The sequence below is a fragment of the Paenibacillus thalictri genome (assembly GCF_004307995.1).
Lineage (GTDB): Bacteria > Bacillota > Bacilli > Paenibacillales > NBRC-103111 > Paenibacillus_AF > Paenibacillus_AF thalictri.
The window spans coordinates 57,672-115,342 of sequence record NZ_SIRE01000004.1; the positions used below are offsets into that span (position 1 = coordinate 57,672).

Annotated in this window: 48 protein-coding genes and 2 riboswitches (2 of these 50 cut by a window edge); of the genes, 10 read left to right on the forward strand and 38 right to left on the reverse strand. The window is 52.1% G+C overall.

The window, feature by feature from the left end; all coding sequences use genetic code 11:
- The 3 genes from EYB31_RS04915 to gcvH form a co-directional block, all read right to left on the reverse strand.
- Positions 1-1,622: the 5' portion of a response regulator transcription factor gene (locus EYB31_RS04915; protein ID WP_165452217.1), read on the reverse strand. 19 nt of this gene lie to the left of the window's left edge; the window shows 1,622 of its 1,641 coding nt (coding positions 1-1,622); the start codon lies at positions 1,620-1,622; its stop codon lies off the left edge, out of view.
- The gene (locus EYB31_RS04920; protein WP_131012174.1) at positions 1,615-3,426 is read right to left on the reverse strand and encodes a sensor histidine kinase; all 1,812 of its coding nucleotides are present in this window, start codon (positions 3,424-3,426) and stop codon (positions 1,615-1,617) included. The genes EYB31_RS04915 and EYB31_RS04920 overlap by 8 nt, the downstream gene beginning before the upstream one ends.
- 191 nt (positions 3,427-3,617) lie before the next feature.
- Entirely contained in the window at positions 3,618-4,010 is a 393-nt protein-coding gene (gene gcvH / locus EYB31_RS04925) for a glycine cleavage system protein GcvH (RefSeq protein WP_131012175.1), read from the reverse strand.
- A 182-nt stretch (positions 4,011-4,192) separates the two neighbouring features.
- A riboswitch (glycine riboswitch) is annotated at positions 4,193-4,290 on the forward strand.
- Between the two features lie 3 nt (positions 4,291-4,293).
- Positions 4,294-4,403: riboswitch (glycine riboswitch) on the forward strand.
- Positions 4,404-4,514: 111 nt separating this feature from the next.
- Between gcvH and gcvT the strand changes: the two genes are divergently transcribed.
- From gcvT to gcvPB, 3 genes are read left to right on the forward strand one after another with little or no spacing between them, the layout of a single operon-like run.
- Positions 4,515-5,642 carry a glycine cleavage system aminomethyltransferase GcvT gene (gene gcvT, locus EYB31_RS04930; RefSeq protein WP_131012176.1) on the forward strand — a complete coding sequence of 376 codons (1,128 nt, stop codon included), beginning with the start codon at positions 4,515-4,517 and terminating at the stop codon, positions 5,640-5,642.
- Between the two features lie 8 nt (positions 5,643-5,650).
- Positions 5,651-7,003 carry an aminomethyl-transferring glycine dehydrogenase subunit GcvPA gene (gene gcvPA, locus EYB31_RS04935; RefSeq protein ID WP_131012486.1) on the forward strand — a complete coding sequence of 451 codons (1,353 nt, stop codon included), beginning with the start codon at positions 5,651-5,653 and terminating at the stop codon, positions 7,001-7,003.
- Entirely contained in the window at positions 7,000-8,532 is a 1,533-nt protein-coding gene (gene gcvPB, locus EYB31_RS04940; RefSeq protein ID WP_131012177.1) for an aminomethyl-transferring glycine dehydrogenase subunit GcvPB, read from the forward strand. Before gcvPA ends, gcvPB begins: the two co-directional genes overlap by 4 nt.
- Before the next feature lie 162 nt (positions 8,533-8,694).
- On the opposite strand, the gene EYB31_RS04945 is transcribed toward gcvPB, so the two are convergent.
- On the reverse strand, positions 8,695-9,396 hold the full coding sequence (locus EYB31_RS04945) for a helix-turn-helix transcriptional regulator (protein ID WP_165452218.1): 702 nt from the start codon (positions 9,394-9,396) through the stop codon (positions 8,695-8,697).
- A 163-nt stretch (positions 9,397-9,559) separates the two neighbouring features.
- Here EYB31_RS04945 and EYB31_RS04950 point away from each other — a divergent pair, with 163 nt between their 5' ends.
- A complete protein-coding gene (locus tag EYB31_RS04950) occupies positions 9,560-11,050 on the forward strand; it encodes an MFS transporter (protein ID WP_131012179.1) in 1,491 nt (496 codons plus the stop codon).
- 53 nt (positions 11,051-11,103) lie between these two features.
- On the opposite strand, the gene EYB31_RS04955 is transcribed toward EYB31_RS04950, so the two are convergent.
- Together EYB31_RS04955 and EYB31_RS04960 are read right to left on the reverse strand one after the other, a co-directional pair.
- Complete coding sequence (locus EYB31_RS04955; protein ID WP_131012180.1) at positions 11,104-12,108, reverse strand: DUF1835 domain-containing protein; 1,005 nt, start codon at positions 12,106-12,108, stop codon at positions 11,104-11,106.
- 308 nt (positions 12,109-12,416) lie between these two features.
- A complete protein-coding gene (locus tag EYB31_RS04960) occupies positions 12,417-16,298 on the reverse strand; it encodes a glycoside hydrolase family 44 protein (RefSeq protein ID WP_131012181.1) in 3,882 nt (1,293 codons plus the stop codon).
- Between the two features lie 308 nt (positions 16,299-16,606).
- Between EYB31_RS04960 and EYB31_RS04965 the strand changes: the two genes are divergently transcribed.
- Genes EYB31_RS04965 through EYB31_RS04975 form a run of 3 tightly spaced genes read left to right on the forward strand, consistent with a single transcriptional unit; the run spans position 16,607 to position 20,312 of the window.
- On the forward strand, positions 16,607-17,707 hold the full coding sequence (locus tag EYB31_RS04965) for a GerAB/ArcD/ProY family transporter (protein ID WP_131012182.1): 1,101 nt from the start codon (positions 16,607-16,609) through the stop codon (positions 17,705-17,707).
- Positions 17,704-19,140: a spore germination protein gene (locus tag EYB31_RS04970; protein ID WP_131012183.1), complete on the forward strand. Its 1,437-nt coding sequence runs from the start codon at positions 17,704-17,706 to the stop codon at positions 19,138-19,140. The genes EYB31_RS04965 and EYB31_RS04970 overlap by 4 nt, the downstream gene beginning before the upstream one ends.
- Positions 19,137-20,312 (forward strand): Ger(x)C family spore germination protein, encoded by a 1,176-nt coding sequence (locus tag EYB31_RS04975; protein ID WP_131012184.1) that lies wholly within the window; start codon positions 19,137-19,139, stop codon positions 20,310-20,312. Before EYB31_RS04970 ends, EYB31_RS04975 begins: the two co-directional genes overlap by 4 nt.
- Positions 20,313-20,345: 33 nt before the next feature.
- On the opposite strand, the gene EYB31_RS04980 is transcribed toward EYB31_RS04975, so the two are convergent.
- Both EYB31_RS04980 and EYB31_RS04985 read right to left on the reverse strand, forming a co-directional pair.
- Complete coding sequence (locus EYB31_RS04980) at positions 20,346-20,999, reverse strand: response regulator (protein ID WP_240762131.1); 654 nt, start codon at positions 20,997-20,999, stop codon at positions 20,346-20,348.
- Positions 21,000-21,146: 147 nt separating this feature from the next.
- A complete protein-coding gene (locus EYB31_RS04985; RefSeq protein ID WP_131012186.1) occupies positions 21,147-21,917 on the reverse strand; it encodes a helix-turn-helix domain-containing protein in 771 nt (256 codons plus the stop codon).
- 124 nt (positions 21,918-22,041) lie between these two features.
- Between EYB31_RS04985 and EYB31_RS04990 the strand changes: the two genes are divergently transcribed.
- Entirely contained in the window at positions 22,042-23,325 is a 1,284-nt protein-coding gene (locus tag EYB31_RS04990; RefSeq protein WP_131012187.1) for a hypothetical protein, read from the forward strand.
- A gap of 144 nt (positions 23,326-23,469) precedes the next feature.
- Here EYB31_RS04990 and EYB31_RS04995 read toward each other — a convergent pair whose 3' ends face one another.
- A complete protein-coding gene (locus EYB31_RS04995; RefSeq protein ID WP_131012188.1) occupies positions 23,470-24,201 on the reverse strand; it encodes a hypothetical protein in 732 nt (243 codons plus the stop codon).
- 355 nt (positions 24,202-24,556) lie between these two features.
- Between EYB31_RS04995 and EYB31_RS05000 the strand changes: the two genes are divergently transcribed.
- Positions 24,557-25,306, forward strand: coding sequence for a DUF421 domain-containing protein (locus EYB31_RS05000; RefSeq protein ID WP_131012189.1), 750 nt, complete (start codon positions 24,557-24,559; stop codon positions 25,304-25,306).
- Positions 25,307-25,337: 31 nt separating this feature from the next.
- On the opposite strand, the gene EYB31_RS05005 is transcribed toward EYB31_RS05000, so the two are convergent.
- From EYB31_RS05005 to EYB31_RS05060, 12 genes are all read right to left on the reverse strand, one after another.
- Positions 25,338-26,186, reverse strand: coding sequence for a hypothetical protein (locus EYB31_RS05005; RefSeq protein WP_131012190.1), 849 nt, complete (start codon positions 26,184-26,186; stop codon positions 25,338-25,340).
- A gap of 215 nt (positions 26,187-26,401) precedes the next feature.
- Entirely contained in the window at positions 26,402-27,055 is a 654-nt protein-coding gene (locus EYB31_RS05010; protein ID WP_131012191.1) for a copper amine oxidase N-terminal domain-containing protein, read from the reverse strand.
- An 88-nt stretch (positions 27,056-27,143) separates the two neighbouring features.
- Positions 27,144-28,061 carry an iron-hydroxamate ABC transporter substrate-binding protein gene (locus tag EYB31_RS05015; protein ID WP_131012192.1) on the reverse strand — a complete coding sequence of 306 codons (918 nt, stop codon included), beginning with the start codon at positions 28,059-28,061 and terminating at the stop codon, positions 27,144-27,146.
- A 23-nt stretch (positions 28,062-28,084) separates the two neighbouring features.
- On the reverse strand, positions 28,085-29,101 hold the full coding sequence (locus EYB31_RS05020) for a FecCD family ABC transporter permease (RefSeq protein ID WP_131012193.1): 1,017 nt from the start codon (positions 29,099-29,101) through the stop codon (positions 28,085-28,087).
- Complete coding sequence (locus EYB31_RS05025; protein ID WP_240762133.1) at positions 29,102-30,037, reverse strand: FecCD family ABC transporter permease; 936 nt, start codon at positions 30,035-30,037, stop codon at positions 29,102-29,104.
- 110 nt (positions 30,038-30,147) lie between these two features.
- Complete coding sequence (locus EYB31_RS05030) at positions 30,148-30,966, reverse strand: ABC transporter ATP-binding protein (RefSeq protein WP_131012195.1); 819 nt, start codon at positions 30,964-30,966, stop codon at positions 30,148-30,150.
- Between the two features lie 257 nt (positions 30,967-31,223).
- Positions 31,224-32,414, reverse strand: a complete 1,191-nt coding sequence (locus tag EYB31_RS05035; protein WP_131012196.1) for a M24 family metallopeptidase — start codon at positions 32,412-32,414, stop codon at positions 31,224-31,226.
- Positions 32,415-32,606: 192 nt separating this feature from the next.
- Complete coding sequence (locus EYB31_RS05040) at positions 32,607-33,374, reverse strand: SDR family NAD(P)-dependent oxidoreductase (RefSeq protein ID WP_131012197.1); 768 nt, start codon at positions 33,372-33,374, stop codon at positions 32,607-32,609.
- A 7-nt stretch (positions 33,375-33,381) separates the two neighbouring features.
- Complete coding sequence (locus EYB31_RS05045) at positions 33,382-34,218, reverse strand: carbohydrate ABC transporter permease (protein ID WP_131012198.1); 837 nt, start codon at positions 34,216-34,218, stop codon at positions 33,382-33,384.
- Positions 34,218-35,111 carry a carbohydrate ABC transporter permease gene (locus EYB31_RS05050; RefSeq protein WP_131012199.1) on the reverse strand — a complete coding sequence of 298 codons (894 nt, stop codon included), beginning with the start codon at positions 35,109-35,111 and terminating at the stop codon, positions 34,218-34,220. Before EYB31_RS05050 ends, EYB31_RS05045 begins: the two co-directional genes overlap by 1 nt.
- 116 nt (positions 35,112-35,227) lie before the next feature.
- Positions 35,228-36,568, reverse strand: coding sequence for an ABC transporter substrate-binding protein (locus tag EYB31_RS05055; protein WP_131012200.1), 1,341 nt, complete (start codon positions 36,566-36,568; stop codon positions 35,228-35,230).
- 55 nt (positions 36,569-36,623) lie between these two features.
- Positions 36,624-38,348 carry a hypothetical protein gene (locus tag EYB31_RS05060; RefSeq protein WP_131012201.1) on the reverse strand — a complete coding sequence of 575 codons (1,725 nt, stop codon included), beginning with the start codon at positions 38,346-38,348 and terminating at the stop codon, positions 36,624-36,626.
- A gap of 223 nt (positions 38,349-38,571) precedes the next feature.
- Between EYB31_RS05060 and EYB31_RS05065 the strand changes: the two genes are divergently transcribed.
- Positions 38,572-39,597, forward strand: coding sequence for a LacI family DNA-binding transcriptional regulator (locus EYB31_RS05065; protein WP_240762077.1), 1,026 nt, complete (start codon positions 38,572-38,574; stop codon positions 39,595-39,597).
- Positions 39,598-39,703: 106 nt separating this feature from the next.
- Here the strand turns inward: EYB31_RS05065 and EYB31_RS05070 are convergent, their stop codons facing one another.
- The 17 genes from EYB31_RS05070 to EYB31_RS05150 form a co-directional block, all read right to left on the reverse strand.
- The gene (locus tag EYB31_RS05070; protein WP_131012202.1) at positions 39,704-40,510 is read right to left on the reverse strand and encodes a hypothetical protein; all 807 of its coding nucleotides are present in this window, start codon (positions 40,508-40,510) and stop codon (positions 39,704-39,706) included.
- Positions 40,511-40,609: 99 nt separating this feature from the next.
- Positions 40,610-41,359: an S-layer homology domain-containing protein gene (locus EYB31_RS05075; RefSeq protein ID WP_131012203.1), complete on the reverse strand. Its 750-nt coding sequence runs from the start codon at positions 41,357-41,359 to the stop codon at positions 40,610-40,612.
- A 30-nt stretch (positions 41,360-41,389) separates the two neighbouring features.
- Positions 41,390-43,771: a hypothetical protein gene (locus tag EYB31_RS05080; RefSeq protein WP_131012204.1), complete on the reverse strand. Its 2,382-nt coding sequence runs from the start codon at positions 43,769-43,771 to the stop codon at positions 41,390-41,392.
- Positions 43,772-43,838: 67 nt separating this feature from the next.
- Positions 43,839-44,339: a hypothetical protein gene (locus EYB31_RS05085; RefSeq protein ID WP_131012205.1), complete on the reverse strand. Its 501-nt coding sequence runs from the start codon at positions 44,337-44,339 to the stop codon at positions 43,839-43,841.
- A 6-nt stretch (positions 44,340-44,345) separates the two neighbouring features.
- Positions 44,346-44,744 carry a hypothetical protein gene (locus EYB31_RS05090; RefSeq protein ID WP_131012206.1) on the reverse strand — a complete coding sequence of 133 codons (399 nt, stop codon included), beginning with the start codon at positions 44,742-44,744 and terminating at the stop codon, positions 44,346-44,348.
- Between the two features lie 212 nt (positions 44,745-44,956).
- Complete coding sequence (locus EYB31_RS05095; protein ID WP_131012207.1) at positions 44,957-45,196, reverse strand: hypothetical protein; 240 nt, start codon at positions 45,194-45,196, stop codon at positions 44,957-44,959.
- Between the two features lie 26 nt (positions 45,197-45,222).
- The gene (locus EYB31_RS05100) at positions 45,223-46,104 is read right to left on the reverse strand and encodes a hypothetical protein (RefSeq protein WP_131012208.1); all 882 of its coding nucleotides are present in this window, start codon (positions 46,102-46,104) and stop codon (positions 45,223-45,225) included.
- A gap of 74 nt (positions 46,105-46,178) precedes the next feature.
- Positions 46,179-47,171 carry a hypothetical protein gene (locus EYB31_RS05105; protein ID WP_131012209.1) on the reverse strand — a complete coding sequence of 331 codons (993 nt, stop codon included), beginning with the start codon at positions 47,169-47,171 and terminating at the stop codon, positions 46,179-46,181.
- A 20-nt stretch (positions 47,172-47,191) separates the two neighbouring features.
- Positions 47,192-48,877, reverse strand: coding sequence for an ATPase, T2SS/T4P/T4SS family (locus EYB31_RS05110; RefSeq protein ID WP_165452219.1), 1,686 nt, complete (start codon positions 48,875-48,877; stop codon positions 47,192-47,194).
- Positions 48,823-50,016, reverse strand: a complete 1,194-nt coding sequence (locus tag EYB31_RS05115; RefSeq protein ID WP_131012211.1) for a P-loop NTPase family protein — start codon at positions 50,014-50,016, stop codon at positions 48,823-48,825. Before EYB31_RS05115 ends, EYB31_RS05110 begins: the two co-directional genes overlap by 55 nt.
- 25 nt (positions 50,017-50,041) lie before the next feature.
- Positions 50,042-50,737: an SAF domain-containing protein gene (locus tag EYB31_RS05120; RefSeq protein ID WP_131012212.1), complete on the reverse strand. Its 696-nt coding sequence runs from the start codon at positions 50,735-50,737 to the stop codon at positions 50,042-50,044.
- Positions 50,734-52,338: a serine/threonine protein kinase gene (locus tag EYB31_RS05125; RefSeq protein WP_165452220.1), complete on the reverse strand. Its 1,605-nt coding sequence runs from the start codon at positions 52,336-52,338 to the stop codon at positions 50,734-50,736. The genes EYB31_RS05120 and EYB31_RS05125 overlap by 4 nt, the downstream gene beginning before the upstream one ends.
- Before the next feature lie 230 nt (positions 52,339-52,568).
- Positions 52,569-52,988 carry a hypothetical protein gene (locus EYB31_RS05130; RefSeq protein WP_131012214.1) on the reverse strand — a complete coding sequence of 140 codons (420 nt, stop codon included), beginning with the start codon at positions 52,986-52,988 and terminating at the stop codon, positions 52,569-52,571.
- Positions 52,989-53,348: 360 nt separating this feature from the next.
- Positions 53,349-54,224 carry a carbohydrate ABC transporter permease gene (locus EYB31_RS05135; protein ID WP_131012488.1) on the reverse strand — a complete coding sequence of 292 codons (876 nt, stop codon included), beginning with the start codon at positions 54,222-54,224 and terminating at the stop codon, positions 53,349-53,351.
- Between the two features lie 27 nt (positions 54,225-54,251).
- Positions 54,252-55,241, reverse strand: coding sequence for an ABC transporter permease (locus EYB31_RS05140; protein ID WP_131012215.1), 990 nt, complete (start codon positions 55,239-55,241; stop codon positions 54,252-54,254).
- 25 nt (positions 55,242-55,266) lie between these two features.
- Positions 55,267-56,862, reverse strand: coding sequence for an extracellular solute-binding protein (locus tag EYB31_RS05145; protein WP_131012216.1), 1,596 nt, complete (start codon positions 56,860-56,862; stop codon positions 55,267-55,269).
- Positions 56,863-57,048: 186 nt separating this feature from the next.
- Positions 57,049-57,671 carry the 3' portion of a response regulator transcription factor gene (locus EYB31_RS05150; protein ID WP_131012217.1) on the reverse strand. The gene runs 616 nt beyond the window's last position, so only the last 623 of its 1,239 coding nucleotides appear in the window; its start codon lies beyond the right edge, outside the window; the stop codon is at positions 57,049-57,051.

A 57,671-nucleotide genomic window follows, 5' to 3' on the forward strand; every position in this document is an offset into this window, starting at 1 on the left:
TCGCGGTATTCCGAAGGCGTCAGCTGGCTGTATTTTTTAAAGCAGAAAGCGAAGTAACGCGAATCGTTAAAGCCGACACGTTCGGCGATATCCTGTATTTTTACGGTCGGATCGGCCAGCATCTCCATAGCTTGCTCCATGCGCAGGCGGGTCAACGTCTCAACAAACGAAGCTCCCACCTGCTTTTTGAACAAGTGCCGCAAGTAGTTGGGACTAATATATAAGCGTTCGGCCAAAAATTCGACGGACAGCTCCGGCTCATCCATGTAGGCGGCCATCATGCTCTTCACCTTTTCGATTAAAGAAGCGTGTTTATTCCGGTGCAGTTCTTCCATACCGGCCATTCCGCTTTCCGCCAGCCGCAGCAGCCAGGTATGCAGGTCATTCAGCTTGGCGCAATGGAACACATCTCCATATAAGTTTTTGCCCGCCAAACCGGACAAGCTCTCCGTACCCAGCGACTCATCCAATACACGCACCAGCATGACGCTTAGCTCGAACACCATCATTTTGATGTACGCCGAGCCGCCGTCATCCAGCGAAGCGTAATACCGGAATAACTCGTCGATCACCCGAAAAGCCTGCGCGCGTTCGCACAACTTCAGATGGACGATCAGCTTTTTCTCCAGCTCGACCGGACGGCCGTAGCTCTTTTCTTGACGAAGATGAACGTCCGCGCAATGAACAATCGCCCCTTGCTCCAGCACCGTGCTGTAATGCAGCGCTTCATCCGCCTCTTTGCAGCATTCGGGCAGCGACGCGAGCCGGTCGTACAAGTTTCCAACGGATATAAACAAGTTCAAACCGAAGTTGCGCTCTATGTGAGCGGCCATTCTGCCAAGGCTTTGATGAAGCGACGTAAACACCTTGGAGCGGCTGGGCTCTTGCGAGCATACGAGCATACCGATCTTGCCTTCCCGGAAAAAAAACGGATGCACGCGCACGCTTCTGTCAAACAGCTCGCGCCATGCGTTCTGGATAAAACTTAAGATAAATTCCTCGCTGTCGATTGCCGGATCATCCGGATGCGGGGAGCTTGGGGAAGAGCTGATGATTTTCATCAGCACCAGCGTGTATAGTTCCCCGCTGAGGTCCATCTGCAAATATTCCGCCCGGGCTGCCGCTTCCTCCAGCTCAAGCCCGCGCTTTCCGGTGATCAGTTTGTTCAGGAAACGTTCGCGAGCCGCGGGCATGTTTTCGCTCATCAGCTGCGTCAGCTTCTCCATGTCATACAGCAGGCGATTGCTTTTCTCCACTTCCGCACATACGTTGCCGACAGCTTCAAGCAAGGTTTCCCGGTCCAGCGGCTTCAGCAAATATTCCGACACCCCCAGCTTTAAAGCCCTTTGGGCAAAATCAAACTCATCGTAACCGCTGATAATAATCATCTTGACATTCGGATTAAGCGCTTTCACATTTTCAATAAAATCAAGACCGTTCATCCGCGGCATATTGATATCCGTAATAATAATATCAGGGGCGCAAGCTGTAACCAGCTCCAGTGCTTTCTCGCCGTTCTCCGCTTCGCCCGCTACGCGATAACGCTCTTGAACGTCGGATAATGAGCGGACAATGCCGTCCCGGATCGTCTTTTCGTCGTCTACTACGAGAATATTAAGCATATTTGTGAGCATCCTCCCATTTCACTTGCGGAATGACTACTTTCACCGTCGTACCTTTGCCGTGTTCGCTGAAAAATTCCAAACCGTATTCCATGCCGAAATGAAGTTTGATTCTTTCGTTTACGTTATAAATGCCGTAACCGTCTTTCTCCACGACAAAACCTTCAGAAAGCCGTTTGTTAATCAGCTTCATCTGCAGAGGGGAGATGCCCGTGCCGTCGTCCGTTATGCCAAATTCGACGCCCCGCGCCGTCTGCGCCCCGGAAATCACGATGCTTCCGCAGCCGTCCTTTTCTTTGATGCCATGATAGATTGCATTTTCCACCAGGGGCTGCAAAATCAGCTTTACCGTATAAAGCTCCAAAACACTATTTTCAATATCGAGGCGATAGCTGAATTTATCCCCGTACCGCATTTGCTGAATGGTGAGATAACTTGATATGTGGCTGATCTCGTCTTTGATCGGGATGATTTCGTGCCCTTTGCTCAACCCGGTGCGGAACAGCGAAGCGAGCGAAGTCGTCATTTTGCTAATTTCATGAGCGTTGATCTCATTGGCTTTCCAGTTGATCGAATCCAGCGTATTGTACAGAAAATGCGGGTTGATCTGCGCTTGCAGCGACCGCAGCTCGGCTCTTCGCTTCAGCAGCTGCTCGTTTTTGACCTTCTCCTTCTCCTCCTGCAGTTGAGCGACGGAGGCATTCAGCTTGCCGACCAAATCTTTCATTTCCCCGACCATATAGTTAAAGCTGTCCCCCAGCTGGCCCACCTCGTTGCGGTATTTGTAATGAAAGCGGATGTTGAAGTTTTTGTCGGTCACTTTTTTCATCGTGTTCTGAAGCAGCACCAGCGGTTTAATCAAAGAATTGGAAATAATGAGCGCGAAGAAAAAACAAACAAAAACACCGATGACCATCATAATGGTCGTGAACGTTTTGAACTGGCGCAAATTTTTCAGCAGGATGCTTTCGGATTTAACCGTGACGATTTTCCATGGCGCGATCCGTGTCGTCTGGTAGGTGACAAGGTATTCCTCCGAGCCGTAATTGACCGTTTGCGTCCCGTTATGATTGGCCGTAATTTGATTCATCAGCTGCGCATCGTTTGTCAAAGAATTGATGACCGGATAGTGGTAAGCGGCGATTTCCTTGCCCATGTCGTCCATAATCATCGCCCAGCTACCTTCTCCCGGCTGGGTTCCGGCCAAATAGCCGTATATTTCCTGGCAATCGAGATTAATCACAAGCAGCGAATCGCCATTGTACCCTTCAATGGAAAAACGCAGCACAACGGGAATGACCAGCTTGCCGTCGGCGTAGATTTCATCGCTGCCGCTGCTTCCCCAATACAGTGTTTTTTTCGGCTGCTGCTCGATTTGCTTGTAGAGACGGGAGCTTTTGAAATCAAAGCTATACTTAAGCGGACGGGTCAGGTCGAAGAAATTGCCCTTGGGCGTATACATGAAAATCGAGGAAATAAAAGGATCGGAGCTGCGGATTTCGGAAAATGAATTGGAAAACTCCGAAACGGCGATCGCGTTAAAATTGGGCTCGTCATAATACAGGAAATTTTTCATCATTTTGTCGAAGGACGTGTTGAGCTGCATCGCATGAACCCGGCCCAGCAGCCCTTTCAGCTTCTCGTCCATATAGTTGCTGACCTGAATGAGAGAATACGTGGAGTTTTCGTAGAAGCTCTGTGTCGTCTGCAGCGTAACGTAGCGGTACAAAATGTTGGAGAACAGCAGGCTCAGCAGCACAATAATCGAAACGCAGGAGAGAAATATTTTATTTTTCAGTTTCATACTATGGATTCGTTCCAGCACAAAGCCCCCCGCCTTTCATCCCAAATACCAGATAGTAACAATGTAGCATAGTTTAGGGAAATTGCGCAGGGGGGGTGCCGCTTCACGGCAAAAAGAGCCGCGGCTGCGGCTCTCGTAACCCTATATGCTTGTAAACAATCAGAGGAGCTAGCGCTCCGATTGTTCCCGTTCTACTCCTCGGTCAGCTCGCGGTACTGCTGCGCCGTAAGCAGGCCCGACAACGCTTCCTCCGTGCTGCCTTCGACTTCAATCTCAACCATCCAGCCGGCTCCGTAAGGCTCGCTGTTCACTTTTTCCGGACTATCGATCAATTCGTTGTTTACTTTTGTAATAACTCCGGCTACGGGAGAGTACAAATCGGACACCGTTTTGACCGATTCGATTGTGCCCAGATTGTCGTCTTTGGCGATTTTCGCGCCGACTTCCGGCAGCTCCAGGAAAACGATATCTCCCAGCTGCTCTTGGGCAAAAGCGGTGATTCCAACCCGCACCGTGTTTGCGGATACGGCCTCCGCCCATTCATGCTCCTTGCTGTACAACAATTGATCTTTAACCTCCGACATGCTCTTGCCTCGCTTTCCGCAGCGGCCCTTTACCCAAGGCCATTAATGCTACCAGATTAAAGCATCGTAACTTGAGATGTCAATATAATTGACAAAAAATCATATTTTTATGTTGTTTGGTGTTGACATTATACGACCAGTTGGAGTAAATATGAATAGTGAGTTTTTTCTAACATAGGCGGATGATGGCAAAGGGAGAGATTACCGCTTGGACGGTAACGCCGAAGGAGTAAACCCTTGCAAGGGTGAATCTCTCAGGCAAAAGGACTTTTGTCGGACGCAGCTCTGGAGAGATCCCGCTTGTTTTGCAGTGCGGGACACCCAAGGGGAAACTGATCTGCGTCCGTTTTTTTTGGAAGCGCTCAAGGTAACTCTCAGGTACAAAGGACAGAGTGAAAAGCAAGGCTGAAGCCGTCCGCGGCTTATTGCCCCTGCTTTTCAACCTGTCCTTTTTTGCGCATTCTATAAATAATCCACTATTCCAAAGCGTGAGGTGATTGCTTTATGTCCACTGACCATCCAGGCAAAAAAACGCCGCTTTACGGCACTTACGCGAAATACGGCTCGCCGCGGATCGTCGATTTCGGCGGCTGGGCGCTCCCGGTTCAATTCAGCGGCATTCAAAAAGAACACGAAGCGGTCCGCGAGCGGGCCGGCCTGTTTGACGTATCGCATATGGGCGAAGTGCTTGTGACCGGCAAACAGGCCGAAGCGTATTTGCAGCAGCTGACGACAAACGACGTATCCGCGCTGGAAGACGGTCAGGCTCAATACAGCCTGATGTGTTATCCGGATGGCGGCGTGGTCGACGATTTGCTCGTCTACCGGATTTCCGCCGATCATTTTATGCTTGTCATCAATGCTTCGAACATTGAGAAGGACATCGACTGGATGCTCCGGCATCTGCTCGACGATGTCACGCTGCAGAACATCTCCGAAGAAACGGCGCTGCTTGCGCTGCAAGGCCCATCCGCCGAAGCTATTTTGCAAAAAGCGATGGATGCGGAGCTCAGCGGGTTGACCGGGTTCCGTTTTCTGCCGGACGCCCAGGTCTGCGGTGTCAACGCCATCGTCTCCAGAACCGGCTACACCGGCGAAGACGGCTTCGAGTTGTACGTCAAAAGCGGCGACGCCCCCGGCTTATGGGATCGTCTGATGGAGCTCGGCGCAAGCCATGGGCTGGAACCGGCTGGACTTGGCGCAAGAGACACGCTGCGCTTCGAGGCCAGACTGCCGCTGTACGGCCATGAGTTGTCCGCATCGATCAGTCCGCTGGAAGCCGATCTCGGTTTCTTCGTCAAGCTGGGCAAGAACGATTTTATCGGGAAGGATGCGCTGGTCCGGCAAAAAAGCGAAGGCGTGCCGCGCAAGCTGGTCGGCATCGAAATGATCGACCGCGGCATCCCTCGCGGCGGCTACCCGGTATATGCCGACGGACAACTTATCGGCGAAGTGACGACAGGCACGCAGTCGCCGACGCTGAAGCGCAATCTCGGGCTTGCGCTGATCGATGCGAAATACAGCGCCCTCGGCGCTAAAGTGCAGGTCGAGATCCGCGAGAAACGGCTGGAAGCCGTCGTCATAAAAGCGCCATTCTACAAACGCACGGCACCTGCCGGACATAAGGAGTGACTATAACGATGCAGCACCGCTATTTGCCCACGACTGAACAGGACCGCAAGGAGATGCTGGAAACGATCGGCGTCTCGTCGGTAGAAGATCTGTTTCAGGATATTCCCCAGTCCGTCCGTTTCCAAGGAACGTTAGACGTATCCCCAATGCTCGACGAACATGGCTTGCTGAAGCATATGCGCCGTCTTGCCGGCAAAAACGCCGACCATGACCAATACACAAGTTTTCTCGGCGCCGGTATCTACGATCATCATCTCCCGGTCGTCATCAATCACGTCATCTCGCGTTCGGAGTTTTACACGGCTTATACGCCATACCAGCCGGAGATCAGCCAAGGCGAGCTGCAGGCGATTTTCGAATTCCAATCTTATATTTGCGAGCTGACCGGCATGGCCGCAGCCAACGCCAGCATGTACGACGGAGCTACCGCATTGGCGGAAGCAGGCGCGCTGGCGCACGGCGCGACCAAGCGGAAACAGCTTGTCGTCTCCGCAGGCATTCATCCGGAAGCAAAGCAGATCATTGCGACCAGCGCGCATGGGCTGAATCTCGAGATCGTAGAGATCGGCTGCAAGGACGGTGTGACCGATCTCGAGCAGCTGGCCGCAGCCGTTTCCAAGGAAACGGCCGGCGTGCTTGTACAGTCGCCGAACTTTTACGGCTGCATCGAAGACTTGGCGGCGATTGAGCCGATCGCACACAAAGATGGCGCGCTGTTCATCGTCAGCGCCAATCCGCTGTCGCTTGGCCTGCTCGAAACGCCCGGCGCACTCGGAGCCGACGTTGTCGTCGGTGACGCCCAGCCGTTTGGCATCCCGTCTTCGCTCGGCGGTCCGACCTGCGGTTACTTCGCCGTAGCGACGCCATGGCTGCGCCGGATGCCGGGCCGCATCGTCGGCCAGACGGTCGACCGTGACGGCAAACGCGGCTTCGTGCTGACGCTGCAAGCGAGGGAGCAGCACATCCGCCGCGAGAAGGCGACGTCCAACATCTGTTCCAATCAGGCGCTGCTCGCGTTGTGCGCGTCGGTGTACCTGTCGACGATGGGCAAGCAAGGCATGCAGGAAGTCGCCGAACTGAACCTGCAGAAGGCGCATTACGCCGCAGAGGTGCTCACCCGCATTCCAGGCGTATCGCTTGCTTACGGCAGTCCGTTCTTTAATGAATTTACGCTGAAGCTGCCGGAAACCGCCAGCATTCGCGAGCTGAACGAACGGCTGATCGGGGAAGGTTTTATCGGCGGCTACGACCTCGGTCAAGATGACGCCGCGCTGCAGGGCCACCTGCTGGTTGCCGTTACCGAGCGGCGGAGCAAAGCGGAAATCGACGAATTTGCTGAACGTTTGGAGGCGATGTTATGAACGAGATCATTAGCGATAAGCAACATGAGGTAAGCGATACTACCTCCAATTCCGGCTCCACAGACGGCACAGTCAAACACGACAAAGCGCTGATTTTCGAAATGAGCCGGGAAGGCCGCAAAGCGTATTCCCTTCCTCCTTGCGACGTGGCGGCCGTACCTGCGGAATCGCTGATTCCGGAGAAGCTGCTGCGCAAAAAACCGGCAGAGCTGCCGCAAGTATACGAAGTTGACGTGATCCGCCACTATACGGCGCTGTCGCGCCGCAATTTCGGGATCGACAACGGTTTTTACCCGCTTGGTTCGTGCACGATGAAATACAACCCGAAAATCAACGAAGACGTGGCGCGTTTTCCCGGCTTCGCCAAAATTCACCCGTATCAGCCCGAATCGACGATTCAAGGGGCGCTTGAGCTGCTGTACACGCTGCAAAACGATCTCGCCGCCATTACCGGCATGGATCAAGTGACGCTGCAGCCGGCTGCGGGGGCCCACGGCGAATGGACCGGATTGATGATGATCCGCGCTTATCACGAGAGCCGCGGCGAACGCCGCACCAAAGTGATCGTGCCCGACTCTTCGCACGGCACGAATCCGGCCAGCGCCACGGTCGCCGGTTTCGAGACGGTGACAATTCCGTCGGGACCGGACGGTCTTGTCGACCTGGACGCGCTGCGCGCCGCCGCCGGACAGGATACAGCCGCGCTGATGCTGACGAATCCGAACACGCTGGGCTTGTTCGAGGAGCAAATCGTCGACATCGCCGCCATCGTACACGAAGCGGGCGGGCTGCTGTATTATGACGGAGCCAACTCCAATGCGATCATGGGCATTGCCCGTCCCGGCGACATGGGCTTCGACGTCGTGCATCTCAACCTGCACAAAACGATGAGCACACCGCACGGCGGCGGCGGTCCGGGTGCAGGGCCGGTCGGCGTCAAAGCGTTCCTCGCGCCGTTCCTGCCGAAACCGCTGGTTATCCGTGCCGCGGACGGCACGTATTCCTTCGACTACGACAAACCGCAGTCGATCGGCCGGGTCAAAGCTTACTACGGCAACTTCGGCATTCTGGTGCGGGCGTATACGTACATCCGCTCTTACGGTCCTGAAGGCTTGCGCACCGTTTCCGAAAATGCGGTGCTGAACGCCAACTACATGCTGCGCCGGCTCGCTCCTTATTTCGATGTGCCATATGACCGGGTATGCAAGCACGAATTCGTCTTGTCGGGCAAAAACCTCAAAAAGCTGGGCGTGCGCACACTTGACGTCGCCAAGCGGCTGCTCGATTTCGGCTATCACCCGCCGACGATTTATTTCCCGCTGAACGTGGAAGAATGCATCATGATCGAGCCGACGGAGACGGAAAGCAAAGAAACGCTTGACGGTTTTATCGATACGATGATTCGAATCGTAAAGGAAGCGCAGGAAAATCCGGAGCTTGTGACGAACGCGCCATACACGACGGCGGTACGGCGCTTGGATGAAACCCAAGCCGCGCGCAAGCCGGTGTTGAACTGCACCTGCGGGTAAAACGACAGGTAACACCCCGAAACATTGACCATGGTCAATTCTTAAAATAACCAGTCCTTGCACGCAAGCAAACTGCGGCCCGGTTCAAACGAGACATTCTAACACCATGTCCCTTTGAACCGGGCCTGCCGTTTTAGCTGCTGCACCGGACTGGTTTTTGTTTTACCTCGATTCGTATTTCTCCAGCCATTCCTGCCAAAACACCTGAAGATCGAAATCTTCGGGGCGGACGAAACGCTCCTCCTGTTTTCCCTCCAGCGAATCTATACGCAGCAAACGAAACGCCCGCACATTTCCTTCCGTTTCTCCGACCAGAAACCAGACACCGGCTTTGGCCACAAGGCCGTATGGCTTGAGTTTCAAACATAACTCATGCCCCTCGCGGCTTGTATAAGTCATCGTGACAGCATGTTGCTCCCATATGGCTTGCTGCGCCGCCTGCAGATAAGGAGCGGTTTTTTCGTCCTGACTCCATGACTCCGGATCGAGATAAATCCGCTGCTGAATCCACTCCGCATCCCGTCGGCTCTGATCAGGCAACGCATGCAGCAGTTTCAGCAAGGCCGATCGTAGCGGCGGGCCGATGCCAAGCTGCTCAAACGAACCTCCTGCCAGGTGCATAAACACGGCCTGAATCTCCGCAGTGGTCAATCCGCCGATGGTCATTTTATAATTCGCCGGCAAAACAAAACCTCCCCCGACACCCGGGTCGGCATACACGGGGACGCCGGAAATGCTGAGCGCATCCATGTCCCGGTATATCGTCCGCTCCGACACCTCCAGCCGCCGGGCCAGCTCCGCCGCTGTCATCCGGCCTTCCATCTGCAGCATCATAAGAATCGATATCAATCTGTCGGCGCGCAATTTCGTGCAGCCCCCTTATCACATGCGCATTATCGAACACCCTATAACCCCATTATCGTGCAGACGGGCAATCACTGACAATAGGTGTCAACAATTACATGTTAAGATAAGGCCGTAAGGTCGGATAAGACCTTAACTTTCTAAGTAAACGGTGCTGGCGCAAATGATACATTTCAAAAACGGATTTGCTTCCCATCCAACGCTGAAGCTGCTGCAGCTCTCCGCTTTGATCCGCAGCATGTGTCAAGGCATCGCCTTGGTATCCACCAGTCTATACCTGAAAGAGCTTGGCTGGAGCGGCGGTACTGTCGGTTTATTATTCGCGGCTGCCGGACTGTTTAGGACGCTCGCTTCCTCATTTGCCGGCGAGCTGAACGGCTTTCTCGGACCCAAGCGGTATTTGCTGTTGTTCGAAGCATTAACAGGAGCAGCGGCGTTAACGATCATGCTGACAAACAGCGGCATCGCCTTATGCGCTGCCGTGATATGCGCCGGCTTCGGGATGGGCCATACCGGTTCCGGCGGGCCCGCAGCGCCGATTGAGCGCCGCTGGATCGGGGCGTTCGGGCGCATACATGCAAACTCGATTTTTGGCGTCAACGCCTTGTTAAGCTACTGGGGTCTCTCAATCGGTTCTTTGTTTGCGGCGCTCACACCTTATCTTCAGCCGATATGGCCGGGCGCTCAAGCTTACCGTCCCTTATTCGGACTGATTGCGGCATTTTCTCTAGCAGGTATATTGCTATTGATCAATATCAGGGGAGGCGAGCGTAGAAAAACAGATGCACCCATTGATGAACGCGGGCATGCAGGTGGAGTTCAGCCACCGCCAAGCGACGCCAAGACGCGCACTCGGGATTCGCATACGTTAGAACTGGGCGCTATACATGACGAACCTAAGCGCATACAGGACGCCGCGCCTTCACCCAAGCCGCGAAAAGCGAATATTTTTAGCTTGCTCACCGTTGTATTCGCTGTCCTGCTGGCTCTCTCATTTCCGCTATGGGATCGCAAATTTCCTTTGGGCGCCGCGCTTGTTCCCGTTTCCGTCCTCGGGCTTTTGGTACTGGCCTCGGTCATCCGTGCATGGCGTGGCCCAAGAGACGAACTACTCACCCTTGTCCATCTGCTTAACAGCATAGCCGTCGCATTGACAGGTACGATGACCTCTTATTGGTTAGCGGTAAAATTCGAAGTACCCGCCTATTCGATCGGTTTGGTGATATCCGTTTCTTATTTCCTGACCGGCATTGTCTCCTTGCTTATTGTCCATGCGTCCAACAAATTCGGCGCCGTGAAACCGGTCGTTACCCTGCAATTGGCAGGTGCCCTTTGCGTATTGGCTCTGCCTTGGACGCCATGGTTCTGGGCCGCAGCCGTACTGAACGCCGGCGGCACGATGTTGAATCTCGGAACACGCGGCAGCCGCGCGGCTGTTATGAACGAACAGACCAAAAGGAGCAAACGCACTTGGCGCTCAAGAGCAACGTCTTTTTTGCTGCGGTTGGGGACGATCCTATGGCCAGGCGCATTCGGACACCTGATCGATGCCGGCGAATTTGCGCTTCCTTTTTATATCGCCGGATTCGTGCAGGTCGTCTCGACAATATGGTATGGTGCGATACATCGATCTGCTAAACTTCCTCCGAAGTGAACATTCTATACTTTCTTCAAGCACAGCGGCAGCGAGCTTTTGAACAAATGAATTTATGCTTCCGCCGTTTCATACAGCGTTTGCCGGACCGTATCCCAGCGCCACCGCGGCTGCTTTCCTTGCACGTGCACACCGCCATACCATTCGTCGATCCCTTGTTTTGCGGCCCGGTCCGCCTCTTCGGCTAATACACTTCTTCCAAACGCCGTCAAAGCGATCTCGCCATGGACAAAAGACGCGGTAGGTGCGTCATACGCCGGAAATCCGTCCATTCCTCTGATGCTAAGCAGCGGGTAAGGCCCCTGCGACAACTTTTTCAAAATATGCCAATACTGCAGATCGCCAATTCCCAATATATGCAGACGGCCGCTGACATGTCCGAATAACTCCCCCGGGGAATTTATTCCGGTCTCAACCAGTTCCAGCGTCATCTGCTCTACACAGCCAAGTCCGTTGCGCACTGAAGGAAACCTCGACAGATGAGCCTTAAATGCCTCTTGCGCAAACGGCAGAGCCGACGTATCTTCGCTAAGCAGCTTCTGCAGCTTGTCCGGTTCGCTCGAGGAATAAGCCTGCCACAATGCGCTGCCTAACTCCATCGCTTCGGGGCTGACAGATTTCCACGTACCGGATAAGCTCTGCAGCTGCTCCGGCGTCAGCTGTCCAAGTCCGCGGAAAGGTTCGATTCCCGGGAATTCGCCGATGGACAGCAGACTGAGTTTGGTTTGGGATAAAAACTGCTTTGAGAACCAGTGAAGCAAATAACATAACATCGCTTGGTCAAATAAATCATGCTCGAACCACAGCACGACTTCCTTGTATTGACTGTAACCGGCCAGCGTCTTATCCTGCGTTTCGCTGATCATGATATACTCGGAGCGAGGAATGCCTAATGTCCGTTCCAAATACCGCGCCCGTTTCTTACGATGATCCACTGCGGCCGGTTCTTCAAAAACCGGGCCGTGCGGGTACACTTCCCGCCACACCAAAATGTCATCAGGCACCAAGCCTTGCCGCAGTTTCTTCGCTACCGAATCCCCGTTCACAATGTGCAGCATACGTTTTTTCCCTCCGTCCAATGGATTCAATACTGATACCGGATCGTAGATCGGCCGCATGATATCCGGCAAGTTCGAGTCTTTAATTAAACTCTAATATAAATAGCCGATTCTGCCTATCCCTAAAAGTGCGAATATTTAAAAAGCTTTTGACAAATTCAAGGAATTGCACTCGCCCTTTAGCGACAAAAACGCATACATTCATTTTTTAATAAAAAGCTGCCGCTCCTGTGGGAACGACAGCTTGCTTCTTGGCTGTTTTTTCGTGAGTCGTGTGAGCACTTATGTGTCTACCGGCTCATATACAATTACGGCATAACGATCAGCGTGGCCGACTTCGCCGGCAGCGTCAGCGACAGTCCTTGGGCTGTACCCTGCACGGTGCCTGCCGGAGCCAGACGTTTCTGCGCTTCGAAGCGGTATACCTGCGCTGTTTTGTTCAAGGCCAGATCGGCTTGAATGTTTGCTGTGCGCGGCGCCGTATCTTTGTTGAACAGCAGCACGTATTTTTTGCCTTGCGCGGATACGACAGTGTATGAACCTACCGCATCCCTATTGGAGCTCGATGTGCTGACGACATTGCCTTCGACGCGGCTTCCCGCACCGTCGTAATTGATGAAAATTTTAAACGCGTCTTCAAGCGGCGTATTGCCTTGCAGACCGCCCCAGCGCATAGCGTAATCGACGCCTTCGCGGGCGAAGATAGCGAGCGCTTCGGCTTGCGCCAATCCGCTGCCGATGCCCGTGCCGTCGCCGAAGTTGTATTCGGAGATCGACAGCTTCATGCCCGGCGCGTTGCGCTCGATAATATCGTGCATCCGAGGGATCAGATTCACCGGCTCCTGAATCCAGGACGATGCGTCGACGAAATTCGGATCGTACAGCGATTTGAGGGAATTCAAGCGGCGTTTGGTCATCAGCGGAGATTCATCGCTGGAGAACGGCACGTTGTTTTCAGCCGGATAATAATGAATGTCCAGCGTATCGATAAGCCTTGTGCCGGTCGTCTTGCGGTGTTCCTCCACCTTGCCGAGCAGCCATTCCATGTACGGCTTGCCTCCGTGAGCTTCCATATCCGCACCCGGCGCGCAGCCGTCCTTCGCGGAATAGAAATATTCGCACCAGCCCCACGGTACCGGACCAAAGATGTCGGCTTGCGAATCGGCTTGCTTGATCGCCGTTCCGTAAGCTTTGGTATAATTCCAAATTTCATCGTAGGTCGTCATTTGCGGATGAACGTCCCAATGCGAATGCGGCCACAGCATCGGCTCGTTGTCGAGCGCATATTTGTGTACGCCGGATCCAAAATTTTGCTTGATGTGCTCAACCCATTTTGTCACGAACTCGGGCCCGATTTTTTTGGACGTATCCTCCGGCTTGTTGCCCGTCAAATAACTTCCGTCTTTCTTCTTGCCGTTGCCGGCATCGGCGCGGCACCAAGCTTCGTGCCAATCACATTCGTTGCTTTGCTGCGGACCGTATTTGGCGATCGAGAAACTCCAGCCGATCTTGCGTTCTTTCGGCGTCCAGCCGATCGTCGGCACCTGCATCAGCACGTCCGTTCCGCTATTCAGCGAATCCTGAATAAACCGGTCGGAAGTGGAGCCGTTTGGCAGCTGTTCCGGATGGGCATTGTCGTAAGGGTAGTTCAAGAAATACCAGTCGCCGCCGCGGTTGGTGGTGTCAATCTCCCAATTGTAGCGGGTCATTGCATTGCCGCCCCAACGCTTGATCGGGAATTTCATTGTGGAATGACCTTCCGCCGGCGAATCCTCAAAGTTAACCCCAAAAATACCTTGGCTTAACGTTCTGCGGTCTTTCGTCGAATCGATTGCGATAGTAACGACAGGGAGTTCAGGCGTAGGCAGATTAACGGCCGATGTCGTTTTGAGCATGTATATATCGTCGAAATAAACGGTACCTTGGTCTTGCTCGCCCCATGCCGACATCACGATGCCGTCAAAACTTAAGGCGCTTAACCCGAGGTCGGCGAACTTCAGCTTCACTTCCGTCCACTTGCCCGCAGGAATCCCGTTTGGAAGTTCCGTTTCGAGATCGAAGTCGCTGACAAAATTGCGGTCGTCCATCAGGTTTACATGAAGTTTTTGTTTACCCGCTCCGCCTCCGTACACTTTAAAGGATAACCCGTAATAATTGTTCAAATCCATTTTGCTGTCGCGATGCAGCCAGATCCCCTCGTATCCCTTGGCCAGGAAGGAGATCGATTTGCTGCCGGTCGCTACCGGAGAAACATTACCGAAGTTGCTGGTACCCCAGCTCCAGTTCGAGTATCCGGCCGCTAAGCCGTCCGTGTAAGCCGCTTCCGGGGTATTTGCAATGACTTGCACGTACATGGAGGCTGTCGACGTGCCGTACACTGCTGTAATTTTGGCGAGACCGGTACCTGCTGCGCTCAAAATACCTTTGTTTACTGCAACAATGTCCGGATTGCTTGACGTCCATGTCGTTTTATCGCTCTTATCGGCGCTTGTGCCGTTGGAATAACGTACTTCATACGTGATTTTCGAACTGTCGCCGGGCGCAAGCACCGTGCCGTATTGCGACAAGACACCTTCTACCACCGTAGGCGGAGCTACGTATTTTTCGAGCAAACGAATGTCGTCAAGATAAACGACACCTTGTGCGCCGTCGGTCAAACCGCGGAACAGCAGCCCGTCAAAAATATTGTTTGTAATCTGTTGGTCCGGCAAATTAATCAATACTTTGCTCCAGCTTCCGGCCGGAATTTTACCGCCCTCGATGAGACTGCCGATGTTTACCCGCGCTCCGGCCTGCCCGCCTGCGTTAAACACCAGCTCCAGCTGCTGCGCGCCGGCGGCTCCGCCGTTGATCCAAAATTCGAGACGATCGTATTCCTTCGCGTTGACCGCCCCGCTGTCCTTATACAAATACAAGCCGCCTTCATTGCTCGGATCAAACGAGATCGCCTTCGTGCCGGTATGCACGACCGCCGTATCGTTTAAGTTGCGCTGCGCCCAGCTGTAATCTTTGAACACCGGTCCGAGACCATCGCCGTAAATCTCGATGCCTTTCTGCCCGTCATCCACGGGGGGAAGCGCCGGTTCGGTTACGGAGACGTTCACCGTAGCGCTGAATGTCCCATACTGGACTGTCACAACGGAGGCTCCGGCTTTTAGAGCCGTTACGGTTCCATTCGCCACCGCTGCCACTTCCGGACTGGAGGAGCTCCACTGCAAACCTTGCGTCACCGGAACGGTTGTGCCGCCCGAATAGGTTGCCGAAACGACGGCAGCAGCAGAGTCCCCTTTTTTCAGCTCCAGTTTGGTTGGCGTTGCGGTAATGCCGGTGATGACCGGCGAGGACGTTTCGGTCACCGTCACGTTTGCCGCGGCAGTAAAGCTGCCCACCCCGGCGGTAATGACCGCCGTCCCGGCTTTCAGGCCGGTCACCTTGCCGCTAGCGACGGAGGCAACCGACGGGGCGCTGCTGCTCCAGGTTACACCTTCCGTCACGGGAGATTTCGTACCGTCCGAGAAGGTTCCCGTTACGGCCAATGTGACGTCCTGGCCTTGTTTTATGCTCACCGCATTGTAGGAAAGGTTAACGCCCGTCATCGTCTTTTGGGCTACGACACCACCGGCGTTTAAGCTGATGTCGTCAAAATAAACGTCCTTTTGCGATCCGGAGGTTGTGCCGCGAATCAAGATACCGTCGAAAATACCACTGGCAATGTTCAGCTTGCCGAGGTCAATGCTCAGCTTCTGCCATGTCCCCGTTCCGAACAAAGCAGCGTCAAGCGGCTGGGATGCAACCGGCTGACCGCCGGTCTGGATAACCGCTTCGAGCTTTTGCCCGCTTCCTTTGCCGCCGCTAACCCACATCTCCAATACAGGATAGTCCGAAACGCTGAGTATGCGGTCCCTGTACAGATACAGGCCGTCGTCATTGTTCGGCGTCATGCGGATCGATTTCGTTCCCGCATGTTTGGTCGAAGTATCCGACAACGAATGCTTAGCCCAGCTGTAATCGACAAAGGAATTTCGCAGTTGATCGTCGTATACGATCAGCTGCGCCGGTGAAGCGGCCGCCTGAGCGGCCGGAACATCCCCGACCCCGGCTCCGATACCGGATGCGGCTACAAGAAGCGATGTGATTAGCGGAAGCTTCTTCTTTGCTCCTTGCGACCATTTGGAAAATAAATGAATCAAAATGAGTACCTCCTTACAGGCGGCATACCGCCTGATGCTTTAATGGAATCAGATCACCTCTGACATTAGTATTATCGTGATGCGGAGCATGTCTCGAAGAGGTACTATCATCCCGTTTTGCTGTGTGACTCCGTCATGAATTTTTTTGTGTCTTGTCATGTGGGGAATAGAAAAAAGCCTAACACCCTGTCGGAAGCAGGAAATGTCCGGTAAGTCAGGGTCACATTGCCGCATAAAGCAACCCAACGGAGGAATAATACGGATAACCTGTGCCTATTTTCAAAAAAGAGATATCGGTGGGATCAAACATGAACACAAATCAGAGAGGTTTAAATCTTCATCAGATGGTTACCCTCTTTATGCTCTCTTCCGGTCTCATGGATCACGTCATTGTGATTCCTTTTTTACTTGGGATTGCAGGACGAAGCGCATGGATATCCGTCTTTTGCATAGGCGTCTTACTGACCTGCTGGCTGCCGCTGCTGCTTTATGTGATGAAGAAAACGAACATGGAGCCTATTTTTATATGGGTGAGGGGAAAGTACGGAGAATTTCTGGCTTCCATCCTGCGAATTCCGGTCATGCTTTACCTCTTTGCTATTGGAACGATAACCGTTATGGACACGATCGCTTGGGTTAAAAGTATGTTTCTTCCCGATACGCCGAATTGGTTTATCACATTTTTGCTTATGGGAGTTTGCGTATGGGCTGCTAACTCAGGCATTCGAACGATCGCGAGATGCGGGATATTTCTCCTGCCTTTGGTAGTTTTATTTGGCATTTTTGTCGCTACGGTGAATATTCCGCGCAAGCATTATCATTTCATATTACCGGTATTGGAGAACGGTTTCGGGCCTGTTGCACAGGGGATGTTTATTGTAGGCGGAGGTATGGTTGAAATAGCGCTGGTGCTTCTTCTTCAACAGCATCTGCAGGATAAAATGAAATTCAGGCATTTACTGTTCACGCTATGGGCGCTTGTTGGACTAACGGTTGGACCGTTAATAGGAGCTATAGCTGAGTTCGGTCCGGATGAGGCAGCGCGGCTCAGATACCCGGCTTATGAAGAATGGCGGCTTGTCCGAATCGGGCACTACGTCGAACATGTTGATTTTTTATCGATATTCCAGTGGCTCTCCGGCGCTTTTATTCGAATATCGCTGGCTATTTATATGATGATGGAGCTGCTGCACGACTATTTGCCCCAGAAAAAGGCCTCCCTCCCGTCTATCCTGGTCATTGCGGCTCTCATGATCGTTATCGTGCTCCATCCACACTCGGATAAAGATTTTGTGCAGTTTTTGAACCAGTGGTTTTTTTCGGGCGCGATCGTAATTACTTTGTTCTTAAGTCTAGGTGTAATGCTGCTTGCATCGTTCAAGAAACAAGGAAGGAGCGATACCTCATGACGGACAGAAATGTGATCGACACTTTGTGTCAAGCTTTAATGGATTGCGAAGATGTAGCGATCGAACATGTAAGTCCGGGCTACCCCAGAGTTGTGCTTTACTTTCAACCGCAAATGGTAGATACGAACCGGTTACGCGAATACTTTCTTCCGGACCTGGTCCATTCTCTGTCCAAAGACAGCGGTACACCGGGTCAACTGATGAATGAAAACGGTGCAATACTCGTACATAAATGTGATATAAAAGTGGAGGAATATGCTTTTTTGATTTTTGGCGGACAACTGCTTGTTTACTTCGAGCGTACAGACGAACTGTACAGTCTGGATATGTCGAACAAGCCTCACCGGGAGCCGGAAGAATCCGCTTTAGAGCCTTCCATTCGCGGAGCTCGAGACGGCTTTGTCGAGGAGCTCGACACGAACATTGCTCTGATTCGAAAAAGGCTCGCTACCACCGATTTGAGCGTAAAATATTACTATTCGTACGGAACTACACGCACCCGGGTGGCATTGCTGTATTTTAAAGATCGCGTTCCAGAGGTTTCCCTAGACATCATTCAGAAACGTCTTGAGAACCTTGGACATACCGTACTTGTTGGAGGCAATGCGAGGCTTGAAGATGTAATTTCGGGGAATCGGTATACGGTGCTGCCTATAAGCAATTTTACAGGGAAACCGGATTATGCTGCGGAAAGACTGGCACGAGGCAAATTTCTTGTTTTCATGGATGGATCACCCACGGCTACGATTGCGCCGGTTACGTTAACGGAACTGTTCATCAGCCCGGAGGATTCTTATTTCGATTATCACGTAGCGATCGCCAATCGATTGTTGCGGATCATTGCCGCATTCATCTCCGTCTTTTCTCCTGGCGTTTTTATCTCTTTACTCATGTATAACCAGGACCAGATCCCGTTTCAACTGCTCGCAACGATAGGGATATCGAGGCTGGGGCTGCCGATTTCAGCATTTATTGAAATGCTGCTCAGTTTATTTTTGCTTGATCTGCTTAGAGAAGCGGGGGCGCGTCTGCCCAGAGCAACAGGTTCTACGATCACGGTTGTGGGCGGGATTATTATCGGGGATGCGGCTCTTCGAGCAGGCATATTATCTCCTAGCATGATATTTCTGGCTGCCGTCTCCATTGTTTCAGGGTCCACGCTGGTTAACTTGAATTTACAAAGCACAACGAGAATCGTGCGGTTGTTCGTGCTGATCTTATCCGCTACATGCGGTATTTACGGGACCATCCTCGCTTTATTTTATATGCTGGTTTATGCCATTAACACGAACTCCTTCGGCATACCCTATTTCAGCTATGAAAAGTATGGGAGGAAAGAAAGCTTGCTGAAATTCATTCGTCTCCCTTTTCGCAAAAATAATATTGATCTTGTGGGAGGAACCCCCGTTTCCAAAGGAGATGACGGTACTTGAAGCTCAAAGCCATCAAGCGAGTGCTGAACATCGCGCTGCTAGGGGGCATGGTTCTGCTATTCACAGGTTGTTGGGATGCCGAAGAGGTGCAGCGGCTGAACTATATTATCGGGATGGGTGTCGACTACGAGGATAATAAATTCATTATTTATGGGCAAATGGTTAACTTTTCTTCGATCGCCAAGCAGGAACAGCAAAATGCCACGGTTAAAAACTGGGTCGGGCGCGGGAAAGGAACGACGGTACTTGCAGCTTTTAGCGATTTGATTGCTTCAGGACAAGGAACGATGTTCCTCGGACATATCCATTACTTGATCCTATCTGAAAATGTTTTGAAAGAACAAATGCTGGAGAAAGTGTTCGACTTCACCAACCGCAACAAAGAAACAAGGTATACAAAATGGTTTTATGGGACGAAGGATTCCATGTTCGATATTCTCTCCACCAAATCCTTCTTTGACCGCAGTTCACTCGATAGCATTCTAGGCAACCCGGAGCAAAACTATGCCCAACTGTCGAATTTGAAGCCATATTATGTCAATGAGGTTGTAGCCGCAATGCTGGAGCCATCCTCTACGGTTACCATTCCTTCAGTTGAGATTACAAAGGAAACTTGGATGGAGCAAAGGAAACCGGCGGATATATTAAAAAAGTCGGGGGGATTTATTTTTAACGGAACCCAATATCTCGGCTGGATGAAAATGAGCGATATTATGCAGGGACGCTGGATGCAGGCAGCCTATGAAGCATCTCCGCTCACCCTCCGTTCGGGTAACGGAATTATCGCTACGCTGGAGGTTAAGAATGCATCCCATAAGATCGAGATCGTTGATCGCAGCAGTGCCGTTCCGCGGTTTAAAATCAAGTTGAAGGCCACAGGAACCTTAATGGAGCTGGCTGAAGAGAAACCGCTGGAAGAGCTTCAGCGGCTGGCAGAACAAACGATTCGTAAGGAGATTCAGGAATATTATAAAAAAGGACTTGCCATGCATGCAGATTTACTGCATTTGGGCCAAACATTATATATACAAAACCCGTCAAAATGGAGGTCCATTAATGTTAACGGGCAATATCCCCTGACTCCCGACTCGTTGGAAGGGGTGGAGGTGCATCTAATTATCAATCATGCCCAGAAATATAAGTCTCCTCAGCTCAGTGATACTTACAAATAATTGGCTTCCTTGTGCCTGATTTCTCAAAACTTTTCAGTCTCCCAGCAAATCCCGCAGCGCCACAACGGCAAGCGTCCGGTCATTTGTGCCAATCTTGCCGTAGATGGAGCTGACGTAATTTTTCACGGTGCCTTCGCTCATAAATAACAATCCGGCTATTTCCCGGTTGGTCCGGCCCTCCAGCAGCAAACGCGCAACCGTCTGCTCTTTGTTCGTCAAAAGCGCAGCCTCCGCTTTTTTGCGGATGGTGTTGATTCCCGGCAAATGTCCGGAATCCAGCGCATGGATCCGGTTCGCCAGCTTGACGGCCACAGCGGAAGGCAACATAAAATGCCCTGCGGCCGCATCGCGGATCGATTGAACCAGCTGCTCTCCGGGCATATCCTTCATCAGAAAACCGACAGCTCCGCTGCTCAGCCCGTCCACGATATAATCGATATCGGAAAACGTCGTAAGAATGAGCACTGCCGCTTTCAAACCTTTGTCCTTCATCATGCGGACAGCCGCAATTCCGCCCATTCCCGGCATCTGAATATCCATCAGCACGATATCCGGCTCCAGCAGGAGCGCCTGCTCAATCGCTTCTTCACCCGAACGGGCCGTACCGACCACCTGCAGATCTTGTTCCAGCCCGATTATCGTTTGCAGGCCATCCCGCATAAGCGCCAAATCATCAACAATCAACACCTTAATCAATGCCCATCATCCTTCTCTTTTCCTTCCGCACTTGAACGCTTGCCCTCATTATAGCGTTACTCTCAGGCAGCAACAACACAATTCGTTTGGACTAACATCGAATGTTGCCTCCGACGCCTCCCTTGCTAACAGAAACCGCTACATTCTTCTCACTTCCGACGGCGTCTTGCCCCGGTACTGCTTAAATTGCCTGCTGAAAAAATAAATGCTCCGGTAACCAAGCGCCTCCGCCACCTCGCCAACCGTCATGCCGTTGAAGCGCAGCAGATGCTCCGCTCTTTCGATCCTTGTCTGCACTACATAACGCTCCAGAGAAACCCCCATCGTCTCTTTAAATTTCAGCGAAAAATAGCGCGGCGACAGCTGCGCTTTCTCTGCCAATGCCGCAATCGTATGTTCTTCCCCCGGCGTTTCTTTGATATAGTGGGCGACTTCGTGGATCATGCTTTTTTCCGTCCGAGTTTCCTCCGTCTCCTCCCTCAGCAAATGCAGCAGCATCAGCGTCAGCGCATAAGACGCTTCCAGCGTTGAAACAGACGTCTGATCGACCATCGTCATCACAAACCGGTTCAGCAGCGCCTCGAAATAAGGCGTATCTTTGATGTAATGGTATGGCGCGGGCATCGCCGCGGGATCAATTCCGTCAATGGAAAAATGAATAAACGTGACCGTCAGCGGTTTCTGCGGATTCAATCCGGCGAGTGTCGCGTCCCCCGGACGAAATAAATAACAGCTTCCCTTGCTCACCTCTTGCGGTTCTCCGTTCCTGCTTAAATGTCCTTCCCCGCTCCACACATACCACAAATCAAAGTCGGGCAAAGGCTGATGAAGCGTATCCCATTTCCATGTTCGTTCACAGGTTACTTTTCCGAAATTGGAGGTTAATCGCAGATGATCGGCTGATAACATATTCCCACACCTTTATGTCGTTTAGTGCAAATATTATATCAGCAAGTGAATTTATAATAAACAGTAAAATCGTTATAATTTGATTAAACGAGTGATAAATAATGCAAATGACGGAGGAATGAATATGCATCCTTTTATGGGAATCGAACATTGGGACCGCATCGGGTTATCGGTAGAGGAATCGAGCCGCAGACTGCGGCGAATCGGCTTTGTCGACCGGCAGTTGATGCGGATCGAAGTCGGGCATATGCTGGCGCGTCCGGAATACGAGATAAAAGGAGCGCTGGCCCGGCTTGCGTGGCAGGAAGCGAAACATAACGAGGAGCTCAGGAACCGCTGCAAGCAGCTGAGGTTGAGCTCAGTTGCCTACGACAAGTGCCCCGACGCCGGTTTGCAGCTGCTAATGGACCGCACGCTGGAGTCCGAGTCGACATTACTGCTGCTGACCGCATTGTTTAAAGTCGTCAAACCTGCCCAGATCGCTGCTTGCCGCGCCTATATGGAGCTCGCCCAGCCGCTGGTCGACGAACCGACGATTTCGCTGCTGAAGCACCAGCTTATAGACCGCGAAGATCAGATCGGCTGGGGACTTTCCGCGATCGGCGAATTGGCTACAGCGGCTTCATCCGAAGAACTTCAGCTTGCCGCGCGGTGGGAAACCTACTTGACTGATCTGCTGGAAGCTTGCGGAGGCATTGAAGGCCAATCCGCCGCCAGAACGCCCGATCCGCTGCTTGCGGTACCAAGCAAAGCTTTCGCTTTGCCCGAGCGAAGCACCCGGGACGAGCGCTTTACTTCTTCGGTCGTTAAGTTTAAAGACATCGAGTTTGCCGACAGCGACCAGGGCCGCTTTGAGCTGATGATGTACAGCCGTTATTTTGAAATGACGCCGGCCGAAGGAATCGCTTATGTGCATTTTACGACGGAAGGCAAGCCGTGGGCGTTCTATTTCGATACGGCCCGCCATTTATGGGACGAAGTGCGCCATTCCTGGTTTGGCGAAGCGGCATTGCGCGTCAAAGGATACGATGTATACAGCAAGCCGAACTGGACCGGCTGGTACGAAATGGCCCAATATGCCTTTGACAATGATGAAACCTACACGCACCTGACCATCGCGATCGAAAAAGCGGCGATGAAATACCCGCCGGGCAAACGCGAAGAGTGGGAGTTTTGCCGGGATATCGTGAAAGATCCGTTAATGACCACATTCCAAGATTTCGATTGGGCCGACGAAGTCGTACATGCCGGCTTCGGGCAGAAGTGGATTATCGATGCGCTGCATAGCGGGGACAGCGCCAAAGCCATGGCAGCGGCGGAAGCGACTGTGTGCAAAAGAGTGGAATTCATGAAGCAATATGAAAACGGGACTCCGACAAAAGGAACGCCGTTTGCGGGAAATTACTAACACAAGTTAAAGCTGAAGCCGCGGCGCAAATGCCCGCGGCTTCAAATCCTTACATCCCATATCCTTATGCCCATACTTCTCCCGGTTAATCTGCTCTTTCAGGTGGAAGCCTCAAAATTGGTCGGCCTCCGGGCATACCGTCGGCTACCTTGGATAAGTAAGAACCGAATCGCAATAATCGCAGTTTTTCTTTTCTCCGCGCTGCAGCACGCTTTTGGCTCCGCAACCGGAACATTCCACCGTTTTGGGCGCACGTTTAACCTTTTTGGACATCCTTGCAGGAGCTTCGTCAAAATCCAAATCCTCGAGTCCCGCTCCTGTCAACTCAAAATTAATCGTAAACGAACCATCGGATTCATGAATTCCCCAATGTGATGGCGCGAGATGCCTAAAATCCGCATCAAAAGACATATCCTCAATCATCCGCAGCTCGATCATGCGCAGCAAATCGTTCCGCACGATACTTTCGCGTTTATTTACGGCTTTGGCAATATCTTGAACGGATGTTACCTCTTGATAATAAATGAGGTCATAATATTTCTTGTACCTGGCTTCGAGTTGGATTGTCTTCACCCAACTGATGATCCCAAGCAAAAATCCCGGGATACCCAGAACAGCCACACATCCATAATAAAAGTCACGCCCGTCCCCGTCTCCGAGGACGCTGGCCCTTTTGTACATATACGCTAATGTAAAAAAGAGAAAGAGCAGCAGACAGGTTTTGCTGATAAGTTTATAATCGAGGATCCGGTGATAGCTCAAATTGACATGTTTGATTACCCGTATAAGTGTAAGCAGGACCGCCACCGGAAAAAAAAGAAACCAGAACCACGCAATCAGCTTGCCACTTATTGCGGGCTTGTCGCTAGTATACACGTTTGCGTTCCCCCTTCTGTACAGGCCCAAGGGCCTCTTCTGCAAGCATTTTTTAATAAGTGAGCGCCGAACCGCAATATTCGCAATTTTTTTTCGCTGCCGTCCATAACGGTTTTAGAACCGCTGAAAATATTTCCTAGTTGCGTATATTAACTATACTACGAAACCACTTCCTTTAGTGATTCATTTTTTCCAAATCTATGAATATGAGCCAGCTTGCTTGAAGAGATAGACGATTTCTGCCCGCCCACGTTGGCTGTATGTTTCCTCACCCGGAACTTGTCTCCTGAGGGATAAAAGTCGCACGTTTGGGCAGGATATTGGATAATTTCGGAATATAGGAGTTGCGCAGAAATTGAATTTCTTCAAAGGCCAGCCGTCACTGGACCTCATGGACTGGATTTTAAGGGCGGGGATCAGCTTTATATTTCTCCTGCTGCTGGCCAAAATGATGGGACAACGCTCTATTTCCCAGCTTCGGCTGCTCGATTTCATCATTGCCCTTACGTTAGGCAATATAATAGCCCACCCGCTTTCTGACGAACAATTAGGCATGTCCGGAGCCATCATAACCAGTGTCGTATTGGTTGCATTATACATCGCCGCTACTTGGCTTGGCTTGAAGTGGCCGCCGTTTAAGAGATTTCTGGAGCCGCTGCCTGTCACACTCATTCAAAACGGACACATTGATTTTCACAATTTAAGCAAAGCCAGAATATCGATGCATTATTTATTTTCCGAGCTGCGCAAGGAAAAAGTCGACGATATTGCCAAAGTCGCTCTGGCAATCTGGGAACCGGGAGGCATTATTTCCGTTTTCCTAAATACGACTTATCAGCCGCTCACCCCAGCCGATATGAACAAACAGCCGGCAGCATTTTCGCTGACTCAACCCGTCGTTATTGATGGAAAGATCGAATATCCGCTGCTCAGGCAATTAGGAAAAGATACGGAATGGCTCATAAATCAACTTGCCGCTGAGCATGCCAAGCTGAGTGAGGTCATCCTCGCGACCATAGACAACAGCTGTAATGTCAAAGTAGTCTTATCCCGCAGAACAAATGAACGAATAGAAAAAAGACTTCAGCCGCCAAACGTTGACTGAAGTCCCACTTCCTTTATACGAGCAGATAAGACTATCCGAACCATTCTCTCCTGACACCTTTGGAATCCCTTATCTTATCGAAAAACGCATATGCCCCCGCTGCAAGCGAGACGGCAAAACAACAGCAAGCAATAACCGGAAATAACGACCACTCCTGAACGGATCCGCCTAAATAAGTTTGCCAACCGATCGATACGAGTCCTAAAATGTACGTAGTTCCCGCGATATGAACAAGATTTCCCCGCGTTTGAGCTGAAGGCGTCTTCCGGCTGACAAGCCAAGCGACTGCCGGCATCGCTTGAATTGCATGAAAACCAAGACCGTGCAGCCAGATCAAGTTGCCATGCAACCCGACTGTCCGGCCACCGTTAAAAGATATCCATATTCCGGCCGCAAAGGAGATCAGCACAGCGATCATCGCATAACGAATGCCTGTAACGAGCACCGGATGGGCCGTGTAAGCTTTGCTGCGAAAATAATGGACGGCCAGAAACAAATAACACAACACAAGCAGCAAAGCGACAAAAGTAAATATGGAGCCTACCGTCACGTCAAAAGGCGCTGCCCCCTTTACGAACCTTGGATTTACGCCGCGGAAGTTCTGGACATTTTCGGCAAAATAACAATACAACGCCAGTATGATATACGACCACCGGAAAAATACCCGGCCTTTCGCGCTCATGGCCGAAAATGGTGCAATTGCCGCCGTCGAAAGCAAAAACACACCCAGCGCCGCATCAAAAGAAAATGCATTCGCCACATTCCCGCGCGGAGCGACCTCCCCTCCGTACAACACGACCCATACCGCGCAAATCCCGGCAAGCAGAAAACCAAACAAACCGGTAAGCGCCAATCCTTTTTCTTGTGCAAATAAATTCATACATTCCCTCTCCTCGCCGATCATACTTGCAATGGCTTTATTGTACAGAGAGGAACACTTTTCAAAAACGTGCTGGAGACCGTTTTTATTGTCGTTCTTGAAATGGAGGCCGGCATCATACCTGCGGCCGATACCGGGTCCGCCCGAAGTGCCGAAACAAAAAAACCTGCCGCCGCAAATCCCGGCAACAGGCCTTTCGCATACTTGCTCATGTATTAAAAAATAACAATCCCGTTGATTGCGCTGGAATCGCCAACCGGTTGAAGACCGGTAATTTGCCAATCGCCATTTTTCTGCGGTTCGACAGTCACCTTCACCGTGCCTTGACCGGCGCTGCCTGACGAAGTTTTCAGATGAAAGGTCACCTCGTAGCTGGTGCCCGTTTCTCCTGCTGGAACGCCGCCAGCGATTTCATAATTGTCCACCCAAGGGCTGGAGACGCCGGTGACCCAATTTAACTCTTTGTACGATGAGAGCGTCCGCTTCCGCAGCTCCGGCGAAAGCAAAGCATATTGAGCCGCACCGTTGCGTTTTTTCACCCACTCGGCCCATTTGTTCACCGCTTCATCTGCGGAAGCCGGAGCCAAAGCGCTCTGCAGCAAGTCGATTTGCCGCTGCAACGACGCAGTGTCAGGCATTTCCACATTCACCGTCCGTGTAACTTCATCCCATCGCACATCCGCTCCAAGCCCTTCGGACACCGTACGAATCGGCACCATCGTATTGCCGTCGATCATTTGCGGCGGCACTTCGGGAGCGAAAAGGGCCCCGTTAATCACCAGCTTGGCGCCTCCGGCCGAATAAGCGACACCGCCGAACATTCCAAAAACCGTCGTCAAAGCAAGCAGCGCAATCCATTTTCTCCGCATGGAAACATCTCTCCTTTTAGGATTCGTATTATACAACTACCGACGTAACCGCAGGAGAAAAGGTTACAGCAAGGACCGTCCGGACCGGTTATTTGGCCAAAAACTTCTCCGCGTCATCCAGCGACATTTTGTGCCCTATTGCCGAATAATCAAGCCACGGCTGGTCGGGAATCGGGTAAACATGACCCGCTTTGACCGCTTTTAAGCCCTGCCAAATCGGGCTGTTCTGCAGCTGAGCGTACAGCTTTTTAGCACCGTCTTCGTTGTTTACGACGACAAAAATCGCATCCGCATCGTAATCCGGAAGCACTTCCTGCGAAATTACGTCAAACGCTTTATCTTTACTGATTTTTTCGACGCCTTTAGCCGGTTTGAGTCCCAGATCTTCGAACAAAATAGGCCCCATAGGCCGTCTTGCGCCAAACACACGCAGCTCTTTAGCCGTTATACGCACCGCCATGACGGTGCCGTCGCCGATTTTATTGTGAAGCAGTTGTTTGACGCGTTCCGTCTGTGCTTGATCGGCTTTGATGAAATCCTCGGCCTGCTGCTCCCGGTTTACAATTTTAGCGACTTTTTTTAAATGGTCTCGCCACGTTCCATCGTCAAGATCAAAAACGACGGTTTTGGCAATCTTCTCGTATTTGGATACTTCTCCGGCATATTGTTTATCCGCAAAAATCAAGTCCGGCTTCAACGACAGCAGCGTTTCCATATCCGGTTCCGTTACGACTCCAAGCGGTTTCGTGTTGGTCAAGCGGTCCGCCACATGGGGCAGGAACGCTTTTAAATCCCCGCCAATCACAGAACCGACAGGCGTAACTCCAAGCGCAAGCAAATTGTTCGTCAAATGGATCGACAATGAGGCGATTTTGAGTTCCTTGTTGACCGGGGCCGTTTCATTTCCCGCCGCCGCGGCAGGCTGCTGAGGCTGAGCCGCCGGGCCGCCGCACGCAGATAATACACAAATAAAAACCAAACTTAGCAGCAAAAGTGTTTTTTTCATAGTTTCTCCTCAATCCGTATGTTTTATTTGGTTTTTTGCAGCAAATATAGAAAATAAGGGGCACCGACCGCAGCCACCACGACACCTGCCGGAATCGCGTTTGGTTGAAAAATCGAACGGCCGATAGTATCGGCAACCACCAAAATAACAAGGCCGATCAGAGCAGAAATCGGCATAAAATGCTGATGCATCGGGCCGACGAGACGGCGGGCCAAATGCGGAGCGACAAGGCCGATAAAACCGACTCCGCCCGCCATCGATACGCTGGCGCACGATAAAGCGACGGCTGCGGTGAGTAGCAGATGGCGTTTTCTGCGCACCGATGTTCCGATTCCGATCGCGACCTCATCGCCCAGCGAAAACGCATTTAGCGATTTGGTTTGACACAATACATAAGGAACAATCAGGACAATCCATGGCAGTAACGCATACACATGAACCCAATCCCGTCCCCAGACGTTTCCGATCAGCCACCTTGAGGCAAACGCGTAGGTTTTGTCGTCCAGAGTTAGCGATAAATATAACGTAGCGGCGCTAAAAGCGGCGGCAACCGCAATGCCGATTAAGATCAGCCGGATGGGCAGCCAGCCTTTTTGCCGGTCAAATGCCAGCAGTACAATGATTGCCGCCGTAACCGCACCTCCCGCGAAAGTAAACAGCGGTATCAGAAGCGAGATAGCCCCGCTCATCGCATGAAAATAAGTCAGATAAACGATCAATCCCAGCGAAGCCCCCGCGTGAATGCCGAGAATACCGGGATCGGCCAGCTCGTTCCTTGATAGTCCTTGCAAAATGGCGCCGGAAATGCCCAGACCGATGCCGGCCAGCATCGTCACTAAAATGCGCGGCAGCCGAAAATCGAACAAAACCATCGTATCGTCCGGACTGCCTTGTCCGACAAGCGTTTTTATAAGGCCTAACGGTGAAATTCGAATCGTCCCGGTATTCAAGCTGATCATAATGGTGGCGAAACAAATCAGAAGCAGGATAAACCCTACCGTAAGTGCTTTTTTCCGTCTGGCTTGCGTCTGCTGCCACATTTACAAGCTCCTCTTTTCTTTATAAGCAAGGTACAAGAAGAATGGCGCGCCGACAAGCGCAACCATCGCACCAATCGCCAGTTCCCTGGGCGGATTGACCATTCTTGCGCCCAGATCGGCGAATACGAGCAGCACCGCCCCCAGCAACGCCGAAACCGGGATAATATAACGGTAATCGACCCCAACCAGCTTGCGGGAAATATGGGGAATCACCAGCCCGACAAACCCGATCGAACCGACAGCCGAGACGGATACGCCGGCAAGGACCAATGCTCCGATCATGCCAAGCAAGCGAACCCGCTTGGTTTTGACGCCTAAATTCGCCGCAACTTCGTCCCCTAAAGAAATTAACGAGATGGAACGGCTCAGCGCCAATACTCCGATAATTGCGATGATGATAATGGGTATTAACAGCTTAAGATGAGACCATCTGACTCCGGCAACGCCTCCCGCGTACCAAAAGGCCAAATCCTGGCTCAGCTCATAATAAATAGCGATGCCCGAACTGAGCGAATGCAGCAGCGCTGCAACGACAGCGCCGGAAATCGTCAGCTTAAGCGGCGTCAGTCCTCCGGCCGAAGTGGAACTGAGCAAAAAAATAGACAGCGCGCTGAATGCCGCGCCCATAAACGACATCACAACCAGCATGGAGTACGGCATATTGGGGAAAAACGCAAAACTTAACGCCACCATCAGCGTCGCTCCCGCATTGATCCCCAAAATGCCCGAATCGGCCAATGGATTCCGCGTCACTCCTTGCATTAACGCCCCGGCGACCGCAAATGCGGCCCCCATCACTGCCGCTCCCAATACCCTCGGCAATCGCAATTCATGGATAATCTGGTGTGTGGTCACAGCCGGATTATAGTGAACTACCGCCGTCCATACCGTTCCAAGGGTCATCTCTTTTGCGCCGAAAGATATAGCCAAAAACATAGAGAACAATAATGCAGCCGCCGATAAAGTTATAATCAAACCAAACCACGGACCGCTTATCCGCGTAACCCGACTTCTTCCCGGTGCCTGATGTAGATCGCGCGAACTCATTAAGAACCGATTCCTTCGCTTGTGGCACACAGCTCGAAAGGTAAACATAAGGGAACTCCCGTGCGGGGATCGGCTAGAATATCGGCTTCGATTCCGAACACTTTGCGCAGAACCTCCTGAGTCACCACCTGCTCGGGAGTCCCCTCACTCATCACCTTTCCGTGCTGGATCGCCACCATATGATGGGCATAACGGGCTGCGTGGTTCAAATCGTGCACCACCATCACAATCGTGCGCTCTTCTTCTGCGTTCAGCTTTTGCAGCAGCTTCAATATTTCCAGCTGATGGGCCATATCCAGAAACGTGGTCGGTTCGTCGAGAAACAGATACTCCGTTTTTTGGGCCAACGCCATGGCAATCCACGCCCGCTGCCGCTGTCCTCCGGAAAGCTTATCGACCGGACGGTCGGCGAATTCGCTCATCCCCGTTACTTCAATTGCCCAATGAATGACATCCCTGTCTTCCGAGCCAAGCGAGCCAAAGCCTTTCTGGTGCGGGAACCTTCCGTAGGAAATAAGCTCGCTGACCGTCAAGCCTTCCGGCGCGGTCGGATTTTGCGGCAAAATAGCAAGCTGCTTGGCCACATCTTTGGTCGCTTGCTCGTGTATCGATTTTCCGTCCAGATAGACGGTTCCGCCCCTCGGTTTGATGATTCTTGCCATCGCTTTGAGTATCGTTGATTTGCCCGAGCCGTTCGAACCGACAAGCGCCGTGATTTTGCCGGGAGGAATCGATAAATTCAAATCGCTCACAATCAAACGGTCATCGTAAGCGACGTCCATTTGTTTGGTAAATAACCTGTTCGCACCATGCGTCATCTCATAGACCATCCTTGCCTATGTCAATTTGACTAACAACAAACATATAAGTCATTACGAATGATAATCATTTTCAAAAGAATTTTATATGCCCGCATATATATTGTCAATAGAAGTTCTGTAACGCAAAAAACGGACCGGGCGGAAAATTGCAAATTACCGCCTGGCCCGTTTATTTCGGGTTACATTCAATCATTTATGTCCCTATCGGTGACATTTGTTTCAAAATATAGGGATGCATTGCAGATGCGCCTACATCAAACGCGCAATACGCCTTCGCGGGAAACCGACAGCTTTTCGAAACCGTCCGGAGTGATGGCATAGCTGTTTTCGATCCCGACGACACCACGCTGCGGAAACGTAAACTTAGGCTCTACCGCAATCACCATCCCGGGCTGCAGCGGATACGTAAACCCTTTGGCCAATACGGGCAATTCGTCGATCTCCAATCCGATGCCGTGGCCGAGAAATTTTACTTGATCGTTCGCATACCCCATAAAATGGAGGGCTAACCCGGCTTTTTCGGCAAGATCCAACGAATTAAAATAGAGGTGCTCGCTGATGGTCCCCGGCTTCAGGAGTTGTTCCGTGCTGCGTATGATTTGTTCGCTGACCGCATAAGCTTCGGCCAGATCGCCGGGAAGTTCGCCGATCACAGCCGTGCGGGTCTGGTCTATCACATATCCGTCGATGCAGCACCCAATATCGAGGAGTATCGGCTCGTCCCGCTCGAATTTGCGGCGTCCCGCGCTTTGCGGACTGGCAGGACTGAGACCTTGCCCTCCGGCCGGGCCGTCAAAATAAGTCGGCATGGCCGCCGCCGCACCGCCGCCAACCATACCGGTGATCGTTTCTTGATTGTATCCGCGCATCCGCATCAAACCAAGATGGCCTCTTCGCCGGATATAATATTCGATTTCGCTCATCAATTCGAATTCGGCCATTCCGGGCCGAAGCAGGCCCAACGCATGCTCCAGCGCTTCGTCGATCAACCGGGCCGCAGCTCGAATGCGATCCAGCTCGTAAGCGCTTTTGATCATCCGCGTCTCGCGGATCATCGCGGAACCGTCGGCCCATTGCACACCCGGCAGCATCGTCTGCAGCCGCTGAAACTGCTGTACCGGCAGCACATCGTATTCGGTAGCGACAACCGGCTGTTTCTGCTGCCCGCCGCCGAATACTTGCGGAAACCGCGCTTTCAGCCGTTCTCCCCAAGAACGGAAAGATCCGATCGGCTCTACTTCGACCTGCGCTTCTTCTTCGGCGCGGACCACGCTCCGCCGCACATAAAACACCGGATCCCCTTCCACCGGAACAAATAAATAGCCTGTTTGCATCGAGCCGCACAAATAATAAATATCTACATTTTGCGCAACAAGAAATCCGCCGGTCTGCTTCTCCCGCATTTTTTGCTGCAGACGGGCAATACGTTCACTGTAATCGATCATATAATTAAACTCTCCTTGTTCATGATATCGGCAAGCGAAAGTTACGAGTAAAACACCGCCGAAAGCGCGTTCACCGCAAGGCCTGTATTACTTAAACATACCGGGAACCGCGGGAAAATGCAAAACTTTATCGTGATCAAGGCAAAAAAGGACACTCCCTTATTCGGGATGCCCCATGCCAAACCAGCTCGTTCAGATCGTCTTTCCGCTATCGATAACGATGACTTCTCCGTTTACAAAATCCGAAGCGGGGGAAGCCAGATAAACCGCAGCGCCGACATAATCGTCCAACCTTCCGATTCTGCCGAAAGGATGGTTCTGTATCGTTTTTTGCTTTTTATCCGGATGCTGCGCATAAAAGTCTGCCGTAAAATTCGTTTCCGTGGCGGTGGGCGCAATCGCGTTTACGTTGATTCTGTAAGGCGCCCACTCGAGCGCCAACCCCTTGACCAGATGGATCAAAGCCGCTTTACTTGCCCCGTATGCGGTAAAATTGGCTCCGGCCCGTATGCCTCCCGTCGAGGCGATATGGATGATTTTGCCGCGCTGCCGTTGGATCATTTCCCGCCCTACTGCCTGGCTCAAATGAAATACGCCGGTAAGATTCACGTTAATCACATGATTCCATTCCTCCAGGGTCGTTTCCAGCAGCGGTTTTCTTACGGTAGCCCCTGCGCTGTTCAGCAGTATATCGATGTTCCCGAATTCGCTGATTGTCCGCTCCACCATCAGCTTCACCTGCTCCGGGACGGTGATATCCGTTTGCAGCGCGATAGCCCGCCCCCCGCTCCGCTCCACTTGGTGGGCCGTCTCCTCCGCCAAGGCGAGGCTCCGGTCGGCAACCACAATATCTGCTCCGAATTCGGCCATGCTCAGCGCCGACGCCCCGCCGATCCCGCCTCCGCCGCCGACAATAACCGCCGTTTTGTTGGTCAAATCAAACATGTCCCTGCTCATCATACACCTCCTAGCCTTTTATTCCCGTAGTTGATATGCCTTCGACGAAGTACTTCTGGGCAAGGAAGAAAATAAGCATTGGCGGCAAAATGCAAAGGATCGACATCGCCATCAGTTGGTTCCATGCCACAGTGCCGGTCACGTCCATAGACATTCTAAGCGCCAGCGATATCGGGAATTTGGCAACGCTGTTCACATAAATCAGCACGTTGAGAAAATCGTTCCATCTCCATACAAATTGAAAAATCGCGATCGAAAATATGGCCGGTTTACAGAGCGGCAAAATAATCCGCCACAAAATCGCAAACGAGTTACAGCCGTCGATTCTGGCCGACTCGTCAAGCTCTCTGGGAATGCCGCGAATAAACTGCAGCATCATGAAAATAAAGAAAGAATACGTACCGAACAACGCAGGGATGATAAACGGCCAATAGCTGTTCAGCCAGCCGAAATTTTTAAACAAGATGTACCTCGGGATGATGATGATTTCGTTAGGCAGCAGCAGCGTCGCGATAACTAAAGCAAACATGATTTTTTTCAGAGGAAATCTGAATCGTGCAAACCCGTAAGCCACAATGCAGCTCGATAAAATCGTAAATAAAACCGTCGGAATGACCAGCTTAAACGTATTCAGAAAAAACGTGCCATACGTATACTGCCCGCTGGCCTTCCATCCTTTCAAGTAGGAATCCGCTGTAAAATGGGATGGGATCAGACCGACATTAGTGAATATTTCATCATTCGATTTAAAAGAAGAAGCGAAGATCCACAGAAGCGGATAAATCATCACGATGCCCAGCAGGATCAGAAAACAATACGCGGCAGCGTTTTTTACGTGCGCTTTCATTACAAGTCGCCCCCATCCTCATAAAATGTCCAATATTTTGACGACTTGAATATGCCGATCGTAAAAATCAAAATAATGACAAACAAAAACCAGGACTGAGCGGAGGCGTAGCCCATTTTCGTATATTTAAACGCATTTTCATACAGCATAAGCCCGTACAAATAAGTAGAATCCAAAGGACCGCCTTGGGTAATGACATATGCCGAAGTAAATTCTTGAAATGCGTTTATCATTTGCATGATCAAATTAAAAAAAATAATCGGCGTAAGCAGCGGCAGCGTGATATGGATAAACATCCGGCCTTTTCTCGCGCCGTCTACTCTGGCCGCTTCATACAGTTCGCCGGGTATATTTTTCAAGCCCGCCAAAAACAAAACCATCGAAGACCCGAACTGCCATACCGCAAGCAGGCTGATGGTATATATAGCTACATTAGGGCTGCCAAGCCAATTGACCGGCGGCACATGCAGTTTGGAAAGCAGTATGTTCACAAGTCCTGAAGTGTTAAACAAAAATCCCCATAAGATGGAGATGGCGATACTGCCTCCCAAGATAGAGGGCAAATAATACGCCGTTCTGAAAAAGTTAATCGATTTCAGCTTCATATTCAGCAGCATGGCGATAAACAACGCAAAGGCAAGCTTGCATGGAACGGAAAAAAAGACGTACACCAAGGTGACCTTTACCGACTGAAAAAACTTCTTATCCGCCGTAAACATATGCACATAGTTATCGAAACCTACGAAATGCATCGCTTTGAGAATCGAGAAATCCGTAAAGGAATAGATGAATGACACGATAAAAGGGTATAACTGAAAGGCCAGAAACCCGACCAGCCATGGCGCTACATATAACAATCCGACATACTGATATTTCGTTTTGTGTTTTAGCATTATAGGTTCAAACCCTTCTTAACAAATAAATGGAAAACGTGGATTGTTGATGAAGGAACTGAGCGAATATCCTGACCTCAAGCAAGATGATTCGCCCAGTCCCTCAAGGTTGGTCTCTATTTCTTGTTTAATTCCTTGAGCTTGCTCCCGACATCCTGGATGAGGCCGTCCGCTGCCTGCTCCGGAGTCAGTTTGCCGTAACCGACCCTATGCACGTAATCTTTTAGAATCGTATCGATTTCCGGGTTCAAGCTGGAGCTATTCTCTGGTGTGCCTGAAAACGGCAGCGCTTCTTCAACCATTCTGGCAATATTGGAATCGATCAGCTTCTGCTCTTGCAGCAGCTTGGCCATTGGCGCAACAGCCGGCACCCCGTTGGTATCCTTTAATATTAAAGCCGCTTCCTTACTGTTCATAAGCCAGTTGATAAACTTGGCGGATTCGTCGATGTTTGCGGACTTCGAGTTAATCGTGATGATCATGGAAGGAGATGTAATGATACCCGGGTTTTTCGGATTTTTATAAATCGGATATCGGGCAACGTCAATATCGAATTTCGACGCCAGCGCTATGGAAGGGATTTTGGACGCCGAGGTCGGGAATATGCCGTAATTGCCGTTTAGCCAATTCGGGATTTGATCCGCATATACGCTTTCATATTGCACGGCTTCCGTAAAAGGCGGTATGACGCCGTTATCGAGCATTTTTTTGAAGTAGGTAAACACCTCGACGAGATCTTCTTTTTTGAAGCCAAGCGTAAAGTCATCGTTAACTATGTTATTTCCCGTTTTTTGCTTAAGCTGCGATTTCAACAAGTAAATATAATGGTCGTTATTCAAAAACATCAAATATTTATTTTTGTCAGCTTGATGCAATTTGGTGCCGGCTTCCAGCAGGGTGTCCCAATCCCATTCGTTATTCATCTGAATGCCTGCGTCCGTAAGCAGCTTCTTGTTGTACAGCAGCCCGATAGCGTTGACCCCGATCGGAAGCCCCAGCAAGTATTTGCCGTCCCCGGCCTGCGCTGCGGCAAATTTCATATCGATGCCCGACATATCGATTTTATCCTTCATCGTATTCATATCGACAAAAGGCTTGCCGTTGGCGATGAGATCCTGCACCCATTTATAATCCACGGATACGATATCGGGAGCGGTGCCGCCGGTCAGCTGCGCCAGCAGCTTTTGATAATAAGATGCAAAAGCGCCATATTCGCCTTCGATTTTTACATTCGGATTCATCTTTTGATAAGCGTCGATCGCCGCCAAAATCGCCTTGTTTCGGTCGTCGGAACCCCACCAGGAATAACGCAGATTTACCTGCTTGTTAGCGCTCGCCCCGGATGCTTGCGCACCCTCGGTTTTTGCCCCGCCTTCCGCACTTGGAGTGCCTGAACTGCAAGCGGCAAGCTGAACGAGCATCACAGATGCCAGCGCCAATCCCAACATTTTTTTCATCTTCTTTGTCCTCCCCTGTCTTTGTTTATGATTTGAACCGCCGCGCTGTCGCTAGCTATTTCTTTTCGGCCCATGTGGTCTGCTGCAATTTTTTGCTTAAATCGCTATGCAGCGCAAGCAAGCGGTCGGCATCCAGCAAAGTGTACACTCTATGGTTGAAATCAGTGGTCTCAAACATGTTTTGAAACTCTCCGGCCAACGCGGCCAGCTCTCCCATTTTTTCTTGCAGCAGCTTCTCAGCGTCCGCACCAAACGAAGTTGGATTGCCTGCGGAACGTTCTTGCCGGTATTTTGTCAGAATGATGGTATGTACGACAATCCGGAAAGCTTGTACATATTTTTCGAAAACTTCAAAGCATTCGATCAAATAGCAGTGTGCCTCCGCAGTTAATGCCCCATGCCCCTCCCTCACCTGGGATAACAGGTGCCGGACAAGTTTCAGCGCTTCGTCTTTTTCATCCATGATCAGCTGCACGTTATGTTCGTCAGTTGATAAAGCGTTAGCTTTGGACGGATCCCAGTCTTTTAGACTGTTTTTCTCTTCGGATAGCCAAAGCGCATGCTCCAAACTTACGGGCAGCTGGCTGGAATCGGAAAACACGCAATCGTTGACATAAGGAGTGCGCTTAATGACATCCCAGGCTTGGCTCAGAACCGCCTCGGCCCAAAGAGCCGCCTCCCGTTTCTGCTCCTCCGTCAGATCGGGCGCGAGCAGTTTGCTGTCTTCCAACCACTCTTGGTAAATCGCCGTGCCATCCGCCTGCAGATTATTGCTCAGAGCTGAAAAAGCATACAAATTGATCTCGTTTAAAGTGTCAAACGACGTATGACCGTCCAGGCTCTCCCAATCGGTCCGTACGATAACGCCTGCCGCACCGTTTTCCTTGGCCAATTTCATTCTGCGGCGGTAGTCGTCGACCATGATAGCAGGCCCGATTCCCCAGCCGAAATACTGGCCCATGGAGTCGAATTCGATCCACTGCTCGTGTTCTCCGACTTTGCCGATCCGTGGGTTGTCGGGGAATGTCGGATAAAAATCATGAGGTGTATTTTTTAACGCAAAAGCAATATCCTGCGGCAGTTGTTCCATTGCGGCGGCAATATCGTGATGGGCTTTGGCGTCAAATACAAAATCCCGGATAACCAGCTTTTTGCCCGCTGCTTGCAGCGGCTCGTACATAGCCATCGCCAAATTTCTGAACCAATCCTGCCGGGTCGTATTACGGCATCTTTCACACGTACAGCGGTTGGAGGTAATGGATACTTTGCTTTCACCGGTTGCGGGAGCGGTTATAATGCCGCTGATCTCGGGAAATTCCTCAAAAAACTCCTGATATTTAATTCTTGTGAATTCCCACCAAAACGGATCGGAGGCGCATATTTTCCCGTCCTTGACCAGATCGGGATAAAACTCCAAGATGATCTCCGGAAAATAAAGCTCCTTATTTTCGATGAACACCTCGATCCCTTCCCGTCTCGCCATTTCAATCACGCGCTTTAAAAACGCTCTTCGCTGGTACGGGCCGCTTCTCCGTGTAGGAGTGTATTTGTAAAGTACTCGAAAAATTTCCTGGTATCTTTCGAAAATCGTATTGTACTTCTCACGGCTTGCGCCAAAATATTTGCCCGGATATACGATCAAGTCGATAAAATCATTGCGATGGAGTACAAGCGTGTTCAAATGATGCGCTTTCATGAAGCGCAGCGCTTTCATAATCCAGTTGTAATTCCATGCGTGCTGACTATGTATTTCCAGTGCGCGGGTTTTAAATTCGGTCATTGACGCATTGCCTCCAATTAATAATAATCACGTTTTCTTAATTGTTATTTCTTTATAAGACCCTTTAAAACAAACGTTTTTTTTAACAATGGCGCCTTCTTTATGTTAAAAATAATAACGTTTTCTTTTTTTATATTAAACTATTGTAATAATAACATCAATACATATTTTTTTTCTTTGAAAAATGCGATATAAACGTTTAATATAAAAGAGAATAGCTTTGATGGAGGAAATTAGCGGAATGGATATTACGATTAAGGATATCGCGAGGATTGCAGGGGTCAGCACCGCCACTGTATCCAAAGCATTAAACAACAGTGCGCTGGTTAAACCGAGCACCAAACATAAAATCAACGAAATCGCGGAGCAAATGGGATATCAGCCCAATATAGCCGCCAAAAGTCTCGTCTCCAAAAAAAGCCGTACGATTGGAGCGGTTTGGCCTAATGTCGATCGGGCCACCCTAACCACTTTGGCGACAAAAATTAACGATGAATTCAACAAAAACGGGTATTCCATGATTTTGTCCATTAATCCTGCGGAATCCGCCATTCAATTATTCAATCAAATTCAAGTTGACGCCATACTTGTATTCGATCGGAGCGATCCTAACAGCTATGCCGGACCGATTGCTTCGAAGGTGCCCGTCCTTTGTTACGGAGAACCGGCGAGCAAAGGTTTCCCGTCGGTTTACGTCGACAGAAGAAAAGCGATGTTTAAAGCCGTCGAGTATTTATGGAGCCTCGGCCATCGAAAAATCACGTATATCGGAGACGTCTCCAACAAAAGAATCAGCCAGCAGGAAAAACACATCGGATTCACGGACGGCGTGATCGAATTTGGGTTGACCACACATCCCAGCATGATCGTCAATTCTAACGGACTGGAATCAAATGAAGGCTACAAAGCGGCTTTGAAACTGCTTGCCTCCTCTTATAAACCTACGGCCATTATCAGTGGTACTTACGATCTTACCGTAGGCATTCTGCGCGCATTGCAGCAGGAAAATAAAAGAGTGCCTCAAGACATCTCTTTGATCAGCTATGACAACATTCCGCAAATGGAAAGTTTGCCCACAGCGATTACCGCGGTTGGGGGGCCGATCGACGGCATTGCAAAAAAGGTCGTGGAGTCGGTTTTATGCATGATCGATAAACAGGAGCAGCTTCCGCTGTTACAAACCGTAGAACCCGAACTGGTCAAACGCGACTCCTGCCGATCCTGTTCCGGAGAAATAAATAAGAACTAGTCGGGGGCGGCGACGAGCTTAATAATCATGTCAGAGCTTTGGCATAAACGAAAGGACACCGCGCATTTGCGGTGTCCTCTGTTGTATTAACGCCTGCAGTTTTATTTTACGATTGGGGTGCCGCTTCCGTAGGAGGCGCAGGAGGCGCTTGATGCTTCTGATCGACCATCTTGCCGAGTTGTTCGGTCAAGCTTGCCTGCAACGTGCTGATCAGCTGATCGCGGGTAATTCCTTTTTCGGCAGCGATTTCGGCAAGCGACTTACCGGCTTCAAATCCGGTCTTCAGCTCGTCTTCCGTGATGCCCGTCAGCTCCGCCATTTCTTTAGGACCGCCCAGCATACCCATTCCCGGCATACCAGGACCTGGACCTTTGCCATCTTTCTGCTGTCCGCTTGGGCCTTTGCCGTCTTTCATCTGTCCGCCTGCACCTTGCTGTTTCGTATTTTCCACCTGCTGCTTCAAGCGCTCTGCGAGTCCGGATTTAAGCTTATCCGCTTGTTCTTGGGTCATTTTCCCGGAAGATACCGCTGCGTCAATCGTCTGAGTCTCGGAAGCGGTAAGCTTCTCCAGCAGGACATCTTCGGTGATGCCGGCGGCTTGCGCAATTTCAACCAGCGTCTTGCCGGATTGGAGCGATTCCATGATCGTCTTCTCGTCCGATCCGAGCAGCGTCGCCACTTCTTTAAACACGCTGCTGCCGCCCCCGCGGAAATTGCCGCCGCCCTGCATGCCGCCTTCCTGACGAGAACCTCCACGGTCTTTCATTCCGCCTTGCGCCTTGCCTGCTTGCTGGCTGTCGGTTGTTACTGTTTTGTCCGCCGCATAAGCGGAGTTATGTACGAAGGCCGCTCCTCCGAACAATAAGCTTGCCGCGATAGTGCCTGTCATTATTTTTCTGCCGATGTTTTTCATTAACGATACCGCCTTTGCGTTTTATTTTGCCTTACACTTTGCATTATAGGCATCGTTTCTGAATTGGACTTGAAGATGGACTGAGAATCGATTGAAGATTTACTGAGCGATTGCTGAACGGGCCTTGGCTAATGACGGCAGCTTCAACAGCCGGTTGATGACAATCACCGCCTGAGCACGGCTAAGTAGGCTTTCGGCGGACAAGCCGGATACCGCACCGTCTGTCTCCATAATGCCCAGCCGGGCCGCTTCTTGCAGGAGAGAGAGATCGACTTCCAGGCCAGTTTGAGCTTGCGGACCGGCGTTTGCATGCGTAGGACGAAATTCATTTCCTCCGGCTTGCGCAGCTTCCCGGGCATCTGCTTGGTCGCCTTCCCGGATCACGGCCGCTCTCTCCGCCATATGAACCAGTTCCACACACCAGCGAGCCGCTTCACCGCGAGTGATGCCGCTTTCCCAATAAACAAGGGATTCATCAGTATCACTGCGGACATCGATGCCAAGATCGGAAAAGGACTGTATATAAGGTTCAAACCACAGTTCGTCCTCTACCGTGGGAATTGCCGGAATACGCAGCGCTCTGGCCAGCATGACCATAAAATCCGCGCGCGCAGCGGCCCGGTCCGGACCAAACGAGCCGTCGGCATACCCGGATACATAGCCGGCCGCAGCCGCCTCGGCAATGTCCCGCTCCGCCCAATGCCCTTTCGTATCGTTATAAGTCACATCCCCCGTTTGCGGCGAGTCAAGCGGGTCCGCAAAAACAGTCCGGGTTGCCGTAAGCAAAGCAAACAACAGCAGCAGCGTGCCGGCAAGCTTAAGATACCATTGCGGTACACCGTTATTCATTAATAAATATCTCCTTTCAAAAGATTGGGCCTATTCTGCGGGGTATGCTTTCATCGCGCGCCCGCTTTCCAGCTTGCCGCTTGATTGCACCGTCACATATAACGCTCCGCCTCCCGGCGATAGCTGCAGCGCATCAAACGTCAAACTCGATTGTCCTGCAATGGCTGTGGCCGCCGCACTTTCGCCGCGCAGATTGACCATAACCACCGCATCGGTTTCACTATTGTACAACCTCACCGTATCGCCCGACTGCAATCCGTATACCGTCACTTCATCCGGTGATCCGCCGGCGGCATTAAGCACTGTCATCTGCAGTGCTGAAAGCGTGGCGGCAACCGGCTCGGCGGCATATATTTTCGGAACGCGGCCGCTTTCCGTTCTACCCGGGGATGTTACGCTTACGTAGACGACACCGTAACCCGAGCCAAGCTGAGATACGTTTGCCGCAGCCTGGGTCGATCCTTCGGCGACAACGGCAGTCGCAAGAGGGATGGAAGCCGCTTCCGCGGCGTATACCTTCACCGTATCCCCTGCGGCAAGACCGCTGACAGCGATCGTGTCGGAGCTGCCGGCAACATTGTCCACCCGAATGAACGACCGGTCGGGAGCGATACTTGCGCCTTCCGCAGCGTAAGCTTTGACGGTGCGCCGGCTTTCCGTTTTACCCGGCGAGACAGCCGTAATATATACAGTCCCTCCAGCTTGGTCCAGCTGCGATACTGCCAAAGTCACGCTGCCGTTGCCGGAGAGCACGATACCGCTGGCCATCTCTCCGCTAATGTAGCTGTTGGCATATACTTTCACCGTATCGCCGGCCGTCAGCCCTTTTACGGTAATGGTATCGGAGCTTGTCCCTATCTCGTTTCCGATCCGTATATTGGCCGCCTGAGGGGGAGATGTCTGCCGTACGGCGGCAAACGATTTGGCAACTCGGCGGCTTTCCGCATTCGGCGCCCTTGTCACCGTCACGTAGATCAGACCGTCTTGAGCGCCGACTTGCGACAGCGAAACCGCCGCTTCCGTGCTGCCGTATGCGACGACGGCGTTTCCCAGTGCAGCGGATGCCGCTTCATCCGCGTATACGCGGACAACGTCTCCCGGCGCAAGGCGCTTCACCGCAACCAAATCAATCAATCCACCGTTATTTTGCACGGCAATGTCGGAGGGATCCGGGGCCGGGGTCGGCTCCTGATCCGGCAGTCCCTTGCGGACTCTGCCGCTTTCCGCCTTACCGGCGTTCTGCACGGACACATAGATAAAACCGCCTGTGCCGCTGAGCACCGCAGCACGAAGGACGACCGATGTCTCCCCGGGCGCAGCTACAGCGCTGGCTTGGACGGACGATCCGCTTTCGTCGGCATAGACTCGCAGCGTATCCCCCGGCTCAATACCCGCAACGATCACTTCATCGCTCATGCCGACCCTGTAGTTCAGCACGGTGATTTGCGCCGGCAGCAACGGCGGGCTGACGGGTTCTTCCGAAAACAGTTTTGCAACACGTCGGCTCTCTAGCCGAGGCGACCGCGTCAAGGTGACGTACACCCGGCCCGTACCGGAGCTGGGGGACAGCTGAGCCACCGTCACTTCGGCGCTCGATTGTCCGGCAGCTACGGCAGCCGAACCAAGCGGACTAGCCGCAGCCTCATCGGCGTATACTTTCACCACATCGCCCGCCAGCAGCCCGGTCACCGTCACGCTGTCATTTGTGCCGTTCAGACGGTTGACTATATGGATGGAACCGGCAGCAGGGGGAACTGTTAACGCTTCGCCGTCGTACGCCTTTTGCATCTTGGGACTTTCTCTTTTACCGGCTTCCGTTACCGTTACATAAATATACCCCGCCGTGCCGCCCAGTTGATCCACCGGCAGCTCGGCAGTGCCGGACGATGGGACGGAGGCGGCAGCAAGCGCGGTCGTATCCGTACGCGCGCGATACACTTTTACCGTATCGCCGGCATGCAGCCCCTTCACGGTCACCTTGTCGGCCGTCCCGGCCGGCTCGTTGACCACCGTCACGGCCCCGGCTGCCGGCGCATGCGAGATCGGTTCGGCGCTGAACGACTTGACGATGCGCCGGCTTTCCGACGAGGCGGGGCTCGTCACCGTCACGTAGACGAACCCCGCCTCCACGCCAAGCTGCGCCACGCTGACCACGGCGCTGGCGGAGGCTGCTGCGGCGCTGCCCAATAGCGCCGCGCCCGCTTCATCGGCGTACACGCGAACCGTGTCGCCGGGGGTAAGGCCGGTGACCGTCACCGTGTCTGCGGTGCCGGTCAGCCGGTTATCGATTTTGATCGCGCCGGGCGAAGGCGGCGCGGTTTGCACGGCCAACGCGGCGCATGGAAGCAGCACCAGCAGCAGCCCCTGCAGCGATGCCAGCAGTATCGCGGTGCGCCGTAAAAAAACGAACATGCTTCTCACCTCATTAAATCAGCGTTAAAATATACGTCCAAAACGTCGCCTTACAATTAGCTTTTCGTTAATAAAACGGATACTCGTAGATCACCGTTTTGTATATGTAACCGTCATAGGATAAACGGTTGGTTCTCGGCAGCGGCACGCGAACCCGGTATATCACGGCAGGGCCTTTTAGGACCTGGGCGATATGTTCTGCATTACGCACATAGCTGAACGGAAATGCAACACCCGGAGTGGCGTCATCGACATAATCCTCATAAATGATCTCCACCGGCCCTTTCAACAGCGTGCCTTCTTTGGGGGTTAATTGCGCTCCGCTCTGCAGCTCAAGGTTGTAGCGCAGCCCCGCCTCAAAAACAACTCTGGCATCGCTGCGCACGAACTGTATACGTCCGTCGTTAAGCGCGGCGGCGTCTACCTGCAAGGAAGCGTCATGCGCCGCCCGGTTCAGCGAAAATTTCAACCGGTTATGCACCTCTTTGGTCATAAAGCGGTCCGCTTCAAACCCCATGGCAAACAAATAAATTCCCGCCATCATCACAATCAGCAGCACCCGGTGCACCGGCTCTCACCTCACCGGAGCCTCGCTCATTTGCTTGGCATAACGAACGATGACCCCCGGATCATTGTCAGCCGCCCCGAACATCCTGCGAAACAGCCAACGCGGCGTGCTTTTGACAATCAGCTTGCCTTCGATGTATTCCCCCCTAGGGGTTAACGCAGTCGTACCAACAAACGAAATATCGCCGGAATCAATCAAAAATGTATGGATCAGCGTCTCCCTCATTTCCTGCACAAGCTCCGGCGTAAATCTCCCGTTCTCCGCATTGGCGGCCCGCTGAATGGCGCTGTCGAGCACCATTTCCACCGCATTCGCCCGCGTAGAGTAAATATCATGCAGCACCGGCTGGAACAAAAACAGCAGCAGCGTATAGACGGTAAGCATTTCGACCAGTGCTGCCTTCACTCCGCATCTCCCTCCTTACATCCCGTATACATCAACGTCTGAGCTGGCACTTCACTCCGTTCAAATCGAGCAACTGTATCAACGTCTCAAAGCGGCGCATCTCTCCGTGTTAGATCAAGCAACAACTTCAACATCTCAGGCCAGCTCATCACTCCGTGCCACATCAAGCAACAGCACCAACGTCTCAAGCTTGTGCATCACTCTGTATTAATTCATGCAACTGGCCCTGCTCGCTCCGCAGCGCGCGCCTGGGACTCCCGTGCTTGCAGCTTCCCTTCCCGCTCATCAAACAAAGGTACGGCATAACTTGTGGGGACATTGGTGTTGTTAAAAAGATCGTCCATCTGCGTCTTCTTTTCTTTCATCGAACTCCATAAGGCTACAAAAATAAACAATCCGATCGCAGCCAGCGTTGCCGCGATAATTAAAAACTTCTCCAAAGCCGGTTTCATCGGCATTCCTCCCGTCAATATAAGCTTTATCCGAGCTGATTTGTCGTACGGCTTAAATCCGATACATACTGCTGGGCGATATGCAGCGCATTCCACAAGTAAATAAGCAATGGCATAAAAGCGATGCCATAGGCGATATGGCCAAAAAATTTGCGCCGGCGGCGCCGGTTCTCGCGCAGCAAATTCGTATAACTTTCCTCCCTCGCCTCGACCAGTGCGGAAATATCCCCGGGCCGGGCCAGCTCAAGATCGGCAAGCAGCTTGCACAATTCGCGCGCCTCTTTGGTACGGATATGTTCGGCCATCGCCATCATAGCGGTATGCGGCCCTTCGTCGAACTTGCGCAAAGCAACGTTGATCGACGGTTTGATCCGTACGGTGTAATCCCGCAATTTGGTCAGCATTGACAGCAGATTCAGCTTTCGCTGGGATTGCTCCTTCATCTCGTCTGCGATCATATTGTAGACCATAAACAACTCGCGGTTTTTTTCACCGTCGTAGATATCCTTCCATTTTCCGACCAAATACGTAACAACCGACGTTTTCGTATGCGTCAGGAGCATAAACAACCCTGGGCCCATCAGCTTCAGCAGCACCCCCGGCAATGACATTTCGCTGCCATATGCGAGCAGATCATAAGTATTGTTGGCCAGCCAGCAAGCCGCGATCCCATAACGGAACAGCTGATATTGGAACGCGGTAAGCTTCAGCGGATACCCGGCCTCTTCAAACATCGTCTCCAATCGTTCGGGCACAAGCCATTTCTTCAAGCTCATGCTTTGCAGTCTCGTTCTGACAGCAGCCCGTTTCCCTCCCGGAACGGCTTTCCAAACAAGCAGCGCCGCCGCCGCAAAAAAAGCGCAAACGGCAAAATCGCGCAGCAGTAACGATAGGGCATACATGGTCATCTATCCATCCTCCTATCCAGCTGGCAAGGCCAAAAGCGGACTTCGAATCCACCCCCATTGAACTTCTCCAAACTTCAATAATCATTTGGCGGCCTCTTGAACCAAAATGCCATAACAAGCGAAAATAAGATGAAAATAACGGTAATCGTCAGCCAATATCGTCCGGTTTCCGTACCCAGCTGATAATGCATCGTGCTGGAGAATCCCATAAATACAACCATAAACAAAATTAAGGCGGGAAATAACAGCACATGCAGCCAGCTTAATTGCAGCACCTCGCTGCTGGAGTCGCCTTCATCCCGCAGCATATCGATGTTTTTGTGAATGTTTTTATCGATGCTGCTGAGCGTGCTTTCCACATATTCTCCCCGCACGAGCCCTTTCAGCAAAGCCAGTCCCAGCTGCTTGGCGAATGAAGTATTAATGCTGTACACAAACTCCTCCACCGACCGCTCCAGCTCCTCCGGGTTCGTGTAGTTGATTTCTTCCCGCACCAGCTTAATAAAATGCCGCCGGATCGTTACAGAGCGGACTTCCTGACTCGCCTCCCGCAGCGCGCTGCGCATGTTGCCGCGGTTAACCTTGTATTTGCTGGTCAATATTCCAACCGCCTCCGCCAAATCGTATCCGCCTTGGATTTGAATTTTACGCAGCTTCATATGATAACGCATGTACAAACAGAACACCGCGATTACCGCCATCAGCAGACTGAATCTCACACTGCCGGACGCAAACAAAGCCAGCGTCCCAACGGCTCCGAAAAGCGATGCCGCAAGCAGCAAAAAACTCTGCACCGCGCCCGGCCGATCCTTGTCCCCGCCGGTCGTTATGAGCAGCAGCTCCAGCCACCGGTGCAGACGCCCAGCCGCTTTAACCCACCGGCCCGAACGACGGATATCCTTGCGCCGAAGCTCCCGCAGCGCCTTCATGCGGGTCAGATGCCGCCGGTCCGTCCGCAGCGAGGCTTGAAGAATACGCAGCGCAGGCCGCGCGAACAGATAAGCTCCCTGGCTGGTAAAAAGCGCGGCTGCCAGCAGCAGGCCGTACTGCACCATGGTGAACATCATCGGCTTCGTGCCCCTTTCTCCTAGTCTACACACCGCCCACCGCCGGCTTCCGCCAGCTTTTCTAATGCCAAGGCCATACTGAATTGCGGGTTAGCCGCAGCCGGATTGTAGACGGTAACCCCTTCGCCTTGCGGGATCGGCGCCATTTCTTCCAGCCGTCGCAGCGTACGGACCGCGATGTCGGCCCATACTTGGTCGATTTCGCGCATCTCTTTCAGCAGACCGCCGCTTAAATCAGCGCGATAACTCCAACGGTCGCCGTCCGCATGCCAATGCATCAGCTCATGTGTGCTGATCTCCCCGGTCAACCGGTTGTAGCGCAGCTCCTGAACGCTTTTGAACCGTTTTTTCGTTCTTGTCGTATCTTGACTTTGGACAATCACGATATCGATGTTTTCCGCAACTCGTTTTTCTTCCTCGCGAAATTGCGCGCCCGGATTCTGGCTTACGATCATCCTGGCAAACTGTGAAGGGACCGTTTCCGGCTTCCACGTATGGAACGTGCTGCCGAATCCTTTAAGCAGCCGCTCGCAAGCGAGCATCGCTCCTTCCGCCTCCACTCGGCGCACCTCACCGATGATGGCGTAATCGACGTCAAAACGGAGCACCTGATCCATCGCATGGTGAAACGTCGTTTCGTGAGTTACCCGTTCGATCAGCTTTTTTTCGGGAAAATCGCGGCCGGCCGCCAGTTCATAGTGCTTTTCGATAACCGCCCCGGTGTAATGGTTCTCGCGTTCGGCCAGCAGCGCTTTCAGACTGGTCGATTTCCCCGTGCCGGGAGGTCCGACGATTAACACGTTGCAATGTGTCTTGGATAACGCCTTGATGAACGGCACCGCCTCCTGCGGAATCGTTCCTCTTCGTTCGGTCGCCAAATCGTCCACCGTCACCCGGCCGATCAAAAAACGCCGCAGCGTAATGACGTCGTGACGGACATCCGGCCTCACCGTCAGCGTCACCCGCTCCCCTGTGTACAGGTCGATCTCCAGCACGGTATTGTACAAATTAACGATCGCGTCTTCCTTTTGCCTGGTAAGCGAACGGATGATTTTCTCCACCTCGGCCGGAGAGGAAAATGAATACGGCATACGCACGTGTTTCCCTCCGGTATGAATCCAGATCGACGTGCCGATAATCTGCGCGGCATAGCTGTCGGGAAACGTCTGCCAGGCGGCAAGCGCCTTAAAGCCGTACAATTCGTGAAAAACCGCATGTGTAAGATTCAGGTATTGACGCTGCTCTTCACGGGCGTACCGCTGCAGATCACGGTAATACTCGGGAAAATCGGCATCCTGAAAACCGTTGTTGTCGATAAACGTCTGAATTTGCTCCATAATCGTCGTGACCGTCTCCGGCACTCCGATAATGGCCCGGTTCTCCAGCTCGACAAAAGCATCCGCCTCATCTTTGCCCGCCTTCCTCAGCACTCCGCCGGCTGTTTGCTGCTGGTCTTGAACCCGCCGCGAAAACTCGCGATCGCTTTGTTCCTTGAATTTCCGGCAAATATCCGCGAATTTCGCCTTGCCGCTTTCGGCTGCGAAACCCGTCCCCAAACCGGCTGCGCTTTGTATCGGCGCATGGGATAACGCCGTCGCAGGCTTAGCTTCGGGTTGGGTATGGAACTGGGCGATATGAAACCGTTCTCCGCTCATTTGGCCGCCACTCCCCTTTCCGCTCTGCTCCAGCGCGACAAGCGCAGCCAAGACGCTGCTTCTTTCTTCTTATCCGCCCTAAGTTCGGGCTCCGCTTGCGGCAATTCGTAAAATTGCATGACAGCACGGCACGCTTTCTCCAATTCGCCGCCAAAGCCGGGATGAACGCGCTCCAGCAATTTTCTTTCCGCCTCTCCCCGGGAGAACCCCGGAATATAGGGGAGGCTGGCGATATAAGGCATGCCTTGTTGGCGCGACAACTGTTTGGCCGTCTCCACATCGGGCCCCTCGTGCATTTTGTTGAACAACAGCACACACTTGTCCTCGGCGTTTGCAAATACGGGGCGCAAAATTTGATCCCGCTGCCGCCGCCATTGATCTCCCGCCTGCTGGCTCTGGTTCAGCTGAACGAGCAGCAGATCGCTTTCGTATACGCTTTGCGCCGCCAGAGCATGATCCAAATACGCCCCCGCGTCGATCAATACGACATCAAACAGCTGCTTGGCCGTTTGAATCAGCCACGATACGCCTTCAGGCTGATAGTAATACAGCTTTTTCAAATCGCGGTTGCCGGCCAAATAATATACGGAAGAGGTAAGGTGATGCATCCCGCGCAGCAGTTCCTCGGGCCGCAGCTGCCTGCCTTGCAGCGCACCCCAGATGTCGTCGACATATTTGCCTTCGTACGAAAGCCCGGCATCCCCCGGATTCCAGCCGTTTAAGCCAAGAATGCCGATCCGCGCGCCGGTCATGCCGCCAAGCTTGACGCCAAGCAGCAGCAGGCTCGAAGTCAGCCCGATTTGCGGCAGCGCGCCGATCCCGGCAATCACCCGGCTTGCACGCTGATCGCTGCCCGCACATAACATGGCGATTTCGCCGGCAACCTGCTCCGCCGTCAGCTTGGGCGGAACAAACTTGACGCCATGCGCCGCACACAAGCTCTGCAGCCGCTTCAGCTCCTGATGATCGTCGCGGTTGCTGAGCAGGTATACGATCTCCGCCGCGGGCGCGCACGCCTTCAGATCCACCACCTCGTGGGAGTTCAGCAGCTTATCGCTGACCACAACGCAATCTCCTTGATCCGGCGAAAGCGGCTGACCAGGCACGGCATGCAATACCGCTGCAAAAAGACCGCTATGTTCCAGCATCTCACCGATTCTAGGATCGTTAGCTATCAGCCAAACTTTCATGAAATTCGCTCCCTCTTGTTCCTGGTTATCGGTAAACGATCAAAAAACGGTACCCTTTCGCCCCATACTTGCGGATAAGCTCCTTCTGCTCGTCCGTTACGATGATTTCCAGCGCACTGAGCGCGCCCGATGGCTTCTTCCGGTCTTCCGAAGGGGCAATTTCCTGATTGTTGGTTCCTTTGGCGTAACTGACCGTCATGTTTTGCAGCTTGTCCTCGACATCTACCGGCACTTGCTGGCGATCTAACAATTCCAAGCCGCCTTCGCCTTTCTCCTCCGCTTTCTTGCCGTCTTCCTTCGTGACCAGCAGTAAAGAAATATGATCGCCGCGAAGCAAACTTCCGGGCGGTTTGCCGAATATCCACTCCGGAGGAAACGGCATATTCCATTCCCCTTTCCCCGGATACAGATGACCGGTATTAACCATATCGGCCGTAATCTGCTCGCCGCCGCGAACCGTTCGTGACGTTTCTTTGCCGATCGCATCGGACATCTTGAGAACCGCATGCTCCACCAAAGCGTCCTTGCGGATTTTGCGTATAACGATATCGGATTCCGCCACCCTCGCGCCCCGCTCAATCGTTTTGACCGCCACGATTGCCTCAACGGTGCCCCAGTTCGGCTCGACATACCATTTCCAAACAAGCAGCAGCGCGGGTCCGGATAAAATCAGCGCAATAATCAGCGCGTAATAGCCGATCTTCTTCAGCACATAACTCATGAATCGGCATCACCTCGTCTGCCAAGCCAGCCCCAGCGCTTCCGTCCCCTGCGCGGCGCCCATCCGCTCAATAACGGCTGCAGCGACTTTTCCAGCACTCTCAGCACCTCCGGGCGATCCTGCACAAGCGTGCCATTCCAACAAGCGCCGACGGCTGTCTCGTGGTCGATAAAAGGAATCGCGCAAATTGCCGTTTGCGGGAGCAGTTGATACCACTCGCGGCAGCTGGACGATTGGGGTGTTTTATTGGCGATATAATGAATTTGCTTTCCCGCAGCCGCCAGCCTCTCCAGCTCCTTGATGCGGGCAGCCGCTTGTGGAAATGCCAGCTTATGCACAAAAGGGTCAACTACGGCAACGATCGTGTCCGCTTCGTCGGTCACTCCGGCGTAATCCGCACTTAGCCACTGCGTCCCGGCATCAATCACAATAAACGGCTTCTTGGTTTTATAAAATAACATGAGCCGCCGCTCTGCAGACCACGACGTTTCCCCGCCGCTTTGCGGAGGCAGCGGATACCACGCAACCGCCTCTTGTCCCCAGACTGCCCCCGGCGTGTCGGTTTCCGTATAATACCTGTACCCGGCCGGCATGTTCCGCTCGCCAAACAACAGCCCGTACAGCTCCGGCGAGTCCCGCGGCCCTTCAATAACCGCACTTCCGTAGCCAAAGATTTCGAGCGCCTTGGCAATCCCAAGCGCCGTAAACGTCGCACCGGCCCCCGGGTACAAGGAGCAAACGACAACGACCTTGGGCGCGGACGGCGCGCCAAGCGCGGAAGGAACCGCAGAATCGCCGCCGCTTTCAGACTGCAGCCAGCGTTCCAGCGACCGCTTAACCTCCGCCGCGCTTTGGAACCGTTCCTGCGGGTCGGTCCGCAGCAGCTTACCCACGATAGCCGCAATCATGTCGGGAACGTCGGCATTCAGCTGCCGGAGCGGCTTCTGCATCGAATAATAATACCCCCCGCCGCTCAGCAAAAAATACATCACCGCCCCAAGCGAATACAGGTCGGTCCGCACGTCCGACTGCGATTCCCCGAACTGCTCCGGCGCCGCAAAACCTACCGTGCCGATCCGCACCGTATCGGCAGAACTCCCTTCGGTAAAGCTGCGGGCGATGCCGAAATCAACCAATTTAATTAAACCGCTGCGGTCAATCATGATATTGGAAGGCTTCAGATCACGGTAAATAATCGGCTTCTCGTGTCCTTCATGAAGGTAACGCAGCACTTCGCACAGCTGCAGCGCATAACCTGCGACCAGCCGGACAGGCAGCTTGCGGCCGTACTGCTCGAATTGCTCCTTGAGGGTCGGTCCTTCGATATAGTCCATCACAACATAGCCGCAATACCCCGATTCCGCTCCGAATACGTCCACAATATCGGGCAAGTGCGCATGGTTTAATCGGGTCATCATGCCGGCCTCGGCCATGAATCGCCCCGCATCCTTCGGATCAAAGCGGATTTCTTTCAACGCCCACCGTTTCCCGTTCAGCTTGGCGTCATCCGCCAAATATACCGTGCTGGTGCCGCCGGTGCCCAGCACTTTGACGATGCGATAGCGGTTTGCAAGCACGACACCCGGATCCAGCGTTTTCAAGCGTATGCCTCCCTTCCAAGACAACAAACGCGGATCAACGCAAAAAAACCGCCCTCAACACGCGACTCGCGTGAAAGGGCGGTACTTCCGCACTTGGTTTTGGTATAATTTGTAACATTACGCTATCATATATTTCGTTATATTTCAACAAAAATCGTTCGACAAGACCACTTCCGTCATAAATCGGGAATGAAACGGCAAACGTCTTGTTTCCTGCAGACCCGCTTCCTTTATTCCCCCGGAAGCCTCTTCTGCTGATTTCTGGCCAAATGTTTAAAAAGCGGCAGCAGCGCGTACAAGTCTCCCGTAGACATCGAATCGACGATTTCCACGATCTCTTCCTTGACCGTTAAGTTTTTTTTCGTTCCTTTGGTTTGCTGCACAGAAGCGGCTTCTTCCTTTATGACCGGCTCCACAGGGGCAACCGGTTCGCTTTTGGGAGGTTCGGCGGCAATTGCGTCTTCGATTTGAGTCAGCGAAATGTTTTCAATGTTTTTCGTATCATCGTTATAGAACAAAATGTACTGCTCCTGGAAATCAAACGAGAAAATTCTGCCGTGCGCTTTTCTTTTGCGACCTGCTTCAATAAAATGAAGCTCCACCATCGTTTTTGTGTCTTTCCAATACTCAAGCAGTTCGGCAATATTCACGGTCATTCCCTCTTTGGACAACAAATTTTAGTGCTTATTTACAAAAAACAAACACAAAACCGAATATTTCCACTTCTTATCCATTATTATATTCGGGAAAGCTTGAGCTGTAAATATTTATATGTAATATTAATTAACATTAAATTAACAAAAATTTTATATTTGTTACATATTCCGAACCTTCCCGCGGCGAATTCCTGCGATTCCAGTACTTTTTATATCTGAACCTTTAATTTAAGGAATTATTGAGACCACATGCAATCTTATTATAAAATTTAGTGTTATGTTTTATTACGCAATAAAAAACCGCCAATACGGCAATATGCTGTACTGGCGGCAAGTGAAACTCAGGGCCGATTATTAACCTTTGACAGCGCCGATCATAGCGCCTTTCACGAAAAACTTTTGCACAAATGGATAAACAATCAAGATCGGAATTGTCGCGATCATCGTCATTGCCGCTTTTATCGTTTCCATCGGGGGCAGCTTGCCGTCGGCATAAGCCCCTGGATCGTCAACCGTGCTAGTCAGCAATATGTTGCGCAGCACCATCTGAATGGGCAGTTTGTGTGCATCGTTGATATACAATGCAGCGTCAAACCAGGAGTTCCAGTGGAACACCGCATAAAACAAACCGATCGTAACAAACGACGGCAGCGAGACCGGCACAATGATTTTCCACAAAATCGTGAACGGCTGAGCCCCGTCGATAAAAGCCGACTCTTCCAGCTCGGCGGGCAGCGCTTGGAAAAACGTGCGCATGATGAAAAAGTTATAAGCGCTAACCAGCACTGGCAAAATCAGCACCCATACCGAATCTTTGAGCCCAAGCAGCGTATTCAGCAAATAGTTCGGAATGAGCCCGCCGCTAAAAATCATCGTAAAAAAGATAAACATCGCGATCGCGTTGCGGAAGGGCAGCGTCTTTTTGGATAAACCGTAAGCCAGCATCGCCGTCAGCACAAGATTCAGCGTTGTTCCGACAACAATCCGAAATAACGTGACACCGTACGCCTTATAAACGGAAGAACCCGACTTCAGCAAGATCATGTATGCGCTCATATCCAAGCGATGCGGGAACAAGATCAGCGCTCCCCGCTCCATACGCTCCGCTTCGCTGACGAATGAAGTCATCAGCAGGGTGTAAAAGGGAAGCACAAACACAAGCGCAAGCAGTGTAAGCACGGCGTAATTGCCTGTATGAAACCAGGCGTCGCGCCGGCTGTGTTCAAGCATCAGCTTCACGAATACGGACCTCCCCGCTTAAAATAAGGACTCTTGGTTGAGCCGTTTGGCCGCATAGTTGGCCGTCAGCACAAGGATTAGGGCGACGGCGTTTTTAAACAAGCCAACGGCCGCCGTATAGGAGTAATGCAGCGACGTAATCCCTTCGCGGTATACGTACGTATCGACGATGTCGGATACTTGATACACGGCCGGACTGTACAGCAGCAGCGTCTGCTCGAAACCGGCGTTCAGCAGATTGCCGATGTTGAAGATCAGCAGGATAACGATCACATGCATGATCCCCGGCAAAGTGACGTGGATCGTCTGCCGCCATTTGTCGGCTCCATCCATCCTTGCCGCTTCATACAGCTGCGGATCGATCCCGGTCATCGCCGCCAAATACAAGATCGTATTCCAGCCGACCGTATGCCACACATGAGAGCCGACCAGCAAGCTCCTGAAATAGTCGGCGCTGCCGAGAAAGAACACCGGTTCCCCGCCGAACAGCCTGACGATGCCGTTCACAAACCCGATTTGTGTGGAAAAAAAGTTCATCATCAGACCGGCAATAACAACCCAGGATAAAAAGTGGGGCATATAAGCGATGGTCTGGAATACGCGCGCAAACAGCCGGTTGCGCGCTTCATTGACGAGCAGCGCCAGCACAATCGGCGCCGGGAAGCCCCAAAGCAGCTTGTAGATGCTGATCAGCAGCGTATTGCTCATCACGTTCCAGAAATAGATCGATTCCAGAAACATGCTGAAATGCTTGAGACCGACCCATTCTCCATACAGCATGTCATGAAATACGTCGAACTCCGAAATGTCTTTAAAAGCGATCACGATGCCCAGCATCGGCAAATAATGAAAAACAAGAAAGTACACGATCCCGGGGAGAATCAAATAATAATAAAACCTGTGCTTTTTGACGGCGGTCCACAACGTGCCGGATTTGCTTCGCCGCTTTATGCGGGCAGTCTCGTTGATCCCCGCTGCGGCATGCGGTATGGTCCATTGTTTTCTCATAGGCGGCTACTTCTTGATCGAGGCGTTAAACTGCTCGGTCATGGCGTCGTTCAGCTTGTCGAGCCCTGCCTGCTTCAACTCCCCGATAAATTTGTCCCACTCCCCGAGCGGTCGGACGCCCATAATAAATTTGAACTGTTCTTCGTTGCGCAGCCTGTTTAAATCGCCAAGCGTCGGCACCTTTGCTTCGATCGCCTTTTTGTCGTAAACAATGTTGCTGTCGATCGGCTTTTTGCTGCTGGAATAGTCGGTGACCGATTTTTGCAAATAATTCGGAATGCTTCTGATCCAGCGGCGAAGTCGTGCGGATTTTCGATTCGTTGGCCACGCCAAGGCCAAAGCTGAGCTCGCCGATATACGTCTTGTCCTTGACCAGCACCTCGTAGCTGCCCGTATTTTTGTCCGCCCACTTCCAGTCCTTGCCTTCGATCCCCAGATCGGCCGTCATGAAATTGCTGGTGTCGGCGTAAATCCAGTCGAGAAATTTTATTACGGCCTCGGGGTTTTTCGACTTTTTGGAGATGGTATACACCTGAGGCGAGAAAGCGGCCAGCGTCTGGACTTTGCCTTTAGGTCCGGACAGCTCTGAGGCGACCTGATAATCCATCTCGGGAATACCCAGCTTCGGGGCAATAATCGTCATGCGTGAATACCAGCCGCCCCAGGAGCCGACCCGGTTTGTTTTTAACACTTCCGTCGGGTCGTAGTTCGTAAACGACTCCTTCAGGATATAACCTTTGGCGTACCAGTCGGCCAGCTTGGCGATCATGTCCTTATATCCGGGGGCCTGCTCCGGCCACTTCAGCTTGTTATCGCCCGGATCGAGCCAATCGCCGCTGCCCGGCTCCGTGAAAGCTCCGGCAAACGCACGGCGCACCCGGTCCATAGCCACATCCTTGGACGGATCCAGCTCCAGCGCAAGCGCGATCGTGTCGTCTTTGCCGTTGCCGTCCGGATCCTTTTCCTTAAAGGCTTTCAGCACGGCTTCATATTCGTCGATCGTCTTAGGCATTGAAAGGTTCAACTTTTTCAACCAGTCGGCGCGTACCCAGACCGGAGATACCGCCAGCGAAGGCGTCCGCGGAATACCCCATATTTTGCCGTTTTTGTCGGTGACGCCTTCCCAAGCGTCTTTCGACCATGCTTGCTTGATGTGCTGACCGTACTTGTCGAGCAGCTCGTTGATCGGCTGAATCGCGCCTCTGGAAGCGAAATCGGTCCAGTTCGGGGCCAGAAATAAGTCGATATCCTCGCCTGAAGACAACAGGACATTCAGCTTTTCGTCGGATTGCGCTCCCTTTGGCGGGAAGATCACCTTTGCTTCCACGCCGGTCTTGTCTTTAATCGCGCCGACCACTTCGGCGAGCCTCTCAGGCTGGCTGCCCTGCGGAAACGAATCCTGCCGACCGTTGTTGGCGTATATCGTAATTTTTGCCGCTTCCTGCGGCTTATTGGCGCTGGCCCCGGCCGCTGCGGCGGGCGGATTGTTGGCGCTTGCGCCGGATGCTGCAGCGGGCGGTTTGCCGGCATCGCTCCCGCCGCCGGCGCAGCCTGCGGTTACGACGAGCAGCGCTAGGGCTGATGATGCTATACCCGTGGTCCGGGTTTTAAACGATTTCATTGATCTGCCTCCCTTGTTCACTGTTCATTCACTGGCTTTCGCCAAACTGTCATGTATGCGGATACATTGGACGCCTTAAATGTATCAAAGGGAGCTCTGCAGCAAAATCCAATTTCTTACGTTTTTATTGAGATTTCTAATCATCGTAACAAAAATTTCAGCTTCCTCACCGACTGCTCAGGTTTTTTAAGAACTTCGACTTGCGCTTTTCTTGTACTCGTTAGGCGTCATTCCGGTATGGTTTTTAAAGCATGCGCTGAAATAATACGGATTGGAGAAACCGACCTTCAGCGCTACCTCATACATTTTTAAGTCCGTATGCCGCAGATGCTCCTGCGCTTTTTCGATACGGAGCTTGACGATATATTCGCTTAAATTCTGCTTCATTTCTTTCTTGAACATGGAGCTCAAGTAGGAGGGACTTAGCCCAATTTCCCGGGCAATGAGATTTAATCCAAGATCCTCTCTGGCATATGAGCTTTGCACCCATTCCACCGCCTGCTGCACGAGCTGACGCGAATTCGGCACTCCTAGCCCGGCAATCTCCGCACAAAGCCGCTTCGCCATGTGTTCCAGCCAGCTTTGCAGCTTATTTTCAGCGGCTGCCTGCCGCAGCTGCTGAAACAGCTCCGGTCTGGGCGGAAAAGCGGCTTCACGATCGACGCCCAGTTCGGCGACGATACGGATACATTTGCACAACAGCTCGAAAAAAACGCTTAACGTGTAATCGAGGTGAGACGAGGACGCCCGCAAGATGGCGTCCAGTTCGCCCAGCAGCGCCACGGCGGCCGCTTCGTTGCCTGCTCGGA

Excerpts from the sequence above, each read along its gene's own strand:
- EYB31_RS04990 (WP_131012187.1), top strand. The coding sequence starts at position 22,042 with ATGCATCCTTTTATGGGAATCGAACATTGGGACCGCATCGGGTTATCG.
- EYB31_RS04965 (WP_131012182.1), top strand. The coding sequence starts at position 16,607 with ATGAACACAAATCAGAGAGGTTTAAATCTTCATCAGATGGTTACCCTC.
- EYB31_RS05060 (WP_131012201.1), bottom strand. The coding sequence starts at position 38,348 with ATGACCGAATTTAAAACCCGCGCACTGGAAATACATAGTCAGCACGCA.
- EYB31_RS05035 (WP_131012196.1), bottom strand. The coding sequence starts at position 32,414 with ATGATCGATTACAGTGAACGTATTGCCCGTCTGCAGCAAAAAATGCGG.
- EYB31_RS05075 (WP_131012203.1), bottom strand. The coding sequence starts at position 41,359 with ATGAATAACGGTGTACCGCAATGGTATCTTAAGCTTGCCGGCACGCTG.
- EYB31_RS04985 (WP_131012186.1), bottom strand. The coding sequence starts at position 21,917 with ATGTTATCAGCCGATCATCTGCGATTAACCTCCAATTTCGGAAAAGTA.
- EYB31_RS05065 (WP_240762077.1), top strand. The coding sequence starts at position 38,572 with ATGGAGGAAATTAGCGGAATGGATATTACGATTAAGGATATCGCGAGG.
- EYB31_RS04950 (WP_131012179.1), top strand. The coding sequence starts at position 9,560 with ATGATACATTTCAAAAACGGATTTGCTTCCCATCCAACGCTGAAGCTG.
- gcvH (WP_131012175.1), bottom strand. The coding sequence starts at position 4,010 with ATGTCGGAGGTTAAAGATCAATTGTTGTACAGCAAGGAGCATGAATGG.
- gcvPB (WP_131012177.1), top strand. The coding sequence starts at position 7,000 with ATGAACGAGATCATTAGCGATAAGCAACATGAGGTAAGCGATACTACC.
- gcvT (WP_131012176.1), top strand. The coding sequence starts at position 4,515 with ATGTCCACTGACCATCCAGGCAAAAAAACGCCGCTTTACGGCACTTAC.
- EYB31_RS05145 (WP_131012216.1), bottom strand. The coding sequence starts at position 56,862 with ATGAAATCGTTTAAAACCCGGACCACGGGTATAGCATCATCAGCCCTA.
- EYB31_RS05055 (WP_131012200.1), bottom strand. The coding sequence starts at position 36,568 with ATGAAAAAAATGTTGGGATTGGCGCTGGCATCTGTGATGCTCGTTCAG.
- EYB31_RS05105 (WP_131012209.1), bottom strand. The coding sequence starts at position 47,171 with ATGATGTTCACCATGGTGCAGTACGGCCTGCTGCTGGCAGCCGCGCTT.
- EYB31_RS05140 (WP_131012215.1), bottom strand. The coding sequence starts at position 55,241 with ATGAGAAAACAATGGACCATACCGCATGCCGCAGCGGGGATCAACGAG.
- EYB31_RS05070 (WP_131012202.1), bottom strand. The coding sequence starts at position 40,510 with ATGAAAAACATCGGCAGAAAAATAATGACAGGCACTATCGCGGCAAGC.
- EYB31_RS04955 (WP_131012180.1), bottom strand. The coding sequence starts at position 12,108 with ATGCTGCACATTGTGAACGGGGATTCGGTAGCGAAGAAACTGCGGCAA.
- EYB31_RS05015 (WP_131012192.1), bottom strand. The coding sequence starts at position 28,061 with ATGAAAAAAACACTTTTGCTGCTAAGTTTGGTTTTTATTTGTGTATTA.
- EYB31_RS04920 (WP_131012174.1), bottom strand. The coding sequence starts at position 3,426 with ATGAAACTGAAAAATAAAATATTTCTCTCCTGCGTTTCGATTATTGTG.
- EYB31_RS05080 (WP_131012204.1), bottom strand. The coding sequence starts at position 43,771 with ATGTTCGTTTTTTTACGGCGCACCGCGATACTGCTGGCATCGCTGCAG.
- gcvPA (WP_131012486.1), top strand. The coding sequence starts at position 5,651 with ATGCAGCACCGCTATTTGCCCACGACTGAACAGGACCGCAAGGAGATG.
- EYB31_RS04970 (WP_131012183.1), top strand. The coding sequence starts at position 17,704 with ATGACGGACAGAAATGTGATCGACACTTTGTGTCAAGCTTTAATGGAT.
- EYB31_RS05040 (WP_131012197.1), bottom strand. The coding sequence starts at position 33,374 with ATGATGAGCAGGGACATGTTTGATTTGACCAACAAAACGGCGGTTATT.
- EYB31_RS05050 (WP_131012199.1), bottom strand. The coding sequence starts at position 35,111 with ATGCTAAAACACAAAACGAAATATCAGTATGTCGGATTGTTATATGTA.
- EYB31_RS05100 (WP_131012208.1), bottom strand. The coding sequence starts at position 46,104 with ATGACCATGTATGCCCTATCGTTACTGCTGCGCGATTTTGCCGTTTGC.
- EYB31_RS05005 (WP_131012190.1), bottom strand. The coding sequence starts at position 26,186 with ATGAATTTATTTGCACAAGAAAAAGGATTGGCGCTTACCGGTTTGTTT.
- EYB31_RS05135 (WP_131012488.1), bottom strand. The coding sequence starts at position 54,224 with ATGCTTGAACACAGCCGGCGCGACGCCTGGTTTCATACAGGCAATTAC.
- EYB31_RS05030 (WP_131012195.1), bottom strand. The coding sequence starts at position 30,966 with ATGACGCATGGTGCGAACAGGTTATTTACCAAACAAATGGACGTCGCT.
- EYB31_RS05120 (WP_131012212.1), bottom strand. The coding sequence starts at position 50,737 with ATGAGTTATGTGCTGAAGAAGATCGGCTATTACGCGCTGATTATTGCG.
- EYB31_RS05115 (WP_131012211.1), bottom strand. The coding sequence starts at position 50,016 with ATGAAAGTTTGGCTGATAGCTAACGATCCTAGAATCGGTGAGATGCTG.
- EYB31_RS05010 (WP_131012191.1), bottom strand. The coding sequence starts at position 27,055 with ATGCGGAGAAAATGGATTGCGCTGCTTGCTTTGACGACGGTTTTTGGA.
- EYB31_RS05025 (WP_240762133.1), bottom strand. The coding sequence starts at position 30,037 with ATGTTTTTGGCTATATCTTTCGGCGCAAAAGAGATGACCCTTGGAACG.
- EYB31_RS05045 (WP_131012198.1), bottom strand. The coding sequence starts at position 34,218 with ATGAAAGCGCACGTAAAAAACGCTGCCGCGTATTGTTTTCTGATCCTG.
- EYB31_RS05020 (WP_131012193.1), bottom strand. The coding sequence starts at position 29,101 with ATGTGGCAGCAGACGCAAGCCAGACGGAAAAAAGCACTTACGGTAGGG.
- EYB31_RS05095 (WP_131012207.1), bottom strand. The coding sequence starts at position 45,196 with ATGAAACCGGCTTTGGAGAAGTTTTTAATTATCGCGGCAACGCTGGCT.